This is a genomic window from Moorena producens 3L (assembly GCF_000211815.1).
Taxonomy (GTDB): Bacteria; Cyanobacteriota; Cyanobacteriia; order Cyanobacteriales; family Coleofasciculaceae; genus Moorena; species Moorena producens.
Genome location: NZ_GL890874.1, coordinates 4142 through 55414 on the forward strand (window position 1 = coordinate 4142; position 51273 = coordinate 55414).

39 protein-coding genes and 1 tRNA gene are annotated in these 51273 nt (G+C 45.1%); 17 read left to right on the forward strand and 23 right to left on the reverse strand.

The features are described from left to right. The 3 genes from LYNGBM3L_RS42480 to LYNGBM3L_RS12205 all read left to right on the forward strand — a co-directional run. On the forward strand, positions 1–328 hold a 328-nt coding region (locus tag LYNGBM3L_RS42480), incomplete at its 5' end, for a bilin-binding protein (RefSeq protein ID WP_044492879.1). A 74-nt stretch (positions 329–402) separates the two neighbouring features. Then, positions 403–891 (forward strand): C-phycoerythrin subunit alpha, encoded by a 489-nt coding sequence (gene cpeA, locus LYNGBM3L_RS12200; RefSeq protein WP_008183162.1) that lies wholly within the window; start codon positions 403–405, stop codon positions 889–891. 450 nt (positions 892–1341) lie between these two features. Beyond that, a complete protein-coding gene (locus tag LYNGBM3L_RS12205; protein ID WP_044492899.1) occupies positions 1342–1962 on the forward strand; it encodes a HEAT repeat domain-containing protein in 621 nt (206 codons plus the stop codon). A gap of 114 nt (positions 1963–2076) precedes the next feature. On the opposite strand, the gene LYNGBM3L_RS12210 is transcribed toward LYNGBM3L_RS12205, so the two are convergent. From LYNGBM3L_RS12210 to LYNGBM3L_RS12250, 8 genes are all read right to left on the reverse strand, one after another. Next, positions 2077–3507 carry a coiled-coil domain-containing protein gene (locus tag LYNGBM3L_RS12210; RefSeq protein ID WP_008183168.1) on the reverse strand — a complete coding sequence of 477 codons (1431 nt, stop codon included), beginning with the start codon at positions 3505–3507 and terminating at the stop codon, positions 2077–2079. Between the two features lie 517 nt (positions 3508–4024). After that, complete coding sequence (locus tag LYNGBM3L_RS50360) at positions 4025–5851, reverse strand: phycobilisome rod-core linker polypeptide (protein ID WP_008183169.1); 1827 nt, start codon at positions 5849–5851, stop codon at positions 4025–4027. Positions 5852–6671: 820 nt separating this feature from the next. Further along, positions 6672–7433 carry a phycobilisome rod-core linker polypeptide gene (locus tag LYNGBM3L_RS12225; protein ID WP_008183171.1) on the reverse strand — a complete coding sequence of 254 codons (762 nt, stop codon included), beginning with the start codon at positions 7431–7433 and terminating at the stop codon, positions 6672–6674. A gap of 330 nt (positions 7434–7763) precedes the next feature. Further along, complete coding sequence (locus LYNGBM3L_RS12230; protein ID WP_008183173.1) at positions 7764–8558, reverse strand: phycobilisome rod-core linker polypeptide; 795 nt, start codon at positions 8556–8558, stop codon at positions 7764–7766. Between the two features lie 45 nt (positions 8559–8603). Continuing rightward, positions 8604–9395 (reverse strand): phycobilisome rod-core linker polypeptide, encoded by a 792-nt coding sequence (locus LYNGBM3L_RS12235; RefSeq protein WP_008183175.1) that lies wholly within the window; start codon positions 9393–9395, stop codon positions 8604–8606. A 190-nt stretch (positions 9396–9585) separates the two neighbouring features. Then, positions 9586–10455, reverse strand: a complete 870-nt coding sequence (locus LYNGBM3L_RS12240; protein ID WP_008183177.1) for a phycobilisome linker polypeptide — start codon at positions 10453–10455, stop codon at positions 9586–9588. 484 nt (positions 10456–10939) lie between these two features. Beyond that, complete coding sequence (locus LYNGBM3L_RS12245; RefSeq protein WP_008183179.1) at positions 10940–11809, reverse strand: HEAT repeat domain-containing protein; 870 nt, start codon at positions 11807–11809, stop codon at positions 10940–10942. A gap of 30 nt (positions 11810–11839) precedes the next feature. Continuing rightward, complete coding sequence (locus LYNGBM3L_RS12250; protein WP_008183181.1) at positions 11840–12070, reverse strand: DUF8630 family protein; 231 nt, start codon at positions 12068–12070, stop codon at positions 11840–11842. Between the two features lie 216 nt (positions 12071–12286). Between LYNGBM3L_RS12250 and LYNGBM3L_RS47295 the strand changes: the two genes are divergently transcribed. Continuing rightward, a complete protein-coding gene (locus tag LYNGBM3L_RS47295; protein WP_131827234.1) occupies positions 12287–12508 on the forward strand; it encodes a hypothetical protein in 222 nt (73 codons plus the stop codon). On the opposite strand, the gene LYNGBM3L_RS12255 is transcribed toward LYNGBM3L_RS47295, so the two are convergent. Further along, complete coding sequence (locus LYNGBM3L_RS12255; protein ID WP_008183183.1) at positions 12496–13353, reverse strand: pentapeptide repeat-containing protein; 858 nt, start codon at positions 13351–13353, stop codon at positions 12496–12498. The two genes, LYNGBM3L_RS47295 and LYNGBM3L_RS12255, sit on opposite strands and share 13 nt — an antisense overlap. Before the next feature lie 190 nt (positions 13354–13543). Between LYNGBM3L_RS12255 and LYNGBM3L_RS12260 the strand changes: the two genes are divergently transcribed. Then, positions 13544–14137, forward strand: a complete 594-nt coding sequence (locus LYNGBM3L_RS12260; protein WP_008183185.1) for a phycobiliprotein lyase — start codon at positions 13544–13546, stop codon at positions 14135–14137. Between the two features lie 211 nt (positions 14138–14348). Continuing rightward, positions 14349–18026 carry a two-partner secretion domain-containing protein gene (locus tag LYNGBM3L_RS12265; RefSeq protein ID WP_008183187.1) on the forward strand — a complete coding sequence of 1226 codons (3678 nt, stop codon included), beginning with the start codon at positions 14349–14351 and terminating at the stop codon, positions 18024–18026. Between the two features lie 669 nt (positions 18027–18695). Here the strand turns inward: LYNGBM3L_RS12265 and LYNGBM3L_RS12270 are convergent. Continuing rightward, positions 18696–18863, reverse strand: a complete 168-nt coding sequence (locus tag LYNGBM3L_RS12270) for an NblA/ycf18 family protein (RefSeq protein ID WP_008183188.1) — start codon at positions 18861–18863, stop codon at positions 18696–18698. A gap of 477 nt (positions 18864–19340) precedes the next feature. Here LYNGBM3L_RS12270 and LYNGBM3L_RS12275 point away from each other — a divergent pair, with 477 nt between their 5' ends. The 3 genes from LYNGBM3L_RS12275 (at position 19341) to LYNGBM3L_RS12285 (ending at position 21685) form a co-directional block, all read left to right on the forward strand. Beyond that, complete coding sequence (locus LYNGBM3L_RS12275) at positions 19341–19991, forward strand: phycobiliprotein lyase (protein ID WP_008183190.1); 651 nt, start codon at positions 19341–19343, stop codon at positions 19989–19991. Continuing rightward, positions 19948–20538: a hypothetical protein gene (locus tag LYNGBM3L_RS12280; protein WP_008183192.1), complete on the forward strand. Its 591-nt coding sequence runs from the start codon at positions 19948–19950 to the stop codon at positions 20536–20538. Before LYNGBM3L_RS12275 ends, LYNGBM3L_RS12280 begins: the two co-directional genes overlap by 44 nt. 355 nt (positions 20539–20893) lie before the next feature. Continuing rightward, positions 20894–21685, forward strand: a complete 792-nt coding sequence (locus LYNGBM3L_RS12285; protein WP_008183195.1) for a phycobilisome rod-core linker polypeptide — start codon at positions 20894–20896, stop codon at positions 21683–21685. On the opposite strand, the gene LYNGBM3L_RS12290 is transcribed toward LYNGBM3L_RS12285, so the two are convergent. From LYNGBM3L_RS12290 to LYNGBM3L_RS12300, 3 genes are all read right to left on the reverse strand, one after another. Beyond that, positions 21665–22627, reverse strand: coding sequence for an RluA family pseudouridine synthase (locus tag LYNGBM3L_RS12290; RefSeq protein WP_008183196.1), 963 nt, complete (start codon positions 22625–22627; stop codon positions 21665–21667). The genes LYNGBM3L_RS12285 and LYNGBM3L_RS12290 overlap by 21 nt on opposite strands. A gap of 134 nt (positions 22628–22761) precedes the next feature. After that, positions 22762–25554 (reverse strand): PAS domain-containing sensor histidine kinase, encoded by a 2793-nt coding sequence (locus LYNGBM3L_RS12295; RefSeq protein WP_008183199.1) that lies wholly within the window; start codon positions 25552–25554, stop codon positions 22762–22764. 294 nt (positions 25555–25848) lie between these two features. Then, positions 25849–26538: a C40 family peptidase gene (locus tag LYNGBM3L_RS12300; RefSeq protein WP_008183202.1), complete on the reverse strand. Its 690-nt coding sequence runs from the start codon at positions 26536–26538 to the stop codon at positions 25849–25851. A gap of 566 nt (positions 26539–27104) precedes the next feature. Between LYNGBM3L_RS12300 and LYNGBM3L_RS33905 the strand changes: the two genes are divergently transcribed. Both LYNGBM3L_RS33905 and LYNGBM3L_RS38265 read left to right on the forward strand, forming a co-directional pair. Next, entirely contained in the window at positions 27105–28184 is a 1080-nt protein-coding gene (locus LYNGBM3L_RS33905; protein ID WP_008183204.1) for a hypothetical protein, read from the forward strand. Then, entirely contained in the window at positions 28174–28419 is a 246-nt protein-coding gene (locus LYNGBM3L_RS38265; RefSeq protein WP_008183206.1) for a hypothetical protein, read from the forward strand. Before LYNGBM3L_RS33905 ends, LYNGBM3L_RS38265 begins: the two co-directional genes overlap by 11 nt. A gap of 182 nt (positions 28420–28601) precedes the next feature. Here the strand turns inward: LYNGBM3L_RS38265 and LYNGBM3L_RS12310 are convergent. Beyond that, a tRNA-Ser gene (locus LYNGBM3L_RS12310) sits at positions 28602–28690 on the reverse strand. Positions 28691–29274: 584 nt separating this feature from the next. Between LYNGBM3L_RS12310 and LYNGBM3L_RS12315 the strand changes: the two genes are divergently transcribed. The 3 genes from LYNGBM3L_RS12315 to LYNGBM3L_RS12325 all read left to right on the forward strand — a co-directional run bounded on the left by LYNGBM3L_RS12315 (position 29275) and on the right by LYNGBM3L_RS12325 (position 35693). Further along, positions 29275–30639, forward strand: coding sequence for a glycosyltransferase (locus tag LYNGBM3L_RS12315; RefSeq protein WP_008183208.1), 1365 nt, complete (start codon positions 29275–29277; stop codon positions 30637–30639). Between the two features lie 425 nt (positions 30640–31064). Then, entirely contained in the window at positions 31065–33353 is a 2289-nt protein-coding gene (locus LYNGBM3L_RS12320; RefSeq protein ID WP_008183210.1) for a GumC family protein, read from the forward strand. A 150-nt stretch (positions 33354–33503) separates the two neighbouring features. Then, positions 33504–35693 (forward strand): thioredoxin domain-containing protein, encoded by a 2190-nt coding sequence (locus LYNGBM3L_RS12325; RefSeq protein WP_008183212.1) that lies wholly within the window; start codon positions 33504–33506, stop codon positions 35691–35693. Positions 35694–35721: 28 nt separating this feature from the next. Here LYNGBM3L_RS12325 and LYNGBM3L_RS12330 read toward each other — a convergent pair whose 3' ends face one another. From LYNGBM3L_RS12330 to LYNGBM3L_RS38270, 3 genes are all read right to left on the reverse strand, one after another. Beyond that, positions 35722–37410 carry a peptidoglycan D,D-transpeptidase FtsI family protein gene (locus LYNGBM3L_RS12330; RefSeq protein WP_071986869.1) on the reverse strand — a complete coding sequence of 563 codons (1689 nt, stop codon included), beginning with the start codon at positions 37408–37410 and terminating at the stop codon, positions 35722–35724. Between the two features lie 363 nt (positions 37411–37773). Next, positions 37774–38307: a hypothetical protein gene (locus LYNGBM3L_RS12335; protein WP_008183217.1), complete on the reverse strand. Its 534-nt coding sequence runs from the start codon at positions 38305–38307 to the stop codon at positions 37774–37776. A 479-nt stretch (positions 38308–38786) separates the two neighbouring features. Continuing rightward, a complete protein-coding gene (locus tag LYNGBM3L_RS38270) occupies positions 38787–39038 on the reverse strand; it encodes a hypothetical protein (RefSeq protein ID WP_008183220.1) in 252 nt (83 codons plus the stop codon). On the opposite strand from LYNGBM3L_RS38270, the gene LYNGBM3L_RS12340 reads away from it, so the two are divergent. The 3 genes from LYNGBM3L_RS12340 to LYNGBM3L_RS48595 are packed head-to-tail and all read left to right on the forward strand — an operon-like array spanning position 39037 to position 41804. Continuing rightward, positions 39037–39336: a hypothetical protein gene (locus tag LYNGBM3L_RS12340; protein WP_008183222.1), complete on the forward strand. Its 300-nt coding sequence runs from the start codon at positions 39037–39039 to the stop codon at positions 39334–39336. The two genes, LYNGBM3L_RS38270 and LYNGBM3L_RS12340, sit on opposite strands and share 2 nt — an antisense overlap. Positions 39337–39366: 30 nt before the next feature. Continuing rightward, positions 39367–41655 (forward strand): 1,4-alpha-glucan branching enzyme, encoded by a 2289-nt coding sequence (gene glgB / locus LYNGBM3L_RS12345; protein ID WP_008183225.1) that lies wholly within the window; start codon positions 39367–39369, stop codon positions 41653–41655. Between the two features lie 26 nt (positions 41656–41681). Beyond that, complete coding sequence (locus tag LYNGBM3L_RS48595) at positions 41682–41804, forward strand: hypothetical protein (protein WP_267872021.1); 123 nt, start codon at positions 41682–41684, stop codon at positions 41802–41804. Here the strand turns inward: LYNGBM3L_RS48595 and LYNGBM3L_RS12350 are convergent. The 6 genes from LYNGBM3L_RS12350 to hpsA all read right to left on the reverse strand — a co-directional run bounded on the left by LYNGBM3L_RS12350 (position 41798) and on the right by hpsA (position 51148). Further along, entirely contained in the window at positions 41798–42406 is a 609-nt protein-coding gene (locus LYNGBM3L_RS12350) for a pilus assembly FimT family protein (RefSeq protein ID WP_008183228.1), read from the reverse strand. The two genes, LYNGBM3L_RS48595 and LYNGBM3L_RS12350, sit on opposite strands and share 7 nt — an antisense overlap. A gap of 579 nt (positions 42407–42985) precedes the next feature. Then, positions 42986–43621: a type II secretion system protein gene (locus tag LYNGBM3L_RS12355; protein ID WP_008183230.1), complete on the reverse strand. Its 636-nt coding sequence runs from the start codon at positions 43619–43621 to the stop codon at positions 42986–42988. Between the two features lie 246 nt (positions 43622–43867). Beyond that, positions 43868–44842, reverse strand: coding sequence for a hormogonium polysaccharide secretion pseudopilin HpsC (gene hpsC / locus LYNGBM3L_RS12360; protein WP_008183232.1), 975 nt, complete (start codon positions 44840–44842; stop codon positions 43868–43870). A 54-nt stretch (positions 44843–44896) separates the two neighbouring features. Then, positions 44897–45586 (reverse strand): hormogonium polysaccharide secretion pseudopilin HpsB, encoded by a 690-nt coding sequence (gene hpsB, locus LYNGBM3L_RS12365; protein WP_008183233.1) that lies wholly within the window; start codon positions 45584–45586, stop codon positions 44897–44899. Positions 45587–45642: 56 nt separating this feature from the next. Beyond that, a complete protein-coding gene (locus LYNGBM3L_RS12370) occupies positions 45643–45933 on the reverse strand; it encodes a hypothetical protein (RefSeq protein WP_131827236.1) in 291 nt (96 codons plus the stop codon). A gap of 79 nt (positions 45934–46012) precedes the next feature. After that, entirely contained in the window at positions 46013–51148 is a 5136-nt protein-coding gene (gene hpsA, locus LYNGBM3L_RS12375; RefSeq protein WP_008183237.1) for a hormogonium polysaccharide biosynthesis protein HpsA, read from the reverse strand. Between the last annotated feature and the right edge of the window lie 125 nt (positions 51149–51273).

Below are 51273 nucleotides of genomic sequence, written 5' to 3' on the forward strand. Positions count from 1 at the left end.
CGGTGGCGGTGTTTACACCAACCGCAAGATGGCTGCTTGTCTACGGGATGGCGAAATCGTTTTGCGTTATGTGTGCTACGCCGTTCTCAGCGGAGATAGTTCTGTACTGACTGACCGTTGCTTGAATGGTCTTAAGGAAACCTACGCTGCTTTGGGCGTCCCCACTGGTAATACAACCCGGGCTGTGGGCATCATGAAGGCTGCTGCTGTGGCTTTTGTTAACAACACTGCATCTCAACGCAAAGAGTCTGTTACTAGCGGTGATTGTGCTTCTTTGGCTGCAGAAGTTGGTAGCTACTTCGATGCAGTTGGCAGTGCTATTAGCTAGTCTCCCGGCTCAGGAGAATTTAAATTACACTGACCTTTTGCCGAAATCAATTTAAGACAGGAGATATCTTAATTATGAAATCAGTGTTAACCACTGTTGTTGCTTCCGCTGACCTAGCAGGTCGGTTTCCTAGCGCTTCTGACCTAGAATCAGTTCAAGGTAGCTTGCAACGTTCTGCGGCTCGTATGGAAGCTGCTGATAAGTTAGCAGGTAACTACGACAAAGTAGCTCAAGAAGCTGTTGATGCTATCTACAAAAAGTTCCCTAACGGTAGTGGTCGGGACATCGATGCAGGTACTCAGAAAGAAAAGTGCAAGCGTGACATCGTTCACTACCTGCGTTTGATCAACTATTGCCTAGTTGTTGGTGGTACTGGTCCTCTGGATGAGTGGGGTATTGCTGGCGCTCGTGAAGTGTACAAAGCCTTAGGTATCGATGCAGCTACCTATGTTACTGGTTTGACCTTCCTCCGGGATCGTGGTTGCGCTCCTCGTGATATGTCTGCCCAAGCCTTGGTTGAATACCGGGGTTATCTTGACTATGTAATCAACTCCATGTCATAGGATTATTGCTATCCACTGTTTGTAGTGATTAGCTGCCTCTAGTACTTTGGACTAAAGGGGGATCTTAGGAAAGTGCTGTGCCTGAATCAGGTTCAGCACTTTCCTAAGAACCCCTTAGTTGTTGTTATCGAAACTCCTGAATCAAGTTAGTTTTCTCTAACTCAGGTTATAGACTGATGACTACTCATATTTTTGTAAGCAGTCAGCAGTCAGCAGTCAGCAGTCAGCAGTCAGCAGTCAGCTTTATGAATCCCTGACAGCAGAGATAACAGAGATTAAACGAATGCTTACCTATTTTATTCAAAAGCACCTCAATTAGCGTGGGCTATGGGCATAAGCTGATAGCTGATAACTGATAGCTGATAACTGTTCGCGTAGCGTGTGCGTAGCACATAAGCTGATGGCTGAATGCTTACCTATTTGTATACTGATATTTACTACTATCTACTAATGTCTACAGAAGAGTTATATCAACAATTAAAACATAAAAATCCTAGACTCAGAGAAAGAGCCATGCGGCAGATTGCAGCAGAGCGCACCGAGAATACTATTCCTGAGTTGATGGCAATTTTGGGTGATGAGGATGTGGTTTATCGGCGAGCAGCAGTGCAAACTCTAGGTGTGATTGGTCTTGATGCTGTACCGGTATTGGCAGAAACTTTAACAACCAGTGAAAATAACACTGTACGAGCTAGCTGTGCTAAAGCGCTGGCTGCGATCGCTCTTAACTACTCAGAAGAAACCTTCCCAACTGTGGGGTTGCAGAGTCTACAAACCGCCCTTAAAGACCCAGATCCCGTTGTCAAAATATCGACAGTTGGCGCACTGGGAACCATTGGTCCACCAGCTTTTGAAGCCCTAGTGGCTGCTTTGGACATCGATGATATTGCCCTTCAAGTTGCTGTGCTACATGCCCTAGGTTCTTTGGGAGATGAGAGAGCTATGGAAGTGCTATCTGCTACCGCTGAAAATCAGGAAGCCGACCCCTATATCCGAGAATCAGCGGCTAGTTCGATATCACGCTTGGAACAGGTGATCAACTTTGGTTCAAGCAGAAAACGATCTCCATAATAAGACCAGAATAATCCAATTATTTGTTGTCCTTGAATGCCAAAACTATCCCCAAAACTATCAACTAAGAAAGCCAGGGGACTTGACATTATTATTGATGCTTTCGGGCACTAACTAAAACAATCTCCGGCTACGCCTCTTATTCAACTCTGCTTTGCCAAGGGTTGCCCAACGCTTTAACTCAACAATTTGTTTTTGTAAAGTGGCGATACGATCCTCTTGCTCTTGATTATGCTGTGTCAAAGACTCATAACTCTCGGTAGGTTGATTAGCGGGAGATTGTTGCTCAGACAACTGATGCTCTAACTCAGCAATACGCTTCTCTTGGTCTTGAGTTTGCTGCTGTAGAAACTGATTACTTTTACTTTCTACTTGTTGGGCCGCCTGAGATTCTTGCTCAGCTAGCTGCTTCTGTAACTTGTTAACCAGATTAGCTTGCTGTTGAGCCTGCTGTTGCAGAGCCTGGTTACTCTCTACCTGTTGTGTTGCTAGAGATTTTTGTTCAGACAGCTGTTGCTGTAAGTCTTCAATCAAATTAGCTTGCTCTTTAGCCTGCTGTTGTAAAGACTGATAGCTTTCGGTTTGTTCAGCAGTTTCAGATTCTTGCTCTGCGAGCTGCTTCTGTAACTTGTTAACCAGATTAGCTTGCTCTTTAGCCTGCTGTTGTAAAGACTGATAGCTTTCGGTCTGTTCAGCAGTTTCAGATTTTTGGTCTGCGAGCTGCTTCTGTAATTTCTTAACCAGATTAGATTGCTCTTTAGCCTGCTGTTGTAAAGACTGATAACTTTCTGTCTGTTCAGCAGTTTCGGATTTTTGCTCGGCTAGCTGCTTCTGTAATTTCTTAACCAGATTAGATTGCTCTTTAGCCTGCTTTTGTAAAGACTGATAGCTTTCGGTTTGTTCAGCAGTTTCAGATTTTTGCTCGGCTAACTCCTTCTGTAATTTCTTAACCAGATTAGATTGCTCTTTAGCCTGCTTTTGCAAAGACTGATAACTTTCGGTCTGTTCAGCAGTTTCAGATTTTTGGTCAGCTAGCTGCTTCTGTAATTTCTTAACCAGATTAGCTTGCTCTTTAGCCTGCTGTTGCAGAGACTGATAACTTTCGGTCTGTTCAGCAGTTTCAGATTTTTGGTCAGCTAGCTGCTTCTGTAAGTCTTCAATCACATTAGCTTGCTCTTGAGCCTGCTGTTGTAAAGACTGGTAATCTTCTTGGGATACACCAGAAGTACCAGACTCAGACACATCAGGTTGTAGCGGTTGTTGACCCTCTATTACTTGAATCTTGGTTGGAGATTTTGTGGCTCCATTGTTGGGGGATGTTTCCTTTGCCTCCGGTGGATTTTCAACGGTGATGGTCATCCTTGCCTGCTGGCATGCGATCGCAATATTACCTCTGGCGATACGCTCAATTAGTTCCGAGCGGGACAATCCAGTATTCTGAGCCATCTGAGTTAACAAGCCAATGCCTGTAGGGGTCAGGGATATTCCCACCTTGGACTTACCTTCTGAATACTGGCTAGCAGTTTTACGGCTTTTCTTGGCCATTGGCTTTTCCTCCGGATCGGCTATTTAAAGTCTATATATTTTACTGTTAAAAGTACCTCGTTAAAAGCTTTAGTTGAAAGGTAAGCATATGCGCTACGCGCACGCTACTTGAGGTGCGGTCAGCGGTCAGCGGTCAGCTTAGAATAAAATTGAAAGTCTGGGGAAAAGCCTATCAGCTTTGTGGCACAGGCTTTGGCCTTGGCCGTTGGCCACGCTACGCGAATGGCCACGCTGTGCGAACGACGCTGGGACTTCACTCAGCATTATTCGAATGCTGACCTCTTTTATGCAAAAGCTCTTCGCAAAGCGTGCGCGTAGCGCATAGGCTGATAGCTGAATGCTGATAGCTGAATGCTGACGTTGAAAGCTTTAGTTAAAAGCTTATATTTTCCAGGTAGTTGTTGAAGGTTGACCGCTGTCAGTAAACTCTCAACAGTCAACCTTCAACAACCTACACATTTCTATGGCAACTGGCCATAGAGCTAATAGCAGCTCTAATAAGTACTAAGTTTTTCCTCTAATAACTACGAGGACGCCATTTATTCAACTGGGTTTCTGCAATCATAGCTAAACGGCGCTGATCAGCAATCTTTTCTTGTAAGGTGGCAATTTCGTTCGTTTGTTTTTCAGACTTTTGTTGCAGAGCTTCATAACTGTCTGGCTCTACAGTTGCTGCTGCCATGGGGATTTGGTCCGCAATGCTGGTGAAACCACTACCACCATTGGTCGAAGAACTGTAAGACTGCCATTTGCTATACTGTGATTCTCCAAAGCTAGCCAATGGTCGTAACTCTGCCAGCTGTTGCTGCAAGGTTTCCAGCAGTTCTTCTTGCTCTTGGCATTTCCGTTCGATGGCTTGATACGCTTCTGAGCGTTGTTTCTCAGCTTCTGTGGGAGCTTCCTGCGGTTGGATTTTGGGCTTGAGTACTTCATCCAATAAAGCTTGGATATCAGTAACTGGGGCTTGTCCAAGGGGATTATTGTAAATAATTGATTTATTCAGCCTTGGTGGATTCCCTGACACATTGTCTTTATCAGAGCTAGAAACGCTCGGCATCAGCACCAACATGTTAGTAAACCCAAGGAGCTTTTTGCCTGTTTGGGTTTTATAGCCCCGGTAAAAGGGTACAACATTCTCCCCAAAGACCTCTTGGTACTCGTCACTATCGATATAGGAATCAATATCCGCCTCGAAACCTTCTTGATCAAGTACTTGGCTGTGATAGAAAGTCTCAGAGTAGTCATCAGGAGCACGACCGAGCAAATGCTTAAAATTCAGCTCAATTGACCGGTAGCGGGGACAGATATCGAAAAACCTTGACCGATACAACTCGGACTTGGCAACCTGACGCACAAACTCACGGACAGTGATTTCCCCCCGCTTGATCTGGGATTCCGGGACAGTCAGCCGTTCACTTTCCATAACATGGGCATTTCCCAAAACCTGACGATAAACTGCTCGAATCACCGTCTCGATTTCTGCTTCCGAACGACCTGGCCACAGCTCAATCGGATCAACTTCTTCCCAGGCTTGATACTGGCGTTGCCAGGTTTGAGTCGTGTTTTGCAGCAGTTTTTCAGCTTCTGTGAGAATCTTAGGTGCTGTTTGAGTTTCTACCGGACCTGCTGGTTGGCCTTTATTGAGACCTAGAACATTAGCCAGGAGTTTATTGACATCTGTGGGTTTTACTACATCACCAGCTCCAGAAAGCGCCTCCATCTTACTGGGGCTATTGGTCATCAGGAACTGATTCAACCGAGACCAATTCCCCCGCCAAACAGTTGCTTGATCGCTACCAGCTGCACCACGCAACAGTTTTAAGAGATGGGTAAATCCTACTGTACTCTTGCCTATTTGGGTTTTGTAACCCCGATAATAGGGAACCTGGTTTTCCCCAAAAGCCAGCTGGTATTCTTCGCTATCGATATAAGAATCGATTTCAGTCTCATAACCCCCTTGATCAAGCACCCTTGTATGCTCAATAATTTCCTCATAACTTTCGGGAGCTCGACCAAGGAGATGCTTGAAATTCAACTCAATGGCTCGGTTACGAGAGCAAGTCTCGAAAAATCGGGAGTAGTAAAGCTCAGATTTAGCAACTTGCCGCACAAATTCCCGGACAGAAATTTCTCCCTTTCTGAGTTGGGATTCGGGCACAGTGAGCCGCTCACTCTCCATGACATAGGTATTCCCCAAGACTTGCCGATAGACAGCCCGAATCACAATTTCTATTTCTTGTTGAGAATGACTAGGCCACAGTTCAACTGGGTCTGTGTCTTGAAATGATGCCACCCCTAATTGCGGGGCTCGTGTCAGTACAGGGTTTATAAAACCAATTACCATCTAAAAGACCTCCCAATCCATCGTTGTTAAATGTTGTTAATTAAAGTTAATAAACAACTAATTTAAAAAAAAATGACAAAAACTACTTTCTTAACTTTCTATTGAATTCACTTTAATTAAAGAGTCTTTATCAGTGAATATAAAAAAAAATAATTGAACAATATAAGTATTAAATTATTTTTGGTTAACGTTAACCTTGTTATATGGTCTTGGCTAATTGACCCTAGGCTGATTGACTGAAAAAAATCCTAAAATCCTTAATTTTTCTAGGAAGCTTAACCGTATAGTCATTTGTGCTTATTATATCTTGGTGACAGAGATTTTTCCCTCTAGTTTTTCCCTCTAGTACAACTGTGCGATCGCTCTAATCCCTCAGAGTGCTAGTGCCATCTGCAATTATTCCTAACATCGGGAAAGTACTTTGAATTTACTAAGTTATGAATTCATAAAATTCAATACCGCTGCCATTAATTAATGAACAATTATCTAATCAATAGTGTTAGTTTTTGGAAAATAGCTGTTGATTGTTCACAACCTATTTCCAAAAACTAACATCTAGATACTTAGCTCAGATCAACTACTGAATCCGTAAGCATTCAGCCGTCAGCATTCAGCCGTCAGCCGTCAGTCTTCCGCTTATGCCCATAGCGCACGCTACTTGAGGTGATGCGCGAATAAGCGATGCAGTGGCCTCACGGGGTTTTCCCCCACTCGCGCTTTGCATCAAGAAAAGAGCTAAGCATTCGAATAATGCTGAGTTACGTAAAGCTGATAGCTGATAGCTGATAGCTGATAGCTTACCTGAATCCTGACAGTCAACCTAACCGATTTCAGTAATACTGACAATTTTGCTGCCCATTTTGTGGATATTTTGAATCCTCGCCGACAGCTGGTCGTAACCCACTTCATAGGTAGCATTACTCCGCTTAAAGCGAGAACCAACACCAGCTTTAGCTACAGTAACCTTAAAGCGTTTGCCTGTATTGGCGTAATTACCTGAACCCCCAGCAGGAGCAGTAATCTTGGTAGACAGATTAGCCGCTAAATCACTAATCAGGGTAGCTTGGTTACTGCTATCACTGGTAGCATATCCCCGCATCAAACAAAACGTCCGATTAAAGGCTACGTTCTTAATCCCAACTTCGGTAGTATTACTACGAGGATAGGGGACAATAAACTCGCCAAAACTCGACTGATACTCTGCGCTATCGATATAAGAATCGATTTCAGCGTTGTAGCCAGCAGTGTTATAAATTTGAACGTGTTCGGCAATTTCTGTTTGATCCTGGGGAGCACGACCTAGAAAATGCTTGTAGTTCAGCTCAATGAAACGATACTGGGAAGCAGAATCAAAAAACAGGGACTTATACAAGTCTGATTTAGCGACCATGCGCACAAAGCCCCGTACACTGATGTCTCCATTGCGCAGCATCGCTTCAGCAGTAGTTAAGCGATCGCATTCCAGCAAGTGCGGGTTACCTAGAACCTGTTTGTAAACTGCCCGAATCACTGTCTGCACATCATCTTCTGTTGCACCAGGACGCAACTCTACCGGGTCAGCATCGATTACCCAAAGTGACATTTAAATTCCTCCTAGATTCTTTGCTCAGATTTAGCTGAATTACACAGCTATTCACTTACCAGTTATCAGTTATCAGTTAACAGTTAACAGTTTTTCTTGATTACCATTAACTGTTGACTTGTAAGCATTCAGCTATCAGCTATCAGCTATCAGCTATCAGCTAGCAGGCGCTTTAACTGAACGGGGTGGGATGAGTAAAACGAGCAGGGATTTTCAACTAGCTGTACCAGCCCGTAAGGTTGTTTACTAATTCCCGTTGATTAGCTGACGGCTGACAGCTGACGGCTGAATACTTACGTTGACTTAGTAACTGATAACCGGGCTACTCGATCAATTTAACTCAGTAATACTGAGAATCTTGCCACCGCTTTTATGAATACTCTGCACTTGTTCAGAGAGTTGCTCGTAGCTAACCTGATAGTTCAGCTTGCTATACTTATTCAACCGGGCTGCAGCAGCGCATGTGGAAACAGCAATCTGGTAACGCTTGCCAGTGTTGCCATAACCTGCCCCATTTCCAACCGCTGGAGCCTTAACTTTTGGAGATATATTACCAGCTACAGCAGTAATTAGCTGGGCTGGTTTTCCACTATCACTGGTAGCAGAGCCTCGCAGTAACGAGAACATCCGATTAAAGCCCACATTCTTAATTCCCAATTGGCTACGGATGCTGCGGGGGTAGGGAACGACGTTCTCCCCAAAATTCTGGAGATATTCGTCACTATCGATATAGGAATCGATTTCAGCCTCATAACCCTGTTGATTGTAAAGGCTGACGTGCTCAGAGATTTCAGCTTGATCTAGCGGAGCACGACCTAGCAAATGTTTGCAATTAAGTTCAATGAACCGATAGGGAGAAGACCCCTGGAAAAATCGGGATTGATACAGGGATGATTGAGCGACCATGCGCACAAAGCCACGGACAGTAATATCCCCATTGCGCAACATTGATTCCCCATTAGCGAGTCGCTCGCTATCCATCAGATGGGCATTGCCCAAAACCTGCTTGTAAACAGCTCGAATTACCGTTTGTAAATCATCTTCAGTGGCAAAAGGCCGTAATTCTAATGGATCACCTTCAAAGGCATCCAAGCCTAGAACAGCTGACCGAGTTAAATTTCCCATTTCTATCTCTCCTTTAAAACTTCCGAAAAGACCAAACCCCAGACATTAGGAGATTTCTGTAATGCTGACGATTGTCCCACTAGTGCGATTAATCCGCTGAATTTGGGGTGTCATCTTGCTGCCAGGAACAATGTACTCAGTGGTACTACGACGGCGACGACCGCTGTACATGGCACCCCGCACTACAATTTTGAACGTCTTTTCGGTAGCATCAGCATAAGCGGCAGCACGACCACCTGCCAATGGCACAATTTTGCTGGTGCTATTGGTGGCAACTGCTTCTACCAAGCAAGAGCTTTTGATGGAGCTATCAACTTCTGAATTACCCCTTAACAAGGAGAGGGTACGGTTATAACCCACCTGCTTTTGGCCGATTTGGCTACTAGAACCACAATAGTAGGGTACGGTATCATCCCCAAAATTATTTTGGTATTCGTCACTATTGATGTAAGAATCAATCTCAGCATCGTAGCCCTGCTCAATACAGATGCGGATGTGTTCCGCAATTTCTGTTTGATCCAGGGGAGCACGACCCAATAAATGCTTAAAGTTCAGCTCAATAAATCGGTAGGGCGCACAGGATTCAAAATAACGAGCGCGATAGAAATCTGATTTGGCCACAGCCCGGACAAATTCCCTGACACTGATGCTGCCATCGCATAATTGCGATTCAGCATTCACCAGCCGCTCGCTCTCCATAATGTGGGGGTTGCCCAAAACTTGACGATAAACTGCCCGAATTACAGCTTGTACTTCATCAATGCCACTAGTGGGCCATAGTTCAAAGATCAAATCTGAATCTAGACCAAACTTGGCAGTAGGCGCTGTACTGACCATTTAAATTTCTCCTTGCAAAAAACTTATTCAAACTAAAGGGGATTTTCCTTGCCAAAACAAAGCAACCAACCCTTAATTTCACTGCACCTCTACCTTCTTTGGCAGCAAACTAGTTGGCTTGCTGCCAAAGCACGCAGACATACACGAACTTTTCCAGATTAGAAACGTTTGAATCCCGATTGAATCCTAATTACACAACGGTGATGCTGGCAATCACGCCACCTTGCTTATGAATCCGCTGGTACTCTTTGGAGAGCTGATCAAACGGAACCAGGTAGACCTGGTTACTGCGCCGGAATTTGGATACCCGATTCACTGCACCAGGGGACTTATAGCCAGTGACCTCAATCCGGTAAACCTTACCTTCAGCACTAGCTCCAGCACCATGGCGAGTTCTGGCACCAAATGGTGTGTCTTGGAAAGACCAGCCAGATACACCACCAGACGGGGGAATCACTGCTGTAGGAATTTCTTGAATTACATTCTTATTTAGACAGGGAGTCTTGCCAGCCAAGCTTCCTTTGAAGTCGCTACTAGACGCTCCTCGCAACAGTTGGAACATGTGGGTAAACCCAACCATCTTCTTGCCTGTTTGGGTTTTGTAGCCCCGGTAGAAGGGAACAGTGTCTTCCCCATAGACTTCCTGGTACTCGTCACTGTCGAGGTAGGAATCAATCTCTGCCTCGAAGCCCCCTTCATCCCAGATAATACTGTGAGCTTTCATCTCCTCGAAGCCATCGGGAGCCCGACCAAGTAAATGTTTGAAATTCAGCTCAATTACCCGGTAACGGGGAGATTTGTCGAAAAACCGGGAGCTGTAAGCATCGGATTTAGCGACTGCCCGCACAAATTCCCGAACGCTGAGTTCACCTAGTTTAAACTGAGACTCTGGGACAGCGAGTCGCTCACTTTCCATGACATAAGCATTGCCCAAGACTTGCCTATAGACCGCCCGAATCACGGCCTCAGCGTCTTCGCTTGAGATACCTGGCCATACTTCAATTGGATCTGTGTCTTCAAATAGGCCGACACCTAGCTGTGATGCTGGTCCGAATGCCATTAACAGATTCTCCTAGATAGCAACAAATTTTTTAATCAGAGTTTTCTCAGGGTGTTTAAAAAACTTTACAAGCTTTTAAACAACAACATAACCTCTCTCGCGACTCCTGATGGAGGAATCTTGGGAGCTCATAGCTCCTGTGAGCGAGATTGTGTCAGTGTTTTACACCTTCACACATTTATTTATACAATGCCCTGATCACCCTAAATTATCAAGATTTGTAAACTTCTGGGATTCTCTGTGATTGAAACTGACGACTATCTTAGAAATTCTGAATTATAAAGTATGAATTATGAAATATGACTTATGAAGTATCGAATGATTATTTTATTTTTCACTAATGCTTTTTAAGCTACCCTAAACCTAACCCCAAGGTCCAACAACCTCTAAGCTTTAACCTTTAACCTCTAACCTTCAACCTTGGCCAAAAGGCCACCGGTGCGCGTTCAACCTTCAACCCTTCAACCCTTCAAGCTTGAACCCTTCAACCCTTCTGAATTTGTGCGATCGCTACCTTGACCAGTTGGCGAATTTCCTCTCGCTCATCGCATAACTTGGCTGTTAAGGCAGGTAAAGCCGCTTCATCCTTCAGCTTCCCTAAGGATAAGATTGCCCTCCGCCTTACCTCTTGGCTAGGGTCTTCCAGTAACGGGATTAAATGGGGAACCCCTACCTGGGGGTTAAGTTGGCTCACCGATGTCGCTGCTTCTGCACGAACATTGACAGATTCATCTTTCAGTGCTACCAGGAGAATTTCTGTAGCCTGGTCATTACCCGGTTCATCCACCAAATTAGCGATCGCACCGACTACTGCCATCCGCACATCTTCTGATTCCGAGTGGATTGCCTGATACAGGTGCTCAGCTGCGTCTGACCCAATAAAAGCTAGTGCCCAAGAGGCATGACCTTTTGCCGTTTGGGGATAATCCGCTGATTCCAACACCTCAATCAACTTTGGCACAGCCGCTTCTCCCATTCTGGCTAAGGCTCCAGCCGCTGAACTCTTGACCACTGTATCCTCATCATTTAACAAAGCATTGATCAGGGTAGGAACCCCCTGGGGATCCCTGATTTTTGCTAAAGCCTTGCCACAAGACCTGCGCACCACCGGGTTTGGGTGATTAGCTAGTGCTTCGAGCAAAAACGGAGAAGCTGGCTTACCAATTTTGCCGAAGGCTTCCACGAATCCAAGTCTGACCATGCCCCGGCTATCAGCCAGGGATTCAACCATCTGTTTTAACTGTTGCGCATTATTATTAATGTCAACGTTTCCCTCAGCAAGTTGGCTATTAACATCAGCCAGCAAGCGGTCAGTTTCAGAAGGAGCTGGTGGTTCAGTTTGCGATGTAACCATGGGTAATTCCAGTTGCTTCAGTCAGTTGCTTTAGGATGATGGCAAAGAGGATTCCTGGGGGCGGAGATTTTCCAGAGCAGTGTCAATCTTTACAATTTCCGGGTGTTTTTTGATATGCTCCATGACCGCTTTTTTAGGCAATTTCACCTTCTCGGCCATTTTCATCACATCATTAACGAGTCTTTCGCGATATTTCTCTAGTTCAGTAATAACTTCCTCAATTTCTGCCGCTGATGGCTTTGCTTCTTGACTCTCAGACATTTTGGTGACGTTCTTAAATGGTGATTATTGTATAATAAGGTTACAGCTTTCAAGTTACAAGTTACAAGTTACAGGTTACAGGTTACAAGTTACAGGTTACAGGTTACAGGTTACAAGTTACAGGTTACAGGTTACAGGTTACAGGTTACAGGTTACAAGTTACAGGTTACAGGTTACAGGTTACAGGTTACAGGTTACAGGTTTCAACCTTCAACCTTGGCCAAAAGGCCACGCGTGCGCGTTCAACCTTCAACGCTTCAACCTTGGCCAAAAGGCCACGCGTGCGCGTTCAACCTTCAACCTTGGCCAAAAGGCCACGCGTGCGCGTTCAACCTTCAACGCTTCAACCTTCAATCTTCAACCTTGGCCAAAAGGCCACGCGTGCGCGTTCAACCTTCAACCTTCAACCTTCAACCCCTTAACCTTCAACTACGATGACTGGCCCCTAAGCTTTCCCGAGTATTGCTGCGAGTATAGGGATTCCAGGTGTCTAGATCTTTATATGGTTGATTCAAGAGCATGGAACGGGTAGAATCACTGATGCCTTGAGCCATGGTAAAGTCAGCGCCAGCAATATTTTGTACATGGTTTAAATCTGCTCCAGTCAGGTCGGCCCCTCGCAAATCGGCTCCCTCCAGCTCCACGCCACTCATACGGGCATTGCGCAAGCAAGCCCCGGTCAGCAAAGCCTTCCGTAAGTTGGATCCACTCAAAGCAGCATCCTGCAAATTAGCACCAGTTAAATCCGCTCCGCTGAGATAACCTCCTATTACTCTAATCCCTTGCAAGTCAACTCCCCTGAGATTAGCGGTATTGAGAAAAGCACCATTGAGATTAGCACCAGGACCAACAGCACCAGAACTTTTGTAGCGAAATCCTTCTGGCCAAGTAGTTTCCCGGTCATACAGGGCTACTTGTAGGTTGGTTTCATTTAAGTTAGCCATCGTCAAATTAGCCTTCCTTAAATCCGCCCGGTTTACATAAGCCCCTTCCAAATCAGCGCCAGTAAGGTCAGCGCCAGTCAGATCAGCTCCCCTGAGATCAGCTCCCCTCAGATTCGCTTCGCGCAAAATTGCCTGACTAAGATTAGCCCCAGTCAGAGTAGCTTGGCTCAAATTAGCTTTATGTAGGTTAGCACCACGGAGGTTAACCTGGTACAAGTCTCTCTGACTCCAATCGATGCCCTCAAGATTAGCATCAGAGATATAGTCTCCGGCTTGGAACCGTTTTAAGATATCCATAGCTTGGTTGTTAGTGCGATCGCTTAACCGAGTTTGACTCATGGTAATTACTGAACTCTACCTGGAACTGCCAAGGTTAGTCTACCGTTGTGCTGGGAACACAGGATATTACAAATAATTACCATTTCCTGGGTAGGGACTAGGCTAGGGACACCAAATGATCGTACCCTAACCTAGACATAGAGATTAATCATCTCTAGCCATATACCACTATCCGGAGGTTTAAGCAAAAATGCGACTCAAGCCACCCATGACCATGATGGACTTCTTTCGTAAAAGCGAGGGCAAGTGGTTTACTCAACGGACAGTTCATCACTTTGATAACGCTGCCGATGAATCCGGAGAATCCAATCTGATTGTTCAAGTCATCGAAAAAGATAACCCTAAAGTCCAAACCGTGTGTGACCTCCAAAAGATTGACCCAAGCCAGGCGATGGGGGGAGCGAGCTTTATGTGGCAAATCAATTTAGATGACCGGGAACCAAGTTCAAAATATGCGGCAATTCTGATTGATGTTCCAGACGATGAAACTAAGCTTAGTGGTAAATTGATTCGAGACCAGGGCTATGTGGAAAGTATTCCGGTAGTTAGTCGGTATTGGTTTGGCAAAGACGGCATCCTCACCATTGATACCAATTATCAGAATAATCAGGGTCAAGAACGTTGTTGGTTTATAACCGATGATTTTCGTGTCCGAGTCAGCACTGTGCGCATGATGAATGGCGTCAATCTCATGACCTATTGCTCTGAACGCCGTTGTGTTTCTAGGGAAATGCTAGAGCAAATGATTGAAACTAATCGCGCTAGAGCTATGGCGGTGCAATAGTAATTAAAGCATCGAAATAATAATTCATACTAATAATTCAGAAATGATTAGTATGATTATAAATAACCATTAGTTGATTCTTTCGAGAATTGATCTTAAAAGTTACTAGACAAGCAATAATTTTGACTCCTAAGTTGTGACTACTTACTCCTAAATCGGAGCATATTTGCTTAGATCACTCCCAAGGTTAAATATAGGAGGCTAAGTAAACATGAAAATATTGCAATCGCTAGTAATTTTTGGTGGCATAGGTCTGAGTGGATACTATGGGATTACCTATTCAGCCCATCCCGTTCTAGCTCAGATTGTTCCGGATCATACCTTGGGGGATAATCCAAGTGTTGTTAAACCCAATGTAGAGGTTAAAGGACTTCCTGCTGACTTGATTGAAGGTGGAGCAACCAGAGGGGATAACCTATTCCATAGCTTTTCTGATTTTAATGTTGGGGACTTGCAGCGGGTTTACTTTGCCAATCCCGCTGGCATTAACAACATTCTCAGCCGAGTAACTGGTAGTAACATCTCCAAGATCTTCGGAACCCTGGGAGTAGATGGTGCCGCCAATTTGTTTTTGCTCAATCCTAATGGTATTGTTTTCGGAGCCAATTCCCAATTAGATGTAGCCGGTTCCTTTGTCGGAAGTACCGCTAATAGTGTAGTGTTTGGCAATGGCACCGAGTTTAGTGCTACCAATCCCGAAGAACCACCCCTGTTAACCATTAACATTACTCCGGGATTGCAGTATGGCCAGAATCATCCTCAGCCGATCGTAAATGCTGGCAATTTAGCTGTGGGACAGGGACAGAATGTCACCTTAGTTGGTGGGAGTGTGATTAGCACTGGGGATATCCTAGCATCAGGGGGTGAGATTAATATATTAGCGGTCCCTGCTGAAACCTTAGTGCAATTGGGGCAAGCTGGACAGATTTTGACACTATCCACCCCAAAGGTGCCATTAACACCATCCGCTCCGGCCTCTGTCACTGAATTTTTGAGTAGTTTGGACCATGACACTGGCGTAACAGTTTCCAGTGACGGTCAGGTAACACTTACCGATTCCGGTACTGTAGTGCCACTTGAGCCAGGAACGGTGATGATCTCTGGTACCCTAAGCGCTGCCAACCTCTCCCCAGGACAAACCGGCGGCAAAGTAACGGTATTAGGAGATAACGTTGGCTTGTTTGACAGTGCATCAATTGACGTTTCTGGAGACAGTAGTGGTGGAAATGCACTAATTGGTGGGGATTTCCAAGGTCAAGGACAGCTGCCATTGGCCACAGCTACCTATATCGCTCCTGAAACCACCATCAAGGCTGATGCGGTTAGCACTGGTAATGGTGGTCTGATTCTGATTTGGTCCAATCAATCGACTCGCGCCTATGGCACCTTAACGGCACTGGGGGGATCCCAATCAGGCAATGGCGGTTTAATCGAGACATCCAGTGCAAATTTTCTCGATGTTACGGGAGTTAGAGTCGATGCTAGCGCCCCAAATGGTTTAGCAGGAACATGGTTACTTGACCCGAGGAATGTTACTCTTGGCTTTGCCGATACATCCAATGGCACCTTTGATAGTAATTCCAATATCTTCACTCCCACTGGAGATGATGCCGTGGTGAATATCCCAGATATTGAAGCTCAACTCAATGCTGGCACTAATGTCACTATCACTACTGGAACCACAGGCGCTCAGGAAGGAAATATCACCGCAGATGGCTTTGGCATTACCAAAACTACACCAGGGGAAGTCACTCTAAGTTTGCAAGCGGCCAATGATATTAGTCTCAAAAACTTTGGCATCAATGCCAACAGTGGTTTCCTGAATCTAGTCCTGGAAGCGGATAGTGACAATTCCGGTAGTGGTGATGTGGAATTGATGAATGCGGGAATTGATACTGGCGGAGGAGCAGTCACCATTACTGCGGCTGGTGCGATCGCATTGGAAAGTATCGGAATTAATAGAAATAACAACCGTACCGATCAGGCACCACCAATCACCGTGATCAGTGATGAATCCATATCCCTCAAAAGTGCTGGAATCAATAGCCTCACCTCTGGGAATAATGGAAATGCTGGAGACGTTATCGTTCAAACCGGTACCCTTACCCTAGAAGAGGCGGGGATTGGTAGTACGACAGAGGGTAAGGGGGATGCTGGCAATATCACTGTTACTGCTGCTGACTCAGTTGTGGTCACAAACAACAGTGGTATTAGTACCAACACTCAAGATAACAGTAGTGGCAATGCTGGAGAGATCACCATCACCGCCGGTTCTTTATTGTTTGAAAATCAAAGTGGTCTTGGCAGCGATACTCGAAACAATAGCAGTGGGGATGCTGGAAAAATAACCATTACTGCTGACTCACTTGTGTTCAGAGAACAAAGTGGTATTGGTACCAACACAAGAAATAACAGTAGTGGCAATGCTGGAGAGATCACCATCACCGCCGGTTCTTTATTGTTTGAAGGCGAGGATAGTGGTATTGGCAGCGATACTCAAGACAATAGCAGTGGGGATGCTGGAAAAATAACCATTACTGCTGACTCACTTGTGTTCAGAGAACAAAGTGGTATTGGTACCAACACAAGAAATAACAGTAGTGGCAATGCTGGAGAGATCACCATCACCGCCGGTTCTTTATTGTTGGAAGGTCAGGAAAATGGTATTGGCAGCGAGACTCAAAACAATAGCAGTGGGGATGCTGGCATAATAACCATTACTGCTGACTCACTTGTGCTCAGAGAAGGCAGTACTATTGGTACCAGAACGATTAATGACAGTACTGGGGATGCTGGCATAATAATAATTAATGTTGACTCCATCTCCCTAGAAAACAATAGTGCTATTCTAAGTACTACCGAAACTACTGGCGAAATAGGAACAATCACACTCAATGCCAACTCCATTTCCCTCTCAGACAGCAGAATTACTACAGCTGTAGAGGAAACAGCAGTTGTTAACTCTCAACCAGACCCAGAGCCTAACATCATCATTCGGGGAAGCTCGCTCTCCTTAACTAATAACGCTCAAGTGACTGCTAGTAGTTCTGGCCAAGGAAATGCTAGTGACATCTTGGTAGAGGCTGACTCTATCTTCCTTGAAGAAAGTAATATCTCTACTGAAACCGTTAGCGGAGACGGTGGCAATATTACTCTGACCCTACAGGATTTATTACTATTGCGCAACGGTAGTCAAATCACCACTAGCGCCGGTACCGAAGACCAACCAGGAGATGGTGGCGATATCACCATTAATGCTGATTTAATTGTGGCCTTCCTGGAAGAAAATAGCGACATCACCGCTAATGCCTTTGAGGGCATGGGGGGTAATATTACACTTACCGCTGAAGGGATCTTTGGGTTCAACTTTCCGGATCAACTAACCAACTTGAGTGATATCATCGCCAGTTCTGAGCGTGGTGTAGACGGTGACATACAAATCAACATCCTTGGGGTTAATCCCTCTCATGGTTTAGTAGAACTCCCCACTACTGTAGTTGATCCATCTACACTGATTGCCGCTAGCTGCACCGACAATGTCAAAGTAGGATCAAACAGTTCCAAAGGGGATGAATTCATTATTACTGGACGGGGTGGCTTACCTCCGAGTCCCCTTGACCCAATCATCAGCCAGACGGTGATAGCAGATTGGGTGACCATAGATAACTCGGCAACAGAAAATGATCAGAGTCAGATCACTCCTGCTGCTAGGGAGGAGTCGGCTCGAAAGCTTCCAAGGCGGCGAATTGTAGAAGCTCAGGGTTGGCTGATTGGCCCTGATGGTACCGTTATTCTCACTGCTTTCCCTACCACCCCCGATACCTGGGCTAACTCTTCATTGAAATCCCCCTCTTGCCAGGATCTCAGGAGAATTAGTAATCGCTCCTAGGGATTAATCCTTTGGTGGGCAGTGCTTAGCTTGGCTATCACCAGGTTGATGAATCGGTCTGATGCACTGCCCACCCTACATCTCTGCCCACCCTAGATCTAGCTAGGGATTAATCCTGTGGTCGCTAGTGCTTAGCAACGCCCTTGGCCAGCTTGATCAATCTCTGTGTGGCCGATAAGCTCGACTAGCTCAGTGGGTTGGTTGCCCAATTTTGCCTAAGTGCTGATTGACCTGAAACGGAAGATAATCGCAAGTAACGCAAAAATCGAGCACCCCTAATCTTATCATGTGTGCTAGAATTCGGAGGAAGCTTAAAGTCAGCACTATGCAAGCTAGTTCCTAGTCTAAATTCAAGATTGTAAATTTAAACCATTAACAGCCAAGGGGTCTTGGTAAGAATTCCTTGACTATCTAATTACCTAAGTATCTAATTCCCTGAGTATCTCGATGTTCTTACGTAAGTCGAAATTGCTAAAATACACTATTATTATCTAGTAGTAGCCCAGCAAGGGCTAAAGCGCTAGGATGGCTATTAGCAGGTTCAGATCAGCAGCGAAGGTTTAGATTATAGGCGTTCCCATGCTGGTGTAGATTATTCCACTTTAGGTACGACTGAGGCACCCCTTAAAACAAGTCAAGCAAAGTGAAACCTTCGCAGCTAATTAAGAGTTAAGCGTTTTTGAGTAGATGGCGGAATAGATTCTCCTTAACCATCATTTGACGCAAAACTTCCAAGAGATAGGACTGAGCCTCCTCCTGGCTCAAGAGCTTGACTTGGTCTTGGTAGATTTTCATCTGGAACTGTTGCTCCAAACTTAGCTTTCCAGGCGTTTCCATAGGTTTACTCCTAAGCTTACATACGTTGATTAGGGCAGGCGGACGAATGTTCCGACTGCTCTTTTTTTTGGCCGTTGTTAATCAATCTAACACACTTATAGAATACTGTCGATTCTGTCAAGCAATAAGTAATCAAAGATACAAATTGTAATAAAAATCCGGAAAGGCATTATTTACCCTTGTGCCTGTATGTCTGATAGGCTGAGCTCTTTGAATACCGATCATAAATAAATATTGATGGGGAGATGGGAAGATTTTGATTAAAAGTAATTATTCGGACATGATATTACGCAAAACCTGAGGCCAAACCCACCTATATAGTGGCACAATTCCAGTTAGTATCAGTATATGTAGCGTACCAGCGGAAAAGCTGATGGCTTGGGCATCGATGGCTTGTTTGGAAAAATCTCAGGAATATGCAAAAATTAAAGTTTAAGTAAAATTTAAGTAAAAACTCGGTAAACCAAATACTATAATATGGATCCAATTATTGATGCCATGGAATTTTTCCAGCTCAGTGCTGGCAACTGGCGATCGCAACGCACGACCCATCACCTAGCCTTCCGACAAGCAGAGAAGGGAGAGTTGGACATAAATGTAGCTACCTTAGAGGCTGATCATCCCCAAGTCATTGAACTGTGTGAGCTTCATAAGATTAACCCGAGTTTGGCAGCAGGTGGAGCTTTGGTCAGTTGGCAGGGCACAATGGCTTGGGATCAGAGTGATGACGGTCACAAAGACTCGACGGTGATGGTGGTGGTTCCAGATGCCGACTCTCCTAGAAAAGGTAAGTTATTGCGGGAAAAAGGTTACGCTGAAACCATGCCAGTAGCTGGTCTTTATAAAATGGATGCTCAAGATGGGCTAGTGCTGATTACGGAATATGAAACCATGAGTGCTCATGAGCGTTTCTCGTTTATCACTCCATCTCGGCGGATGCGTACCAGTATAGTGAAACGTTTTGGTGGATTTAGCAGCGCATCATTTTGTATCGAAACCCGGATTGACTCTAATTTAGATAATGGGGCTAGTGCTGGCGCTAATACTGGGGCTAATATTGGCGTGACATCTCAAAAACAACAAAATGTCTTGGCACCGGAAGAGTATTATTCAATCTTGGGCTGGTGATTCCACCATCAGCGATGATCCTTTAATCCGGGGCTACCAGTATCTGAATGCTGTGGGTCAGCTGGCTTTAGACCCAAGTATGGTAGAGATCACTGATAATGTTAAAGAACGCGATCGCATTTATACCTGGATTGGCAATCACATTGATGCCATTAATGGTGAACTCCAGACTTGCCTAGAAGCCTGTCATAGCTGCTATCATGATTCCGGATCTCCCCCAATGCGGATTTTGGCAACCCCTTTAGGGGAAAAGTTTGGTATTGATGGCTTTTGCAACATCTTAGCCACTCCGGCGGTGATATTAATTGATGTCGGACGCATTGCACGGTCTGATTGGTTGAGTATTGTCATCCATGAATATGCCCATGCTCATTTAGGTTCCCCTGGTCACGATCAGCGTTTTTTTGATGTCATTTCCCATCTCTGTTTGGGTCTGGGATTAAAACCGCCACGCTGGCAGTTAGATCTCGAAACTTACCTACGGGATTGGCCAGAGTGTCCATCCAAGACTAATCCACTGTCTTTTTGGATGGGGTATGGAGGGTAGGAGCGATAGGCGAAGGTTAAGCCAGAGCCTAAGGAGGCTATTGTCTAATTCTTTTGGGCTATCCTAATAAATATTAAAAATTATTGCTTTGATTAACGTTTTAATTAATCAAAATTAATAACCTATTCGTGATTGAGGCGATTAACTTAAAAAGGGATACTCAGAGTAATCCCAAAAGAGTACCCTTAGTTGATGAACCGATGACTATTGGCTATTGACGGCTGTCCCGGCTATCACTAGTCGCTTTAGGGATTAAAATATCGATTAAAATATAATTTTTTTATAGACTGACACAGGATTCATTATATATTTGATTAAGGTTTGTAAGATTTTCTAAGAATACGGAGATAAAAACGTGGCTATTCCTTTACTAGGCTACGCCCCTGTGACGCAGAATGCGCGCATAGATGGGTATGAGATACCAGGAGAAGAGCAACCCAGAATTTATTCCACTGAAAACTTGCTCTCCCCCGGGGACATGGATGCCCTAATCGAGGCAGGATACCGTCAGATCTTCTTCCATGCCTTTGCTTCGGATCGTGAACCGTTCCTGGAGTCTCAACTCCGCTTCGGTCAGATCACAGTGCGGGACTTCATTCGTGGGTTGTTGCTTTCTGAAACCTTCAAGACCAGCTTCTATGACAAAAACAGCAACTATCGGGTTGTAGAGCAGTGCGTGCAGCGGGTGCTTGGACGTGATATCTATGGCGAAAGGGAAAAATTAGCCTGGGCAGTTATAATTGCCACAAAGGGTATCCAAGGCTTCGTCGATCAACTGCTCGACAGCGAAGAGTACATGGAGAATTTTGGGTACAACACCGTCCCCTATCAACGGCGTCGAGTGATTCCCGGTCGGCCTCAGGGTGAAACACCATTCAACATCAAATCTCCACGTTACAACGAATACTACCGTGCAGTACTGGGCTTCCCACAAATCATTTGGCAGACCCAGGTGCGCAGTTACGTCCCACAAGACAAGAAGGCCAAGTTAGGGGATCCGTCTCTGTATATGGGCATGGCACGGGAACTGTCTCCCCAAGGCAACACTATCCCACGAATATCAGCTATAAACATCGATTACGAATCCTTAGTGCCATATCGGGCTCAGGAATCTCCGCAAAAGGAACTAGCTGAAGCGAAGTCGTAGCACGTCTAAGAGTTTGATCAAGGCTAGGGGGGGAGGGGCAACAAACTCAATCCACTCCCCAGAAACGGGATGCTGTAGTTGTAGTCGCCAAGCGTGAAGTGCTTGACCCGGTAGATTAACACCGACAGAACGAGCACTGCTGTAAACGGTATCTCCAACAATGGGATGACCAATATAGCTACTGTGGACACGAATTTGGTGGGTGCGACCAGTTTCTAATTGGAAATGCATGAGGGTATAGTTGCCCAGTCGTTCTCGGACTTGCCAATGGGTAATAGCTGGGCGTCCCCCTTTTTCTACTGGCACGACAGCCATTTTCTTGCGGTCTACAGGATGCCGTCCAATCGGTTGGTTAATGGTGCCAGACTCAGCAGACGGAGCACCGTAGACTACACCTAAATATTGTCTTTGAGCAGTTTTGGCTTGGAGTTGGGCTTGTAGATGTCCATGAGCCTGGTCAGTTTTTGCGATCGCAATTGCACCAGTTGTATCCTTATCCAAGCGGTGGACAATCCCTGGACGCTGAACACCACCAATACCTGTAAGTTTAGGGCAGTGGGCTAAAAGGGCATTGACAAGAGTACCACTTTCATGGCCAGGTGCGGGATGAACTACCAAACCAGCAGGTTTATTGATAATAATCAGAACGTCATCTTCATAAAGAATGTCTAAGGGGATGACTTCCGGTTGTAATTCCAGGGGTTTGGGGTCAGGAATGGTTAAGGAGATCCGATCGCCTAGCTGAACTTTAGCTTTTTTTGAGATACACACGTGATCATTCACTTGCACGTTGCCTTGTTCAATCAGCTTCTGGATACGAGAGCGAGACAAGTCAGGTGTTTGTTGGGCAATATAGCTGTCAAGGCGATAACTGGGAGTGGAACCAGTAGACTTGCTAGTTTCCTGAACTTGCAAGAATTTGATAGAAAGCTGAGGGGTCATTGTTGAGCGTTGATTGTCAACCGAACTGAGAATTAGGAATACAGAAGACTTTAATTATGTATTCATTATCAATAATTAACAATTAACTAAAGCCGATCAACTATTGTAGAAGTGATTAACCGGATTTGATATTATTAATTATTTGGGTTCGTAGCAAAGTGCAGCGGTAGGGTAACCGTAAATGTAGTTCCCACCCCAACTTCACTGTTTACAGCAATTGTACCCTCGTGCAAGTCTAAACATTTTTTGACAATTGCTAAACCCAGTCCAGTCCCAGGGATGCTGCCAACATTACTTGCTCTTTCAAAGGACTCAAATAGTTGATATTGGTCTTTTTTAGGAATACCGATCCCCTGATCTTGGACCTGGATTACTGCGGTCGAAGAATTGCAATTGAGTTCAAATTTGATAGTACCTCCTTCTGGAGAATACTTAATGGCATTTAAGAGCAAATTGTTAACGACATGACTCAAAAGTCTTTCATCGATTAGGACATCTTGGCAACTACCATGACTAAGGAATATCAGGTTATGGTTAAAACCCAGGTTAATTTTGATATTTTCGAGTATGTCCTGACACAAAGCAACTAAATCCATGGGTTCTGGCTCAAACTTGAGTTTCCCGGCATCGGCTTTCCCAATGGTTAGAACATCATCCAAAAGTTGAGTCATCCGGAGCACAGCATGCTGGATTTTATCATGGTGCTTCAGTTTTTTCTCAGCGGACAATTTTTGCTCATAGCGTTGCAGCATTTGAGCAGAAGATTGAATGGTAGTCAGGGGCGTACGAAACTCGTGAGAAACTAATGAAACGAAACCTGAGCGGAGTTGACCGAGTTCTTTTTCCTTAGCCAATGCCTTACGAATATCTGCTTCTGCTTGCTTGAGTTCAGTGATATCCCTTCCCACCGCCTGGCATTCTATAAAGTGGCCATGTTCATCAAACATAGCTCGATCACTCCACTGCTGCCAGCGAATTTCTCCAGAGTCGAGAAGAACTCGGTGTTCGTAAGTGTTGATCGGATTCTCTACAGAAAGAGAACGGAAGTTCCGGGTCACAATGTCTTCGTCTTCCGGAGGCATTTTTGGCAAAAATACTTGCCCTACTAATTCAGATCGGTCTTTGCCAAAATAGCGGCAGTAAGCATCATTGACAAACGTTAGGGTGCCATCAAGTTTCAACCGACAGATCAGTTCAGTTTGATCTTCAATGATGGCACGAAATCGTTCTTCACTGTGTCGCACCGCCTCCTCTGCCTGCTTGCGTTCTGTAATGTCTTCAACCATGCTCAAAATACACAGGATTTCTCCTGCTTGATCTCGCATAGCCATCATGGTTAAATTACCCCAGAGGGTATCTTGATTCTTTTTTAGGTAACGTATTTCTAACTTAAAACTATCAATTTCTCCTTGTATGACCTGCTTAATATAAGGCTTGGCTTTTTCTAGGTCTTCAGGATGAGTAATTGCCAAACCATTGAGAGCCATTAGTTCAGACTTGGTGTATTCGAGCATTTCATAAAAAGCCCGATTCACCTGAATAAACTGATAATCCAAATCTGAAAGTGACATTCCGATAGGTGCTTCATCAAACACCCTTCCAAATTGGGCATCTTTCTCGTCTAAAGCCGCTGCTGTATTTAGTCTCAATTGCTGATAGGCTTGGCGTAGTTCTACCTCTGCCTGCTTGCGCTGGGTAGTATCTTGGATAATCCCGATAACTTGATAAATATTTCCTTGCTCATTTAGCAGGGGAATATAGGTAGCAAGGACAGTGAGTTCACCAACCTCTGGCAAAGTCAGAGTAAGTTCTTCGACTTGTGGTGTACGGGTTTCCACAGCCTTTTGTAGCAGTTTCACATAGATATCCTTAAATACAGGTGGATAGATTTCCTCGTCAGTGTGACCCAGTAGTGGTGAATCAGACACTCCAGTAAGCTTAACGCCTTGTTGATTGATAAACTGGAGCCGCCGCTGGGCATCATAGATCATAAATGTACCGGGGAAATTATCCACTGCTAGGCGAAATCTTTTTTCGCTCAGGCGTAATGCCTCTTCTGCCTGTTTGCGCTCCGTGATGTCAACAATTAACCCCAGCACACGATTGAGATTACCCGAACTATCTAGGTAAAACTGTCCTTTGTTCTCAACCGTGATGTATGTGCCATCCTTCTTACGGATCCGATACTCAAGATGAATAGGCTCCTTAGTGACAATCACCCGTTCTATGGTGTGTCGGTATCGTTCTAAATCATCAGGATAAATTAATTCATCCCACCCTTGCCTAGTGTTGGTGAGTTCTCCTGGGTAATAACCCAATACTTGTTCAATATTGTGACCCCAAATCAATTCATTTGTCTGGGTATTCCATTCGTAGAGCAACTGACCACTGATTTTACTAACCGCTTCATAGCGATAAAGCCATTCGGTTAATAGAGCAAAGTAATTTTTGAAGTTTTGCTGATCTCGATTCAGATTTTCACAGCCCTTACTACCTTCATAGGAGCCAGTAGAGTTACCATCGTCCAATCCAGATTTTAGCTCTTTAATGCTAGTGATATCTTTAGCAACAGCATAGAAAAGACCCTGTTCATCCTGTGAAATTCTCCAAGCCAGCCAACGCAAGCTACCATCTTTGTGGTAAATTCTATTCCGGTATTCGACTAGTTTTCCTTGACCACAATCACGAAGGGCATTGAGAGTAACTTCCCGATCTTCTGGATAAATCCACTCAATCCAAGGTCGCGATCGCAATTGGGAGCAAGTCCAACCTAGAACCTTTTCCCAAATCGGATTGAGTTGTTGAAAATATCCGTTTTGACCAAAGGTGCATAATAGATCAAGTGATAAAGAAAACAAGATCTTTAGGGCGGACTCTGCCTCTGCCATTGTTTCAGTACTTTTTATGTGAGACTGAGTGGTGTTCATTGCTGGGCTCGATCCGTCAGAAATTCTACAGATAAGCTAGGGATACATCTACCCACAGTCTTCCCTCAATAATCAGTATAATCACAAGATCATCAGCAGGAGTATTTTAGAAAGCTCAGAAGATTTCTCTAAGGAAAGGAAATTTTGAGGACATTTTGTGGTAATATTTTTTAGTCTTTTGCCCTGAAGCCCTGCTGAGAGCTTTACAGTAAGCCTGATTGGCATGTTCTCTTCGAGCAGTACCGTCCTAGATAACTGTGCTAGATAATTGGGCTAGATAATTGGGCTAGGTGACTAGGGCTGATAACTTGCCACAACTCGCCCAGCTCCGTAGCGCTGTCGGTAATAATACTTTGTTATCTCATCCCCTTGTTCTGAAAGCTGGTCAATTGCAATCCCATTACGACCATGATCAATACCCGAACTATGAATGTAATCACCATCACCTAGATACAATCCTACATGGTTCACTTTTTGGGCGGTAGCGAAAAAGACCAAATCTCCTGGTTGTAATTCCTCCATTCTAATGGTTTGGGTGAAAGCTGCTTGCTGATAGGAATCTCTGGGTAACCAAATCCCCGATGCTGCAAACGCTGCTTGCATCAACCCTGAACAGTCATAGTTGGGAGCTACTGTACCCCCCCAAAGGTAGTAGGGATTTTGGTGCATTGCTGCTTTAGTAAACCCAATCACCGCTTTTATTCGTGCTTGGATTTGAGCTGGAGACAGAGAAATGGGGCGATAAGGAGTGTTAGCTATGTCCAGTAGAGCCAAATCCGACACAGGCAACCAACCAGAATAGTTATCTTCGCACAGACATACTTCTAAGGCATTACCGACAGGTGGGACAGACTTGACCCACAAGTGCCTTCCCGTAGCTGCTTGTGTTGTTAAACGCTTACAGTTGGGCGAATCATAGAGGTTGAGATTAGCAAGACAGTAGTATTCCAAATCATTGGCTCGTAATTGCTCAAGCAAAACCATAGTATAGGAAGCGGGAACTCACACTCAGATTATGGTCCTTTTCTAGAAGGATAAACAACTAGGAAGATTAAGCAGCGAAATCAACCGTTGCCCCAAGAGCCACCTTTCCCTAACTACCTCATGATCAAATTACTCTGATCGAGCGCCTCAGGAGCTGGCAAGTGGACTTACCCCACTCAGAGGAAAAATCAGGGGCCAACGCCAATCGGTAATTTCCGATCGGGCAACCGGAAATAGAGAATTGCAGAGGTTTTACAGGTGTAGATGCCTAAGTCCTGTGTTAGTGATGTTTACGCAGGGCAAAACTAAAAGCCAAAATGAGGTTATTCTGCTCTTTGTATCTGGTAAAGTTCAAGGGATGAGTAGACTATCCTAGGATAGGGTTCAAATTTTTGAGTACCTGACCTGATCTGATGTGACTAGCAGCTACAAGTTACTGACCAAGAACTATAACTTTTAGCTTTTGGCTAACTGCTAAGTTTGTTACCCCTAACCAGTCACCAAGTAGTTTTTGAGGAGTGAGTGTGAAGAGTAATTTTCCTAAGACCCTTTCGATCCAACTGAGTATGGCAGTATTGACGATGGTCAGTTACCAGCTGTCTGCTACTGCTGAAACACCTCGCTATAATTCATCGGTAAAGCAATTTACCCAGACAGCAGCAGCCGTCAGACCTGAGCAATTAGCAGCAACTTCCACCATCACAGTTGACCCTAATCGATTTAATCCGGAAACTACACAAACTCCTAAAAATATATTCAGACCAACTAGTCTGCCATCAGGGAATCTCAACACTATCACTGACCATCGAGCTAATTCCCGTTTAGGGCAATTGGACAGGATAGGAGCAGCGGTTCGTGCCAGTAAGTCGGTAGGGTCTCCTAGTGAATTAGTCAACCGCTCCCAATTCAATGGCTCAGTTGCACCAATTGCTGACTATACAGTCAGACAGAAGCAGGTACCATTAGCCAATTTAGAAACTATCCAGGAGTATCCTGCTGATCCCCCCAAACAAGAGCTAGAACCGATCACTGAGGAATACCAAACACCTTCTCAAGAGTTTAATAATCCTGTGGTAGCTCCACCGAGACCAGGGACTTTAGCTACATCTGTGGCAGCTCTAAAAATACAACTAGATCAAGCCACCTCTGACACCTCACCAGCCATCTCCTATGAAGTAGGCACCCCTGTAGCTCAGAGAAATATTGATCCTACTGGCAACAGCCTTGGGGTTGGAAACTATGTTGGAATTGGCGGTCATATCGGTTTTACTGATGATGGCACCAATATTGGTCGAGGTGGCTTTATGATTAACGGCAAATATGATTTATCCCCCACCTTATCAGTTCGTCCTAGCATACTAATCAATGATGATGCTACCTTTGTGATCCCAGCTACTTACAACTTTATTTTCCAGGATGAACCGTTTGAGCCGCCTACTTACTCAGCTTTCGCTGGTGGTGGTTTGGCTTTTTCTACAGGTGATGACAACAATGTGGGTTTAATCGTTACTGGTGGTGTTGATTGGCCATTTGGACCCAATTTTGTGGCCAATGCTGCCTTAACTACTGGAATTTTTGTTGATGGTGCCGCAGATCTCGGAATTTCCTTTGGCATTGGTTATAGCTTCTCTAACTTTGGCAAGTAGAAAAGGGACAAATATAGCAGAAGTCAGAAGTCAGAAGTCAGAAGTCAGAAGTCAGAAGTCAGAAGTCAGAAGTCAGAAGTCAGAAGTCAGAAGTCAGAAGTCAGAAGTCAAACTCTTGCGCTTCTTGATGCAAAGCGCGAGTGGGGGAAACCCCCAAGACCGTAATGGTGCGCTTGACCTTGGCGAATTAAATTCGCCACGGGTCGCACCTCTGCATCGCTTACAAAGGGTGTGAGACTAATGTCGATGTCCTAACTGCCCTGGCGACTGCTATATAAGCAAAGGAGGGATAAGATTCAGTAATGACCCATCTTATCCCTCCTTTTTTACAAGGATCTAGGTAGACTGCTTCCCCAAGCAAGGAAAGTTGGATTTTTGCCAAAAGTAGATTTTTGCAAGTTAGTTGATGATACTCAACGGAGAGGGAGGGATTCGAACCCTCGGATAGGCCTGAACCTATCAACAGATTAGCAATCTGCCGCTTTCGACCACTCAGCCACCTCTCCAAGGTGGTGTCAATCCATAATAGCACATTTTTGAGGTTGTCAACTGCTAGTAATGTAAATTTTCTGATTAGAAACCATGAGCGATCGCTCACACCACTGCAATAGGAAAATGCAATACGAAAATTTATGATGACTCTCGGACTCTCCCAATCTCTGTCTTGATGCAAAGCGCGAGTGGGGGAAACCACGGCAAAGCGCGAGTGGGGGGAACCCCCAAGACCGTAATGGTGCGTTTGACCCGTAATTAAATTCGCCACGGGTCGCACCTCTGCCTCCCCAAGACCGCCCTGCATCGCTGAGAGATCTACTATTTTTAAGTGAGGGAGATTCAGCCTAATACGTGGGTGAAAGCCCAGAAGCATCTTGAATCTGAAAGTATACCATATAATGTCCCCACTTAAGTTATAATTTATATAAATAAATTGTTAAAAATTTACTTCTGTTCACTGATGTGTTAAGCACACCTGAGAGGTTAAAATTTGTTAAGTGAGTGTGTAAAAGCTCGACGCTGAGGGTTTAGCCGGATAGAGGTCAGACTCCCCATACCTGAAAACCTTCTGTAAGCTCCAACATCAAAAAAGCCTATGAATACGAAAAATACACAGCACATTGCTCTGATCTCCGTTCACGGAGATCCAGCGATAGAAATCGGTAAGGAAGAAGCTGGAGGACAGAATGTGTATGTGCGCCAAGTGGGTGAAGCTCTTGCTAAGCAAGGGTGGCAGGTCGATATGTTTACTCGCCTCTCCAGTTCCAATCAAGCCACAATTGTTGAACATACTCCAGGTTGTCGCACTATTCGCCTAACTGCTGGTCCAAAAGCATTTGTGCCACGGCAGGAGATTTTTGAATACTGTGGTGAGTTTTTAAGCCAATTGCTTGAGTTTCAGGAGCAATCAGGCATTGACTACTCAATAGTACATACAAACTACTGGCTTTCAGCTTGGGTAGGTATGGAGTGGAAGAAGCGTCAATCCCTTCTTGATGCAATAGCGAGTGGGGGAAACCAACGGCAGTCGCTCATGGGGGGAACCCCCAAGACCGCGCTGCCTCCCCAAGACCGCGCTGCATCGCTCATTCAAGTTCACACCTATCACTCCCTAGGCGCAGTTAAATACGAGTCAGTAGAAACAATTCCGAAGATTGCTGCTACTCGCTTGGAGATAGAAAAAGCAGTGCTAGAAACATCAGAACGCATTGTTGCTACATCTCCCCAAGAAGAAGAACACATGCGTACGCTAGTTTCAAGTAAGGGCGACATTGATATTATTCCCTGTGGCACCGACATTGACAGATTTGGCAAGATTAACCGCTTAGAAGCACGGCAAAAACTTGGGCAAAGCCCTGAAAACAAAATCATCTTTTACCTGGGAAGGTTTGACGAACGCAAGGGCATTGAAACCCTAGTTCGAGCTGTTGGTTGCTCCCAGTTACGGGGTGATGCTAACTTAAAGCTGATTATTGGTGGTGGTTCTCGTCCCGGAGAGAAAGATGGTATGGAACGCGATCGCATTGAAGGGATTGTAGCTGAATTGGAACTGCAAACTATCACTACATTTCCTGGACGCATTGCTGATGAACTACTGCCAGCTTATTATGCTGCAGCTGATGTTTGCATAGTACCAAGTCACTACGAACCTTTTGGTTTAGTTGCCATCGAAGCCATGGCTAGTGGCACCCCTGTAGTAGCTAGTGATGTCGGTGGTCTTCAGTTTACCGTTGTATCTGAAGAAACTGGCTTACTGGCACCACCCAAAGATGCTAGTGCTTTTGCGGCTGCTATCGACCGGATTCTCTCGGATCACGACTGGAAAAATCAACTTGGTTTAGGGGCAAGAGCAAGGGTAGAACATATGTTTAGCTGGAATGGTGTTGCCCATCAGCTGAGTCAGCTCTATAAGAGCTTGCTGGAAGCAAAATCCGAGAATTTGGCAACAACTAGTGCCTGAAATCTATTGGGCACATTCATTCCCTGGCAATCAGGATAGATCTCAAAGGTTAAAGGATAAAGTTAGGACGCTACTATTCCTTTTGCCTTTTTCGTTAATCCTATTCATCCTGATGGGTGGCATAACTCTTGTATCTGTAAATTGGGAAAGTTTGGTAAATTGGATATCCTCTATTTTGTTGGCGATCGCCTCTTGCTGAGGAATGATATTACATGAACTTTCTTGTTTTCACCTTCAAGCAAGGAAAATTAAAGGTTATTGCTGTTCGCGTAGCGTAGCCCTTCGGGCTAATCGATACTGATCACAATCAACCGCGTTCATCATTGCCTCTGTTGCTGTAACTATCATGTAACTAGGGTTTATGCATCCTACCAGTTATCCAATCTCCAATTCCCAATCCCCAAGTACCAAGAAGAACTTGAATTATGGGTTCCCAAGGAGCTTATAAGCCGTCCCTATCTAACCATAGTGGTCAACAGCAGTATCGATCTTCTCCACAACTAACGGGGGGAGCCTATGAGTTGGAAGCCAGCAAACTCGATCTGCGTCGTATATTAGCTGCTGCTCGTCGTCGAGCTGTCCTGATGGCAGGGGTGGCCCTTACTGTGACATCGGGAATTATTGCCAAAACCTTAAGTGCAGTTCCGATCTATGAAGGCAAATTCCAGCTGTTACTCGAACCCAGCTCTGGTGAAGACCCGTTGGAGTTGCAGGGCAAACCCGGGGTAAATAGCATTGCTGCTCCAACTACAAGTTTCGACTATGACACTCAAATTCAGCTATTAAGCTCTCCTCAGGTTATGTCTGAGATTGTGGAGCAAATTCAAACCCAATATCCAGAAATAAACTATCATACTCTCCGGGAAGGAATCATGGTATCCCGACTGCGAGAAACCAAAATTTTAGAAGTTGCCTACCAAGATTCAGACCCGGAAAGAATTCAATTTGTTTTGGAAAAGGTTGCTCTCGGATACATCGAGTACTCTAAGCAACAACAACAGGCTAGCATCAGACAAGGCATTCAATTTGTCTCGAATCAGCAGCCTAAAATACAAGGGCAAATTAATCAGCTCCAGCTACAACTCCAGCAACTCCAGCAGAAGTACAACCTGATTAATCCACAACTTCAGGGTCAACTGTTGACAAATCGGGTCAATGCTATTGTCGAACACAGAAAAGCTACCCAAACTCAGCTCCGAGAAACGATTATACTGTATGGGAAACTCAAAGGTCAGTTGGGGCTATCGTCACAGCAAGCGGAAGCAGTAGCTAAGCTTATAGAAACACCCCGTTATCAACAATTGCTCAGCCAACTTTCTAACCTAGAAAGTCAGATGGTGTTGGATTTGGCACAATTCAAGGAAAACCAATCTACCTTTGACGGATTAAGGCAACAACAGCAAAATTTACTCCCCCTGTTAAGTCAGGAAGCAGAAAGGGTGATGACTAGCCGTATTCAGGAGTTTGGTGGCAATCCTCAATCGGCTTCTTCAAGTACACTTCGCCTCAATTTGATTCAGCAGCTAGTAGAGACGGCGAACCAAATCAAGGTTTTAGAGATGCGCCAGGCCGCCATCACTAAAGGGGAAAGTCTGATGAGTGAACAACTCAAACAACTAGCTGTGATTGCCAATCGATATACAGAACTCAAGCAGAAGATTGAGGTAGCAACAGAAAGCCTCAACCGCTTTGAGTCAGTTCGGGAAACTTTGGAACTTGAGTCAGCTAAAACCAGCATCCCTTGGCAGACAATTGTCGAGCCGCAACAACCTCAAAAACCAATATCCCCCAATTTGCCTGATACTTTGCTCCTAAGTGCAGTAGCAGGGATAGTTGCAGGTGCCACAGCTGGGTTTTTAGCAGAAAAGTTACATCACTTACTGAACAGCACCGACGATATAAAAGAGTATACTCGCTTACCAATATTAGGCACAATCCCCTTTAACAAAGAACTCCAGAAATCCAATACCGTTACTGGTGTGGGCATAATACCTGAGCCGGAAGCCTCAGCTCCACAACTCGGCGTGGGATCTGGTAGTTACCAGATTTCTCCTGTTTTAGAGGCCTTTCGCTCTCTTCAAGTTAATCTCCAATGTCTGTATTCTGAGAAACCCATTAGCGCTATAGTGGTAAGTTCTGCTGAACCAGCAGATGGTAAATCCACTACAGCTATATTTTTAGCCCTGGCAGCAGCAGCAATGGGGCAAAAGGTTTTACTGGTGGATGCTAATCTGCGCTTTCCTCAGATTCATCAAAAAATGGATTTACCTAATTTGTGGGGACTGAGCGATGTTCTTTCTAGCGAAATCAAGGTTGATGATGTGATTCAGCGATCGCCTCTGGAGGAAAATCTCTGTGTCCTAACTGCTGGTCAAATTTCCACCGACCCCACCCGACTTCTCAATTCCCCAAAGATGCAGAATTTAGTTCAATATCTCAAAGAGCGGTTTGAGCTGGTAATTTTTGATACCCCTCCCCTACTTGGTCTGGCGGATGCAAGACTTCTGGAGCCTAATACCGATGGGATATTGATGGTCGTAGGTTTAGGTAAAGCTAACCAAGTTTTGTTTAAAGAAGCTCTCTCGGAATTGAGAATTGCTCATAGCACAGTATTGGGTATAGTTGCTAATGGTTTAAAAGGTTACACAACCAGAGCCTATGATTACTATCATTATTACTTCGGTAATACTCTTGAGGAAACCAAAGTTTCATAGTGATTGGTCATTGGTGATTGGTGATTTTTAACAACCCTAAGAACAAAGAGTGAATCATAAAGGAATAACGACAAATAACTAACGACAAATACATCAATGATTAAGTACTCACCAAGGTAGACTTAAGATGAAGCGACTACTGAAGCTGTCATGACTAACCGCCTTGCCCAATCCCAAAGCCTTTATCTACGTAAGCATGCTGAAAATCCGATCGATTGGTGGCCTTGGTGTGAAGAAGCGCTATTAACAGCTAAAAAACAAGATAGGCCAATTTTCCTGTCTATCGGTTACTCTAGCTGCCACTGGTGTACGGTGATGGAGGGCGAAGCGTTTTCCAATCAGGCAATTGCCGAGTATATGAATGCTAATTTTCTTCCGATTAAGCTAGACCGGGAAGAAAGGCCGGATATTGATAGCATTTACATGCTAGCATTGCAGATGATGACAGGTCAAGGAGGCTGGCCCCTTAATATTTTCCTGACACCCGATGACTTGGTACCCTTTTATGGAGGTACCTACTTCCCACTGGAACCACGCTACGGACGACCGGGGTTTTTGCAGTTGCTCCAATCAATTCGTCGCTTCTATGATTTAGAAAAAGGCAAGCTTAACACTTTCAAAGAAGACATCCTGGGATACCTCCAACAGGCAGCAGTACTACCCGAATCAGAGCAGCTTGGTGATGATTTGCTCTTTATCGGTGGGCAAGTTAGTGTGGGTGTCGTTAATGCTCTTAATCCAGGTCCACGTTTCCCAATGATTCCCTATGCCAGTATGGCACTACGGGTTACTCGCTTTGATTGGGCATCGGAGTATAACCCAGAGCAGGCTTGTGCAAAGCGGGGACTAGACTTAGCTAAGGGCGGTATTTACGATCATGTCGCTGGGGGTTTTCATCGCTACACAGTTGACCCCACTTGGACAGTACCCCACTTTGAAAAAATGCTCTATGACAATGGGCAGATTATGGAGTACTTGGTAGATTTGTGGAGTGCAGGGATTCAGGAAGCCGCTTTTAAACGAGCGATCGCAGGAACAGTTCAATGGCTCAAGCGCGAAATGACCGCTCCAGAAGGTTTCTTTTATGCTGCTCAAGATGCAGATAATTTCGCGACCCCAGCAGACACTGAACCTGAAGAAGGGGCGTTTTATGTCTGGAGTTATTCAGAACTAGAACAACTGCTAACCCCATCGGAGTTGAAAGCAATTGAGGAGGAATTTACTCTGACCAAAGAGGGCAACTTTGAAGGCAAGAATGTATTGCAGCGCCGTTACCCAGATCAGTTTTCCCAGAACACTGAAGCTGCTTTGGCTAAACTGTTTGAAGCACGTTATGGTGCCAAACCGAATCTCCTGGAAACCTTTCCACCAGCCAAGACTAATCAAGAGGCAAAAACCCGGAACTGGCTCGGTAGAATTCCACCAGTAACAGACACCAAAATGATTGTTGCCTGGAATAGCTTAATGATTTCTGGTCTAGGGCGAGGCTATAGTGTGTTCCATGAACCGGACTATTGGCAACTAGCAACAGTTGCTGCTCAATTCATCCTCAACAATCAATGGGTAGCAGGACGATTCCACCGACTAAACTATGATGGTCAACCGGCAGTGCTGGCTCAGTCTGAGGATTATGCCTTGTTTATCAAAGCTCTACTGGATTTACATCAGGCAAGTTTGTCAGTAGAACACGCTTCACCAGTTAAACAACCTTGGCCAAAAGGCCACGCTACGCAAACAACAGTTGAACGTTCAAACCTGCTACCGACCAACCTTCAACCGACCAACCTTCAACCGACCAACCGGCAACCGACCAACCTGTCACCGGCCAGTTGGCTAGAGAAAGCTATTAAGGTTCAGGAGGAGTTTGATGAATTGCTGTGGAGTGTCGATAATGGTGGTTACTATAATGCTGCCACTGACCCTAGTGATCAACTGTTAGTACACGAGCGTAGTTATACCGATAATGCCACACCATCTGCCAATGGGGTAGCGATCGCAAACCTAGTACGTCTGGCTTTACTTACTGAAGATCTCCGATACCTTGACCGAGCAGAGCAAGCCTTGAAAGCATTTAGTAGCGTGCTCAACACATCCCCTCAATCCTGTCCCAGTATATTTACTGCTTTAGATTGGTACCGCAATTGCACTCTGATTCGCGCTGGCGCTGACCAACTTACCTCCCTGATCTGTGGGTATTTCCCCGTCAGTGTTTATCAATTAGATACCCATCTGCCAGATTCAGTTATTGGTTTAGTTTGTCAGGGACTTAGTTGTAAACCAGCAGCAACTAACACTGATCAGTTATTAGCACAGGTGCGGACAAGTCAAACCAGAGCTTGAACTCTAGTCATTTTAAAACCGAGTTTTCCTACTGCCGGAAATTTTGAGATGATGGTGGAATTCGCTCAATGGAAATCAGTGCTTCTATAACTGATTTGACTAATGGTGCAGCTACGGTAGAACCAAAGGCAATGCCTTGGGGTTCATCGACTACTGCTAAGATTACATAGCGGGGAGATTCTACGGGCAAAATTCCCACAAAGCTAGTTATCTTGGCATCGCTGTAATAGCCGCCAGTAGGACTGGCTTTCTGAGCCGTACCGGTCTTACCAGCAATCCGATAACCAGCAATGCGGGATGCCTTTCCAGAACCATCGGTTACTACAGTTTCCATCATTTCCACCACTGTCCGAGTAGTGTTGGGGGAAAATACTCGTCTCGGTACCGGACGCCGTGGTTGCCAGTGGGGATTCCCTTTGGTGTCAAACAATCCCCGAACCACATGGGGAGTCACTAGCTTACCACCATTGGCAAGGGCACCTAGCATCTGAGTTAGCTGAATTGGGGTTAAGGAAAAACCTTGACCAAAGGAAGCCGTAGCTGGTTCAATTGGCGAAACTTTAAACTTGTACTTACTTTTGAGCTGTCCAGCGGTCTCAGCTGGTAACTCAATTCCTACTTTTTGCTTTAAGCCTAGCTTCTCTAACCAGTCATAGTAAACCTCAGGTTTCATCTTTCTGATCATCCGCACCATGCCCACATTGCTGGAATGTTGCAGAATCTTGCTGGGATTGATCATGCCCCGAGCGCCTACTGATTTATAGTCATGGTTGAGAATCGGCCATGCGCCAATTTGAATCTTGCCAGTGTCGTTGAACAAGCTTTGGGCTGTAATGGTACCAGTTTCTAATGCGATCGCAACGTTTAGGGGTTTGAATGTAGAACCAGGCTCATACAAGTCTGACAGCGCCCAATTTTTAAACAAACTCACATCGAATTTGGAGTACTGATTGGGGTTGTAGGTTGGCTCACAAACTAGGGCTAACAAGGAACCATTGTGTACATTCATCACTATGATACTGCCACGCTCTGCATTAAACTTCTTGATGGTTTGCTTGAGGGCAGAGCGAGCCGCTCGTTGCAGGCGAGTATCGATAGTTAGTTGTAGCCGCAGGTCATCAAGGTGCATGAATCCTTCTGGCACATGACCTGGCATCAAGGCTCCATTCCCAGCACGGCTCAGTCGGATGTTTCGGATCTCCCGTTCTAGGAACTTTTCTTGGGTGTATTCTAGACCCGCTTGACCCCGATGATCGAAAATGTTTACATAACCCACCACATCCGATGCCAATTCATTTTGGGGATAAAAGCGGGAGTATTGTCGAATCAACTCTAAACCATCTAAGTTCAACCGAGAAATTTGGTCAGCGATCGCTTCTGGGATCGTATTGCCCAAGCGAATACCACTCTTGCGTTTACCGAACCGCTCCTCCAAATCTGTTGGTGTTTTTTTGATCATCGGAGCCAGCAAAGCAGCAATTTCCTGTAAGGATTTTTTGAACAACTTCGGGTGAGCATACAATGTATAGACAGGTCGGTCGATGGCTAAAACATTCCCCTTCCGGTCAACAATAGGACGGCGAGGTACAAACGGCCGCATATATACCATTTGCTGCCGCCGTGCTTTTTCCTCTAGGGACGATCCCTCTGAAACTTGCAAACGGTATAAATTTAGCAACAGCCCACTGCCGCCTGCCATCATTATTACCCATATCATTAGCAGTCTCAAACGGTTGTTTCCCAGTGACTTACCGGGTTTCATAGGGGTTTACGTGACTATCATTGTTTAACAAATATACCTAAATAAATATACTTAAACAGACACACTTAAGTGACATACTCCCGACACTGGCCTATCGGCACAGTGCGGGCTTCTTACCAACACCACCCAAAGGTATCGGCTTTCGCCGACGCTGCGCGAACGGTTACTCGGTAAGCTTTATTAACGACACGGGATGCCCCTCCGCGCCGGAACAATACAAAAAGTCTTGCTTTTAGTTGGCAGGTGGCGGTTAGCTCTTAATTTATCTTCCCTACCATCTCTAGTCTATCACATTAGACCCTATGCCTAGGCACAAAACTAGTAACCCAGGGGTGTTATTTTCTTGGGTTTTGGCTCAGGAGGTTTGGTGAAAGCGGTAAATGGCTGGCGCTGAGGACGTTCAGGAGCTCGTTTCATAAAAATTGTATTACTTGGATTGGGAGTAACCAGCCCTGTAGCTGGATTTTCAGCCTGTTGAGCGAGTTGATCTTTGATCACTTCCGTTGTTGCTGTCATATTGCGCTCATCTCTTTGCAGCTCCTCTAGCTTACGATACTCTTGGCTCCATTGTTGCTGGCTGTAAACTGTCCAAGAATAAACCGTGACCGCAGTAGCAATTAGTGTAAATGTTACTAGATCTGAGCCACGTTTTAATAATAGTAAGGCTTTCAACAAAAATGGTGTTTGCTGCTGCAAAACACTCAGGTTTTCAACCTTTGGCTTAGGGTTTTTCGGTGACATCATAGTATGTGTGGGAGGTCGTGCTATCCTGGAACGTTTGTCTTTTGAAATAGCCAATGATTGCTGAGACCGATTTCTTTGAGTGCGAGCAGAGGGAGGAACAGCATTCATAAAAAACTCCTTAGTTATTGGAAACACCTATGGCAAACCGGTAACTTTTAATCAGGGCAGGAAAACTATCTGATGGCCGAGACTACTGACTGACTTTCTGATGGTGAACCAGAACAGGTGCAGTTCTTAACTGTTTCGGGGTTTGAGCCCGTGACAATGCCTATCCTTTGCCGTTGAAGCAAGACGTAACCAATGCCCATGCTAAAGTTACTGGCGGTAGATTCCTCCCCGTTTAAAGACCTAGTTCTAGAGCAAAGAAGTGGATATTTGACCCTAAGCTAGGAACCTTAACCCTTACCAGTAACCTAGACCTCTGAGGTCTTAGGCTGGTCAGCTAACTCAAGAAGCGCTGCTAACCAGGATTAACTTGGTAGCAGTTATTACTAGCTAGAAAGATGATGCTAGAACGCAACTATCTTAGCATCAGCTCAGATTCAGGAGGAATCCTTAGTTAGCGACAGACGGGGATTTGTGATACCCTAGGAATTATTAGTAAAAATCACAAACAAACCCCTGAGAAAACCCATAACCCTAGCCATCACCCTCAGGTTAGACCAAAACAGGAAACAAATGCGCAAAGTGTGCGCTCGGGTAGCGTGGCCGTAGGCCAATCCCATCAATGGAAATCCCTGTAAATAAATCACACAGCCAAGCTTATAAATCCAGACGCCACACCCACTCGTGAATCGGTTGAGATAGGATTTGATTAACGACTCAATCCTGTTGGTCATGGCTAAATTGTTGAAATTGTTAGGAATTGGCCTAGAATTAACTATCGCTATACTTCTAGTTAGACCAGCTTGGTGTTTACCACCTCCGGAGGATGTACCGGAAGAGGTGTTGAGAACTGAGATTATTATTGAAGCGCGATCGCCTCTTGATGGCAAGCCACTTAGTGCCGCTGAATACGCCCAACTGCAAGATGCCATAGCACAACGCTCAACCAAACCTGGCCTTGACCCCAAGATTAGAGAATTGATTTTTCTGCTGCAACTGAGCGATTTGTTTCGGACAATCCTTCCCTTCTAACGGTGATATTGCCAGACCTGTATACCCTTAATGTCTTCAAGAATTACTCCCGAACAAATTGACCGGATCGTAGGAAACCAACATCATAACCCCTTTGAGGTGCTTGGTTCCCATAAATTTGAGCAGGATGGTAAGGTTTGTTGGGTAGTGCGGGCTTATCTACCAAATGCAGAAGCAGCATGGGTACTTCTGCCAACGGAAAGGAAGTCTTACCCAATGCAATCGGTACACCATCCTCACTTCTTTGAGGTGGAAATTGAAATACCTCGGCTGGCTAATTACCAACTGCGGATTAAAAAAGGCGGACGCGAATGGGTTAGCTATGACCCCTATGGCTTCCGTTCTGCCAAACTAACCGAGTTTGATTTGCACTTATTTGCCGAAGGGAATCATCACCGCATCTACGAGAAACTGGGGGCTCATCCTACAGAAATTGATCGGGTTGAGGGAGTCTATTTTGCCGTTTGGGCACCTAATGCTCGTAATGTTTCAGTCATCGGAGATTTTAATGATTGGGATGGGCGTCAACATCAGATGCGCAAAGGAGCCACCGGTATCTGGGAACTATTTATTCCTGAACTGGGAGTAGGAGCAGCCTACAAGTACGAGATTAAAAATTCCGAAGGTCATATCTATCAAAAATCTGACCCCTATGGTTTCCAACAAGAGGTCAGACCGAAAACTGCTTCTATTGTTACCGACTTGGATGGCTATGAGTGGCATGATCATGACTGGATGGAGCATCGGCGTCACACTGACCCCTTGAGGCAACCGATTTCTGTCTATGAGATACATCTGGGCTCTTGGCTTCATGGGTCCTCAGCTGAACTTCCTCAGGGAGCAAATGGTGAAACCCTAACGGTGGTAACCGTTTCAGACCTCAAACCAGGAGCCCGTTTCCTGACTTACCGAGAACTAGCCCAAAAATTAATTCCTTATATCAAAGAATTGGGCTTCACCCATATCGAAATCTTGCCTTTGGCGGAGCATCCCTTTGATGGGTCTTGGGGCTATCAGCTTACCGGTTACTATGCTTGTACCTCGCGCTATGGTAGCCCACAAGACTTGATGTTTTTGATCGACCAGTGCCACCAAAATGGGATTGGGGTAATTTTGGATTGGGTCCCCGGTCATTTCCCCAAAGATGCTCATGGTTTGGCTTTCTTTGATGGTACTCATCTCTATGAATACGCGGATCCCCGTCAGGGTGAACATCAGGAGTGGGGAACCTTAGTCTTCAACTATGGCCGTAACGAAGTGCGGAATTTTCTGGTAGCTAACGCTTTGTTCTGGTTTGATAAGTACCACATTGATGGGATGCGGGTGGATGCCGTAGCATCTATGCTCTATCTAGACTATTTACGTGGGGATAGACAATGGATACCAAACCAGTATGGGGGTCGGGAAAATCTTGAAGCGGTGGATTTCCTCAGGCAAACTCATCACGTAATTTTTGGTTATTATCCTGGTGTTCTCTCCATTGCCGAAGAGTCAACGGATTGGCCGATGGTGTCTTGGCCAAATTATTTAGGAGGTTTGGGATTTAATCTGAAGTGGAATATGGGCTGGATGCATGATACACTAGATTATTTTAGCATGGATCCCTGGTTTCGCCAGTTCCACCAGAATAATGTTACCTTCAGCATGTGGTACAACCATGCTGAGAATTATATGCTTGCCCTATCTCATGATGAGGTGGTTCATGGCAAGAGTAATATGCTCGGGAAAATTCCCGGGGATGAGTGGCTCAAGTTTGCTAATCTCCGCTGTCTGTATGCTTATATGTTTGCTCACCCAGGTAAGAAAACTCTATTTATGAGTATGGAGTTCGGTCAGTGGAGTGAGTGGAATGTCTGGGGAGATTTGGAGTGGGATTTGTTGCAATATCAACCCCATAAAAATTTGAAGCAGTTTATTACTGACCTGAATTATTTGTATCGTAGGGAACCAGCGCTTTATACTCAGGATTTTGACCAGGACGGGTTTGAATGGATTGATTGTAGTGACAATCGCCATAGTGTCGTGTCATTCATTCGCTATGCTCACGATTCGGAAGAGTTTATTGTGACAGTGTGCAATTTTACCCCTCAGCCCCATAGTCATTATCGAGTAGGAGTCCCCGAGATGGGATTCTACAAGGAATTGCTCAATAGTGATGCTCGCCAATACGGTGGTAGTAATATGGGGAATCTAGGGGGTAAGTGGACAGATGAATGGTTCTTCCACAATCATTACTATTCCCTAGATTTGTGTTTGCCACCCCTGGGAGTGTTAATTTTAAAGCTTGATGATCAGAAGACTCAAGCAGAGTTGCAGTAGTGGGGAACTTCTGGAAGTGTGGGGAGATGGGGAGATGGGGAGCCAGATCAACAACTTTTCAAAACTTTCCTGTATGGCTACTCCCGATTCCCGATTCTAAATTCTCAATTCTCAATTCTCAATTCCCAATTCCCTGCTGCCCTCAATAACAATATTTCTTACTGTTATTCGGTTTAGGATGATATCTACCCTTGCGCAGGGCTCCGATTAGGGTGGATACGTAAACGCAACGTTGGGTGGTGATATTGTTATTATTATTCTTGGTGATTAGGGTGATTTGTCCCAGTTGTCCGTTGGTGTTTCCTTTGTGGTTAAACTGGACTCGCCATGGTCCAGTATTTGAACAGTCTCCCTTTGGTTTGGCTAGGGTAGTTTCGGATTTACCTTTCTTATTTTTGTCTTTGTAGATGGCAATGGTAGGGCTTAGGCTATGCCAATGGACTTGATCTAAGATGCATGTTTTTCCCATCGCTCGGTGAATTGACCACTGGACAATACCATCTTGTTCTCGAAAGCTAGTTTGCCAGGTCGCTTTGTCTCGTTTGGCGTTGCTTTGGGCAATCCGCATGGCTCGGTAGATTTCGTCTTGGGCTATGTTGAGCTGCAGATGATTGATAAAGGTAAGCCAGCTGGGGGTTGCGATCGCAGCCAATAGTCCAACTACTAACACTATCAGAATAGTTTCCAGTAGAGTGAATCCAGCGATCGCATCAGCTCGGGATTGATCGCCCTGTTGGCTATTGAATTGCATGGACTATCACCCTGATTTTAAGTTTGACCTTTGGTTTAATTGTGCCTAAGCTATCAGCTATTAGCTATCAGCGTGTCGCGTATCAGCTATCAGCTTAAGGCTGACGGCTGACGGCACCTCAAGTAGCGTGGCCAAAGGCCACGGCTGACGGCTGAATACTTACAATTGTTGCTTGATATAGTTTGATTTAATTTAATTTTTTGAACGACTAACAGGGAGAATGTTCTGAAAAAAAAAGACCTGAAATAGCGATTTCAGAACTTTTTCGGTTGTCTTTAGTTTAGCTTTATTGTTATTGGGAAGGGATTAGGGAGTAGGGAGTAGTTGCGTAGGGTGCGTGATCAGACGGGCTGGCACTCATTTTCCGCCTCGTCGTCAGCCTTTGCACAGCCCGCCCCGTAACGCACCACCGGGTCTATAAGCTAGTCTCCCAGACTCAACAAACCAGCTTTTTTGTCTACCACTAAGGGTCTTTCCTCTAGCCAGGGTAAACCCAACAAAACTTCAGTAATTTCTGTACCAGCTAATACTGGTATAGTTAATTCTTGACCATCTAGGCAAAACTCAGCACTATGTTGACTAAGGACATCCCTCTTTTCTGTCAGTTTCTAGGGCACCCAAGATAGTTTTTACTATTACACATCGCTTGGTAGCTTCAATAGGGTTATCTTTATCCTTAGAATCAGGAACAGCTACTACGATAGCTAAGCCATTTCCAATGTCTGGATCCTCTAGAACGCCCTGGTTATCAAAGGTAATGGTTTTATCGTCACTTAAACCCGATAATGTTCCGCCAGATTTGTTGTCATCAATTAGGTTTGTAGCAATCCAAACTTGGTCTGGTTTGACCCCTAAATCACCAACTAAACTCTGCCATTGAAAGGTCTCAGGTGTTTGAGCATTGCCCTGATTATCCTTAGCCTGATGAACAGCAGCTTGTGGATCATTGCCGTTCATCCTAAAACTAACACTGTAGCTGAGTTTTTTATTTTTAGCTTGTCGCTGGGCTTCCTGGATTACACTTAATACTCTCTCATTCACTTTACCCACTCGTTGTCGATTCACAAATGCCAGCCAGCTGGGAGCAGCAATTGAGGATAAAATTCCTACTAGTAATATAACTACTATTAATTCGATCAACGTGAAGCCAGCATCCTGATTTGGTTTCCGGCTTAGGGTTTTATGATATAACATTTTTAGTTGAGATGTAAACATATAATTAATAGAAAACGGTAACTACATAAAATGCTATAGCGTTTCTGATATTTATCAAGTACATTCAATCTTATTCCTCCATTCCCCCCTTATTAAGGGGGGTGAGGGGGGATCCTTACTCCCTACTCCCTAAAAAAACGTACCTCACCCAATTCCAAACTGCTATATTAGTTAATATTCAAGAAACCCCGTCCTTCAATTTGCATGGTTACACTAGGAAAATAGCGAGACCGGTCTTCTTTGTATTCATAGTCCTAAGAAACCCCGTCCTTCAATTTGCATGGTTACGGTCGGGAAATAGCTAGACCGGTTTGGTTTGTATTCATAGTCATTTGGATTATTTTTGAGCCGAGCTAAAGCATTCCCTATCAAAAATAATTGGGCAATTCTTTTTTCTGCATCCACACAAGCATAGAAGCCACCGTTTGGTTCACTTGGAACTAGCAAATAATTATTTGGACAATCTGGTGTTATTGCCGTTGCTTTGTTGTCAATGTAATCTACCAAGATTTGAGCTTTAGTAGTGTAAGGAGCATCCTCTTTTGTCCACTGATTCAATTTTTCCTTGAGGCTGTTTCCTTTCTTGCTAAGATCAAAGGATTTAAAGCCTGGGCTAGCAGGTATACCAACTTTATTTACTTTATTTGAAGTGACATCGATGATTTTATCATAAACTTCAAACCGACCAATTCTAGCAATATTTGACCACTTATCATTTTCTTCAGTGATTAAGTAATAGGCAACCAAAGCATAGACAAAGGTATCATTTTTATTGGTAAAGTCGCCAATGGTTTTGCCATTGACTTTGTCTTCTCTATAAAAATACTTCCGCTTCCAGAATACCAGCACAGGTTGACAGTTACCTTTGTTACAACCTGGTGCTGCAGCAACTGGTGGGATTTGGTCTTGGATTCCAGAGTCGTCCGCTGTTCCAGCATTGTCTCTTTCAACTCCAGAAGCATCATAGATATAGACCGCTTGCTCCAAGTCTCTGGCTATGTAGTCCATAGCGGCTTGGATTTCTTGTTCTGAGGTAGCTTTGGCTTGCTCTTTACGGTCTGTATCGACAATAGTAATCATAAATCTTAATAGTGGCGCGATGATCAGTACCGCAACAATCATGGCCACCAGGAGTTCAATTAAGGTGAAGCCGCCATGGTTGATCTTAGGCTTATTGTTTTTGAGTTGATGGGCGAGTAACTTTCTGAGTGAGCTAATCATGGTTAGGGTTTTTGTTAGTAGTATTTGATAGTAATTACCGTATTCGTTACAAGATTATTTACAACCCCCTAGGCGCTGGCAAAAAAGGCTAAAATCGGGTTTACCTGTGGTAATTTCTGTAGTCATTTCTACTAGGGGGGCTTTGCGATCGCTTAATCCTGGTCCCCTGGCTTTTGCCTTAGCCCCCTTCTCACCAATGGTCAAGTCACCTTTATCCTTAAAGGCATCGGCTCGGTAAACCCGCACCCCCAGAAAGTAGCTTTTATCAATATTATTACTTGGGTCTCCTGATGAAGTGATACTCCGAAATGCCTGGATGATTAAGTCTCTTGGACTGTCACTACTACAGCCACCTTCATCGAGATCTATACAGTAAATACTGGTATTAGGGTCATTCTCGCAATAGGAATTTTTGTTACAACCGTTTAACTTTGATGTTGGAGGAGGAGCATCAGTCTTCGCAAATTTATCTCTTTTTGTTCGTATGTCGTCATCTGTCATAGTTACCTTGTCTTCGGGATGGTCGATGGCTCCACTCCGCACACCATCGATGTAGCCTCTAGCTGCTTGCACTGCTAGTTCTACTCGTCGCGATTGGACTCGATTGGCCACCCCTAAAACAATCATGGGTGAGATGCCAAGCATCAGAATAGTAATGATCAGCATTGCCATCAAGGATTCCATGATTGTGAAACCAGCATCTGATGATTGACAAAGGGGTTGTTGCTTCTGGGGATTGATCATGATTTAACTATTAATTATTAAGGGAGTCGAAATATGTAGGGTGGGCAGTGCTGGAGTTAGATTGATTTGCGTGCCATAGACTTGGATTGGCACTGCCCACCACCGATGGCAGTTGCGTAGGGTGTGTTAGGGGCGGGCTTGCCATTATTTTTCGCCTCGTAGCCAGTCTTGGGATAGTCCGCCCCGTAACGCACCACCCAAGGTTGGGTAGGCACTGCTCGGTTAATTGGGAGTGTCAGATCCCCCCTAACCCCCCTTAACAAGGGGGGAACCGGAGCCAGATGTAGATGTAGGGTGGGCAGTGCATCAGACCAATTCATTTTCTGGCAAATCAGGGTGGTAGGCACTGCCCACCACCCTGAGATTAATCACAATCGTGCTTGATTATTCATAGTTCAACCAATTAACCTCCAACCTGAAAACCTTTTATTTCCGGCAATAGCGCCCGTTAACCGCTAGATTTCCTTTATCGTCTTTAGCACACAGTAAAGTTTCCACCCAGCTGTCATCTCGGGAAACTTCCCGGAAAAACTCATCAGGGTCTCCCGCTGAGGGAGTGGTAAACAGGCCAGAGAAAAGGTCTGGTAACTGAGTCAACAGAGCCACATCGAAACCATATCGACGTTTGGGTGCCATGTAATAGGGAAGTCGGCCACTAGCAGCGGCATAGGGCATGAAAGACCCATTCCCTCGATCATCATCATCTATCTGGTATCCAAATCGACTGGGAACTATTTCATTCGGGGCATTCTGGGAACCATGCCAGAATGGGGCTGTATCATAGGCAGAACGCTTGAACTGGATCAGAGAGCCACTGATCCGAGCGGGAATACCGTCTGTTTCCCTGCAGCTTCCTCCCGGTTGCCGCCAGTTTTCTAGGTAACGGACGAAGTTAGCTACACCACCATTATTTTCCGTTGGGCTTGGGGGACTATCCCCGGAAGCAATCACTAAATTGAAGGTTTCTCCGTCCGGGTTCTGATTGGGATTGGCTCGCTGTGTCCAGCCCTCTTGGATTTCCACACATTCCCCTTCTCTTATCGGGAGTCCGTTATTCCTTCGTCCGGGTTCAGCAGTCAGGGAATGAACTTGTAGGACTGGTACCAACATCGGTTGCTCTGTTGTTGGGTTTAATGGCCTTGGGAAAAATAGTGGTCTGTCGGTACCGAAGCTTAGAGCGGTATTGGTAAAATCCAAAGGATCTCTAGTTGTTCTATACCACAGAGCATGTGGTTGTAATCGAGGTCTGTTGGTAGGGTTGAAAGTATTGTATGGGTATTCTGCGACGGTCCCTGAATTATCTACTGTTCCATCCGTTCCGTTGATTCCCAGAGGAGTCGGAAGATTATCACTATCTAGCTCCAATTTATTGCCAGTATCCCGTTTGAAAGCAATGCGACGGGGATAGCGTCGATCTTTGGGTTCTATGGCAGGTTTTGCGGTTGTGCCGGAGAAAAGTAGATTGACATTATTTCCCACAAGGTCACTAGCCCTTTGCGGTGGATTAACGCCTTGTGCACTAACCACCCAGTCCTCAGGTCTACAAGCTGAAACCGGTACTTTCCGACAGATTTCCATCACATACTCTGGAAATTCCACCCGTCGCTGAATTGGAGTTACAAAATTGCTTAGGTAGGAACTGTTTACAGTTCTACCGTTCGGATTTTGTAAAGTACTAGGTTGAGGGTTGCCATTGGCATCTGGAGTATCAATACCAGGAGTGCCGTCCACATCCCACCAGTTGGCACTAGTGACAAAATTATTGTCAAATATGCCATTTAGTTTTAGTCCTACAGCAACATGTATCTCAGACTCCGGAACGCTAATGTCAGTTGTATCACCATCACCATTTAGGTCAAACCCTTGATTAGTATCAGGGTTAAAGTTAATATCCGGCTCATTGAAAGTATCTGTTAAGTCACCATCCCCATTCACGTCATAACCTATGACAATTTGAGACTCTAGAACCTGAGTGTCACCTCGAACACCGTTGCCATTCAGGTCAGCATTATTAAAGTTAGCCTCATTTACAGGGTCTATTAAGTCATCATCCGGGTCTAAGTTACTACCCATTGGTATCCCCCTCAGGTCATAGTCGCCATCGGAGCGGTAACCAAACTCAAAATTATTAGACAGTAGGGTAACGCTATCAGCAATCACTACTGCTGGTCGCCACAAATCCCCTGAATTACAATTCGGCAATCTATCATCCTCTTTGCGACAAGCAAAGTTTTCCTCGAGAGTGTCACGACCGTAGAAATTACCATTTTCGCCATCATCCCATTCATCATTTTGCAGTAGTCGATCCTTGAACTCTTCCACCAACTTTCCCCCAGGGGTTTGGTGCAAATTAAAGCCGGATTGTATCTTAGACCCAGCGATAACGTTGGGATCAGCTTTGATATACACTGGCAAATTGGTGGCTAAAATTAAGCCCTTCTCTGCTCCTGGCGGATCGGTCAATTTAAATGAGTTACTTTCGTCTTTACGGGCTAGGACTGTCCCATTGCGTAACATAATCCCATTGGGACGGCGGGTGGGGTCAACGGTAAAGTCTACGCTACTGGAGCTGAGATTTTCTTGAGGGGTAGCGTTAGGATCATTCTGACTGAGGTCTGGTAAAGCATCATCACGGGTGGCGTAGATAACTCCGCTATCGGGTAACAGAAATTCTGGGCTGGGACCTTTGGGTGATGTCCCAATTTCTGTTGTTCTGAGCAGATTGAGATCCAACACCGTAGTCCTGATTTCCAGAGGCTGACGGTCTTCTATCCCTAGGTCATAGGTATGCTCAGATAAGTTATAGTTATTGGACTGGTTAGGAGCCTGATTAATATCCTGGACTTGTCTGGCATTCAAAAAGGACTGTTCGTAGATTGCCCCATGAGGTATCGGTGGACTACCCATAGGAGTAGCACTGCCGTCTAAAATTGCTAAGGCGCAACTTGCGGTATCAATAGCTGAATTATCAGCTAGGGTGCGCTCACCTGCTGGTTTGAATAAAGCTGTGTTCAAGGGTTCGTTGACAAGACGCCCATTGGGAAATACTAATTGGGATTGTCGTCTCAGTCTTGAGTCGCCAGCATTTCTACCAGGAAAGGGGTAAACGATGCCATTGTTAGACCTTCCTTGGTTAGGATTGCCAGGATCAAATCGCTCATTGTCCCAATCCTGATCCCCAGATGCAAATGCATTGTAAGCCGATGCTTCATCTGTGGGGTCATAGTAGCTACTGACACAGGCAATCGGTTCTTGGTCAAAATTACCATTTTCTTCTTCTGGGTTCTTTCCTGGGTTTTGGGTGTAGTGATAAACGGCGCTTGCCCTCATTAATAGGTCACTTTTCTGGTAAAAATCAGTAATGTCATCACCATTAGGAGCCATACCATTATTATTACCAGTTAAATCACCATCTACACCACCATGCATGGGCATGGTATCTGGCCAGACGACTATGGGGAATCCTCTCAATTGGGCTGTTATGTCATTTACCTGTATTCTGTCATCAATACGCCGACTTCCGGGATCGACAAACCTAATATCCCAAGCCGGAGGGGGCAAATAAGACTCCAAATCAGGATTATTAAGAGTATTGCGGTTATCGCGAGGGAAATCAGGTTGTCCTTTGATTCTCGGCAACAGATCAGACTCATCATCATCCACATAAATCCCAGCACCGGTAACTACCCGCAATCCCCCAATCCCTTCCAGGGGCTGACTAGGTTGCTGTGCAGCTTTTCGTTCCCAGAAACCATTGCGGTCAGTATCCCCTAACTCAGACAAGGGAGTAACTTGGGTAGTGCGGAAGCGCACCTTCTTGTCCTCATCCTCAAAGTTATCCCACTCCACCTTCTTATCTATGTCTTGTTTAGCTCTGGCACCTTGGAATTGCTTTGCATCGTTATCCCACCATCGAGCCGGTAAGCCATGACCGATCAAAACGCGATCGCCAATTTTTCGTTCCTTACCTTGATCCTCTTGTAGGCTTGGTTCCGTTGCGGCGGGACTGAGCTTATTTCCAGTGATATTCAGCTTTAGCTTATTGTTACTGTTTGTAGTACCTGGTTTATAGGGAAATATCCATTTATCCTCGGGACGAAGCTCGTTACCAGTACCTTGGAGATTGGCATTTCCAGGGTCTCCACCCTCCTTAATTTCAGCATAGGGAACACGACGGGTGCGGTCTTTGAAGTATATCCTTAGAGCTTTGAGCCGTTGTCTGTCAAGCTCCTCACCGTCAAAGTCTTCGTACCTTTCTTCAACTTCCCTTGGATCAGTACCCCCACCTCTATCAAACTGTTTCTTTACCAGATCATTAATTCGTGCCGTGTAGGCTTGGCTGTTATCCCCAATCTTATCGGGTGTTTCGTCAACGGATTTATCATTTTGGCCTAAGTTAACATTTGTGTTCGGTGCTCCGTTCCCATTGAACAGATGTATTTTTCCTCCTTTGTTATTATGTTCTTTCTGATCAACACGACCAAAGGCCATATTGCCGCCGACAATAATCTTGCTGTTTTCCTCCTTGTAGTAACAAGATTTTGGGCTACTGACTTGAAAATACTCATTATTTCCCCGACGATTACCGGTTAGAAAATTCCCGTTGGTAAAAATCCGGCCATTAATCTGGATGCCATCCCCTGGAGTAATTTGTAAATCATCCTCGTAGACAATGGCATTGTTGGCTAGGGGAATTCTGGCTCGGTCTTGCTGATACTCTAGAGCTGAGAATCCCGCCTCACCCTTGTAAGCCTCATAGGTTTGACCATCTATGTTGTTATCCCCAGCCACAATCGGCACCGTTGCGGTGTAAACAAATATACTTTTCTTTAATTTCGACCCAGACTTAAACCACCCGGAATTATCCACTAGGCTAGCGCTAGTGTCACCGGCTAGGGGACACCGATCGCTGTCGTTGGACTCCCCCATCGGTGGCGTTCTCGCTTGTACAGAGGTTCTGGAGTCTGGGTTTCTTAATGGATTTTGATTTTGATTTTGATTTGGCTGTGGACTTTTGAAATAAATTCCGTAGAGGGTGTAGCTATCGAATAGGCCATTGTTATCCGTATCAACCGGAAACCTCCAGGCAGTGTCTATGGTGTCTTGAGTGACTTCGTCTTCGAGGGTCAAACGGGTTTCATCACCAAAGTTGTATTTGGTATTCTTGAAGGCATTTTCCAACGCTTCCTCTGATGGGGTGGAGCGGGGCAGGGTGGGGTCAGCAAACAAGGCTTCCAATTTGGCTTGAGCCCGCTCAATGGCAGGAGCGGCGGCATTGAACACCGCTTGATTGACGCGATAATTACTGGCATTTTTGACCCGGTCAAAGGAGCGCAACACAATGGCAGTTACCAGCAAGGTTACCACCAAGGTCACCATAATCGCGGTAGGCAACACAAAGCCTGCTGTTGCCACCCGCGACCGACGGTGTAAAATAAATAAGCTACGCAATAGCCAACGCATCAAGGGTTTGGTGATGGCTTGAGACAGTTTTACTACCTGTTTGAGTAGTTTTGCGATCGCATTCGCTAATTTCTTCCTGGTTGACTTCCTGGTTGACATAGGGATTTTCCTGTCACATTTTCTGAGTAGATTCCTGAAGACGAACTAGTTCAAGCACCCTAGATGATATTAATAGGACTTACGAAGTTTAGTCCTTTTGCNCACCTACCGTACGTACGTACGTA

Coding starts and splice junctions, on each gene's coding strand:
- LYNGBM3L_RS12325 (WP_008183212.1), top strand. CDS start 33,504: ATGACTAACCGCCTTGCCCAATCCCAAAGCCTTTATCTACGTAAGCAT.
- LYNGBM3L_RS12290 (WP_008183196.1), bottom strand. CDS start 22,627: ATGACCCCTCAGCTTTCTATCAAATTCTTGCAAGTTCAGGAAACTAGC.
- LYNGBM3L_RS33905 (WP_008183204.1), top strand. CDS start 27,105: ATGGCAGTATTGACGATGGTCAGTTACCAGCTGTCTGCTACTGCTGAA.
- LYNGBM3L_RS12335 (WP_008183217.1), bottom strand. CDS start 38,307: ATGAATGCTGTTCCTCCCTCTGCTCGCACTCAAAGAAATCGGTCTCAG.
- LYNGBM3L_RS12340 (WP_008183222.1), top strand. CDS start 39,037: ATGGCTAAATTGTTGAAATTGTTAGGAATTGGCCTAGAATTAACTATC.
- LYNGBM3L_RS12300 (WP_008183202.1), bottom strand. CDS start 26,538: ATGGTTTTGCTTGAGCAATTACGAGCCAATGATTTGGAATACTACTGT.
- LYNGBM3L_RS12245 (WP_008183179.1), bottom strand. CDS start 11,809: ATGGTTACATCGCAAACTGAACCACCAGCTCCTTCTGAAACTGACCGC.
- LYNGBM3L_RS12355 (WP_008183230.1), bottom strand. CDS start 43,621: ATGTTTACATCTCAACTAAAAATGTTATATCATAAAACCCTAAGCCGG.
- LYNGBM3L_RS12230 (WP_008183173.1), bottom strand. CDS start 8,558: ATGGGAAATTTAACTCGGTCAGCTGTTCTAGGCTTGGATGCCTTTGAA.
- LYNGBM3L_RS12350 (WP_008183228.1), bottom strand. CDS start 42,406: ATGCAATTCAATAGCCAACAGGGCGATCAATCCCGAGCTGATGCGATC.
- LYNGBM3L_RS12265 (WP_008183187.1), top strand. CDS start 14,349: ATGAAAATATTGCAATCGCTAGTAATTTTTGGTGGCATAGGTCTGAGT.
- LYNGBM3L_RS12240 (WP_008183177.1), bottom strand. CDS start 10,455: ATGGCATTCGGACCAGCATCACAGCTAGGTGTCGGCCTATTTGAAGAC.
- LYNGBM3L_RS48595 (WP_267872021.1), top strand. CDS start 41,682: ATGGGGAGATGGGGAGCCAGATCAACAACTTTTCAAAACTTTCCTGTA.
- LYNGBM3L_RS12250 (WP_008183181.1), bottom strand. CDS start 12,070: ATGTCTGAGAGTCAAGAAGCAAAGCCATCAGCGGCAGAAATTGAGGAA.
- hpsB (WP_008183233.1), bottom strand. CDS start 45,586: ATGATCAATCCCCAGAAGCAACAACCCCTTTGTCAATCATCAGATGCT.
- LYNGBM3L_RS50360 (WP_008183169.1), bottom strand. CDS start 5,851: ATGGTAATTGGTTTTATAAACCCTGTACTGACACGAGCCCCGCAATTA.
- LYNGBM3L_RS12210 (WP_008183168.1), bottom strand. CDS start 3,507: ATGGCCAAGAAAAGCCGTAAAACTGCTAGCCAGTATTCAGAAGGTAAG.
- glgB (WP_008183225.1), top strand. CDS start 39,367: ATGTCTTCAAGAATTACTCCCGAACAAATTGACCGGATCGTAGGAAAC.
- LYNGBM3L_RS12260 (WP_008183185.1), top strand. CDS start 13,544: ATGCGACTCAAGCCACCCATGACCATGATGGACTTCTTTCGTAAAAGC.
- hpsC (WP_008183232.1), bottom strand. CDS start 44,842: ATGATTAGCTCACTCAGAAAGTTACTCGCCCATCAACTCAAAAACAAT.
- LYNGBM3L_RS12295 (WP_008183199.1), bottom strand. CDS start 25,554: ATGAACACCACTCAGTCTCACATAAAAAGTACTGAAACAATGGCAGAG.
- LYNGBM3L_RS12330 (WP_071986869.1), bottom strand. CDS start 37,410: ATGATATGGGTAATAATGATGGCAGGCGGCAGTGGGCTGTTGCTAAAT.
- LYNGBM3L_RS38270 (WP_008183220.1), bottom strand. CDS start 39,038: ATGACCAACAGGATTGAGTCGTTAATCAAATCCTATCTCAACCGATTC.
- LYNGBM3L_RS12275 (WP_008183190.1), top strand. CDS start 19,341: ATGGATCCAATTATTGATGCCATGGAATTTTTCCAGCTCAGTGCTGGC.
- cpeA (WP_008183162.1), top strand. CDS start 403: ATGAAATCAGTGTTAACCACTGTTGTTGCTTCCGCTGACCTAGCAGGT.
- LYNGBM3L_RS12320 (WP_008183210.1), top strand. CDS start 31,065: ATGGGTTCCCAAGGAGCTTATAAGCCGTCCCTATCTAACCATAGTGGT.
- LYNGBM3L_RS12270 (WP_008183188.1), bottom strand. CDS start 18,863: ATGGAAACGCCTGGAAAGCTAAGTTTGGAGCAACAGTTCCAGATGAAA.
- LYNGBM3L_RS12205 (WP_044492899.1), top strand. CDS start 1,342: ATGTCTACAGAAGAGTTATATCAACAATTAAAACATAAAAATCCTAGA.
- LYNGBM3L_RS12255 (WP_008183183.1), bottom strand. CDS start 13,353: ATGAGTCAAACTCGGTTAAGCGATCGCACTAACAACCAAGCTATGGAT.
- LYNGBM3L_RS12280 (WP_008183192.1), top strand. CDS start 19,948: ATGTCTTGGCACCGGAAGAGTATTATTCAATCTTGGGCTGGTGATTCC.
- LYNGBM3L_RS12235 (WP_008183175.1), bottom strand. CDS start 9,395: ATGGTCAGTACAGCGCCTACTGCCAAGTTTGGTCTAGATTCAGATTTG.
- LYNGBM3L_RS12225 (WP_008183171.1), bottom strand. CDS start 7,433: ATGTCACTTTGGGTAATCGATGCTGACCCGGTAGAGTTGCGTCCTGGT.
- hpsA (WP_008183237.1), bottom strand. CDS start 51,148: ATGTCAACCAGGAAGTCAACCAGGAAGAAATTAGCGAATGCGATCGCA.
- LYNGBM3L_RS12315 (WP_008183208.1), top strand. CDS start 29,275: ATGAATACGAAAAATACACAGCACATTGCTCTGATCTCCGTTCACGGA.